The sequence below is a fragment of the Catenibacillus scindens genome (genome assembly GCF_014202115.1).
GTDB classification, from domain to species: Bacteria; Bacillota; Clostridia; order Lachnospirales; family Lachnospiraceae; genus Catenibacillus; species Catenibacillus scindens.
In genome coordinates this window covers 1-57,671 of sequence record NZ_JACHFW010000019.1, presented here as the reverse complement: position 1 = coordinate 57,671, position 57,671 = coordinate 1, and the positions used below count along the sequence as shown (strand labels likewise).

Annotated in this window: 44 protein-coding genes, 1 other RNA gene and 2 pseudogenes (1 of these 47 running past the window's edge); 38 read left to right on the top strand and 9 right to left on the bottom strand. The window is 46.7% G+C overall.

The annotated features are described in order from the left end of the window. Together HNP82_RS16200 and HNP82_RS16195 are read right to left on the bottom strand one after the other, a co-directional pair. On the bottom strand, positions 1-622 hold the 5' portion of the coding sequence (locus HNP82_RS16200; protein ID WP_183776403.1) for a nucleoside-diphosphate sugar epimerase/dehydratase. The gene continues 365 nt to the left of window position 1, outside the view; the window shows 622 of its 987 coding nt (coding positions 1-622); its start codon is at positions 620-622; its stop codon lies off the left edge, out of view. Between the two features lie 176 nt (positions 623-798). Next, positions 799-1,434: a 4'-phosphopantetheinyl transferase family protein gene (locus tag HNP82_RS16195; protein ID WP_183776401.1), complete on the bottom strand. Its 636-nt coding sequence runs from the start codon at positions 1,432-1,434 to the stop codon at positions 799-801. Positions 1,435-1,623: 189 nt separating this feature from the next. Between HNP82_RS16195 and HNP82_RS16190 the strand changes: the two genes are divergently transcribed. Then, complete coding sequence (locus tag HNP82_RS16190) at positions 1,624-1,983, top strand: helix-turn-helix domain-containing protein (protein ID WP_330599677.1); 360 nt, start codon at positions 1,624-1,626, stop codon at positions 1,981-1,983. 131 nt (positions 1,984-2,114) lie between these two features. Next, positions 2,115-2,558, top strand: a pseudogene (locus tag HNP82_RS16185) (DUF4143 domain-containing protein); the annotation flags it as partial. A gap of 105 nt (positions 2,559-2,663) precedes the next feature. Here HNP82_RS16185 and HNP82_RS16180 read toward each other — a convergent pair. Further along, on the bottom strand, positions 2,664-3,548 hold the full coding sequence (locus HNP82_RS16180) for a LysR family transcriptional regulator (RefSeq protein ID WP_183776399.1): 885 nt from the start codon (positions 3,546-3,548) through the stop codon (positions 2,664-2,666). Between the two features lie 191 nt (positions 3,549-3,739). Here HNP82_RS16180 and HNP82_RS16175 point away from each other — a divergent pair, with 191 nt between their 5' ends. Then, on the top strand, positions 3,740-5,776 hold the full coding sequence (locus tag HNP82_RS16175; protein WP_183776397.1) for an FAD-dependent oxidoreductase: 2,037 nt from the start codon (positions 3,740-3,742) through the stop codon (positions 5,774-5,776). A 288-nt stretch (positions 5,777-6,064) separates the two neighbouring features. Then, positions 6,065-6,238, top strand: a pseudogene (locus tag HNP82_RS18535) (ATPase); the annotation flags it as partial. A 135-nt stretch (positions 6,239-6,373) separates the two neighbouring features. Here HNP82_RS18535 and malQ read toward each other — a convergent pair. After that, entirely contained in the window at positions 6,374-7,864 is a 1,491-nt protein-coding gene (gene malQ, locus HNP82_RS16165; RefSeq protein ID WP_183776395.1) for a 4-alpha-glucanotransferase, read from the bottom strand. A gap of 79 nt (positions 7,865-7,943) precedes the next feature. Next, positions 7,944-10,199: a glycogen/starch/alpha-glucan phosphorylase gene (locus HNP82_RS16160; RefSeq protein WP_183776393.1), complete on the bottom strand. Its 2,256-nt coding sequence runs from the start codon at positions 10,197-10,199 to the stop codon at positions 7,944-7,946. Between the two features lie 324 nt (positions 10,200-10,523). Between HNP82_RS16160 and HNP82_RS16155 the strand changes: the two genes are divergently transcribed. From HNP82_RS16155 to HNP82_RS16125, 7 genes are all read left to right on the top strand, one after another. Next, positions 10,524-11,408 (top strand): helix-turn-helix transcriptional regulator, encoded by an 885-nt coding sequence (locus tag HNP82_RS16155; RefSeq protein WP_183776391.1) that lies wholly within the window; start codon positions 10,524-10,526, stop codon positions 11,406-11,408. Positions 11,409-11,590: 182 nt separating this feature from the next. Beyond that, positions 11,591-13,180, top strand: a complete 1,590-nt coding sequence (locus HNP82_RS16150; protein ID WP_183776389.1) for a response regulator transcription factor — start codon at positions 11,591-11,593, stop codon at positions 13,178-13,180. 7 nt (positions 13,181-13,187) lie between these two features. Then, positions 13,188-14,972: a sensor histidine kinase gene (locus HNP82_RS16145; RefSeq protein ID WP_183776387.1), complete on the top strand. Its 1,785-nt coding sequence runs from the start codon at positions 13,188-13,190 to the stop codon at positions 14,970-14,972. Continuing rightward, positions 14,962-16,251 carry an ABC transporter substrate-binding protein gene (locus HNP82_RS16140; RefSeq protein WP_183776386.1) on the top strand — a complete coding sequence of 430 codons (1,290 nt, stop codon included), beginning with the start codon at positions 14,962-14,964 and terminating at the stop codon, positions 16,249-16,251. The genes HNP82_RS16145 and HNP82_RS16140 overlap by 11 nt, the downstream gene beginning before the upstream one ends. A gap of 119 nt (positions 16,252-16,370) precedes the next feature. Continuing rightward, positions 16,371-17,681 (top strand): ABC transporter substrate-binding protein, encoded by a 1,311-nt coding sequence (locus tag HNP82_RS16135; RefSeq protein WP_183776385.1) that lies wholly within the window; start codon positions 16,371-16,373, stop codon positions 17,679-17,681. 70 nt (positions 17,682-17,751) lie between these two features. Continuing rightward, positions 17,752-18,594, top strand: coding sequence for a carbohydrate ABC transporter permease (locus HNP82_RS16130; protein WP_183776384.1), 843 nt, complete (start codon positions 17,752-17,754; stop codon positions 18,592-18,594). After that, complete coding sequence (locus HNP82_RS16125) at positions 18,595-19,428, top strand: carbohydrate ABC transporter permease (RefSeq protein WP_183776383.1); 834 nt, start codon at positions 18,595-18,597, stop codon at positions 19,426-19,428. A 15-nt stretch (positions 19,429-19,443) separates the two neighbouring features. Here HNP82_RS16125 and HNP82_RS16120 read toward each other — a convergent pair whose 3' ends face one another. After that, the gene (locus HNP82_RS16120; protein WP_183776382.1) at positions 19,444-20,607 is read right to left on the bottom strand and encodes a PucR family transcriptional regulator; all 1,164 of its coding nucleotides are present in this window, start codon (positions 20,605-20,607) and stop codon (positions 19,444-19,446) included. A gap of 333 nt (positions 20,608-20,940) precedes the next feature. On the opposite strand from HNP82_RS16120, the gene HNP82_RS16115 reads away from it, so the two are divergent. The 11 genes from HNP82_RS16115 to putP all read left to right on the top strand — a co-directional run bounded on the left by HNP82_RS16115 (position 20,941) and on the right by putP (position 34,075). Next, complete coding sequence (locus HNP82_RS16115) at positions 20,941-22,266, top strand: aminotransferase class III-fold pyridoxal phosphate-dependent enzyme (protein WP_183776380.1); 1,326 nt, start codon at positions 20,941-20,943, stop codon at positions 22,264-22,266. A 20-nt stretch (positions 22,267-22,286) separates the two neighbouring features. Then, entirely contained in the window at positions 22,287-23,444 is a 1,158-nt protein-coding gene (locus HNP82_RS16110) for an iron-containing alcohol dehydrogenase (protein ID WP_183776378.1), read from the top strand. Between the two features lie 215 nt (positions 23,445-23,659). Next, complete coding sequence (locus HNP82_RS16105) at positions 23,660-24,451, top strand: ABC transporter ATP-binding protein (RefSeq protein ID WP_183776376.1); 792 nt, start codon at positions 23,660-23,662, stop codon at positions 24,449-24,451. Continuing rightward, entirely contained in the window at positions 24,451-25,371 is a 921-nt protein-coding gene (locus tag HNP82_RS16100) for an ABC transporter permease (protein ID WP_183776374.1), read from the top strand. The genes HNP82_RS16105 and HNP82_RS16100 overlap by 1 nt, the downstream gene beginning before the upstream one ends. A 1-nt stretch (position 25,372) precedes the next feature. Further along, positions 25,373-26,221: an ABC transporter permease gene (locus tag HNP82_RS16095; RefSeq protein WP_183776372.1), complete on the top strand. Its 849-nt coding sequence runs from the start codon at positions 25,373-25,375 to the stop codon at positions 26,219-26,221. A 44-nt stretch (positions 26,222-26,265) separates the two neighbouring features. Next, entirely contained in the window at positions 26,266-27,468 is a 1,203-nt protein-coding gene (locus tag HNP82_RS16090) for an ABC transporter substrate-binding protein (protein ID WP_243164823.1), read from the top strand. Between the two features lie 17 nt (positions 27,469-27,485). Beyond that, positions 27,486-28,850 (top strand): dihydropyrimidinase, encoded by a 1,365-nt coding sequence (gene hydA, locus HNP82_RS16085; protein ID WP_183776370.1) that lies wholly within the window; start codon positions 27,486-27,488, stop codon positions 28,848-28,850. 24 nt (positions 28,851-28,874) lie between these two features. Further along, entirely contained in the window at positions 28,875-30,356 is a 1,482-nt protein-coding gene (gene preA, locus HNP82_RS16080) for an NAD-dependent dihydropyrimidine dehydrogenase subunit PreA (protein WP_183776368.1), read from the top strand. A 19-nt stretch (positions 30,357-30,375) separates the two neighbouring features. Further along, positions 30,376-31,644: a Zn-dependent hydrolase gene (locus HNP82_RS16075; protein ID WP_183776366.1), complete on the top strand. Its 1,269-nt coding sequence runs from the start codon at positions 30,376-30,378 to the stop codon at positions 31,642-31,644. 20 nt (positions 31,645-31,664) lie between these two features. Next, entirely contained in the window at positions 31,665-32,294 is a 630-nt protein-coding gene (locus HNP82_RS16070) for a cytidylate kinase-like family protein (protein WP_183776364.1), read from the top strand. Between the two features lie 230 nt (positions 32,295-32,524). Further along, positions 32,525-34,075 (top strand): sodium/proline symporter PutP, encoded by a 1,551-nt coding sequence (gene putP, locus HNP82_RS16065; protein WP_183776362.1) that lies wholly within the window; start codon positions 32,525-32,527, stop codon positions 34,073-34,075. A gap of 6 nt (positions 34,076-34,081) precedes the next feature. Here putP and HNP82_RS16060 read toward each other — a convergent pair whose 3' ends face one another. Continuing rightward, the gene (locus HNP82_RS16060; RefSeq protein WP_183776361.1) at positions 34,082-34,906 is read right to left on the bottom strand and encodes an AraC family transcriptional regulator; all 825 of its coding nucleotides are present in this window, start codon (positions 34,904-34,906) and stop codon (positions 34,082-34,084) included. 163 nt (positions 34,907-35,069) lie between these two features. Here HNP82_RS16060 and HNP82_RS16055 point away from each other — a divergent pair, with 163 nt between their 5' ends. The 9 genes from HNP82_RS16055 (at position 35,070) to recR (ending at position 44,216) form a co-directional block, all read left to right on the top strand. Beyond that, the gene (locus HNP82_RS16055) at positions 35,070-36,707 is read left to right on the top strand and encodes an ABC transporter substrate-binding protein (RefSeq protein ID WP_183776360.1); all 1,638 of its coding nucleotides are present in this window, start codon (positions 35,070-35,072) and stop codon (positions 36,705-36,707) included. 18 nt (positions 36,708-36,725) lie between these two features. Beyond that, entirely contained in the window at positions 36,726-38,105 is a 1,380-nt protein-coding gene (locus HNP82_RS16050) for a carboxylesterase/lipase family protein (RefSeq protein WP_183776359.1), read from the top strand. Between the two features lie 198 nt (positions 38,106-38,303). Further along, positions 38,304-39,281: a biotin--[acetyl-CoA-carboxylase] ligase gene (locus HNP82_RS16045; protein ID WP_183776358.1), complete on the top strand. Its 978-nt coding sequence runs from the start codon at positions 38,304-38,306 to the stop codon at positions 39,279-39,281. A 49-nt stretch (positions 39,282-39,330) separates the two neighbouring features. Next, positions 39,331-39,885, top strand: coding sequence for a biotin transporter BioY (locus HNP82_RS16040; protein WP_243164822.1), 555 nt, complete (start codon positions 39,331-39,333; stop codon positions 39,883-39,885). A 72-nt stretch (positions 39,886-39,957) separates the two neighbouring features. Next, an RNA gene (ffs, locus tag HNP82_RS16035) (signal recognition particle sRNA large type) lies at positions 39,958-40,220 on the top strand. Between the two features lie 310 nt (positions 40,221-40,530). Continuing rightward, the gene (locus tag HNP82_RS16030; protein WP_183776357.1) at positions 40,531-41,607 is read left to right on the top strand and encodes a 6-phosphofructokinase; all 1,077 of its coding nucleotides are present in this window, start codon (positions 40,531-40,533) and stop codon (positions 41,605-41,607) included. Position 41,608: 1 nt separating this feature from the next. Continuing rightward, complete coding sequence (gene dnaX, locus HNP82_RS16025; protein ID WP_183776356.1) at positions 41,609-43,231, top strand: DNA polymerase III subunit gamma/tau; 1,623 nt, start codon at positions 41,609-41,611, stop codon at positions 43,229-43,231. Positions 43,232-43,269: 38 nt separating this feature from the next. Then, complete coding sequence (locus HNP82_RS16020; protein WP_183776355.1) at positions 43,270-43,620, top strand: YbaB/EbfC family nucleoid-associated protein; 351 nt, start codon at positions 43,270-43,272, stop codon at positions 43,618-43,620. Next, the gene (gene recR, locus HNP82_RS16015; protein ID WP_183776353.1) at positions 43,620-44,216 is read left to right on the top strand and encodes a recombination mediator RecR; all 597 of its coding nucleotides are present in this window, start codon (positions 43,620-43,622) and stop codon (positions 44,214-44,216) included. Before HNP82_RS16020 ends, recR begins: the two co-directional genes overlap by 1 nt. Before the next feature lie 55 nt (positions 44,217-44,271). Here recR and HNP82_RS16010 read toward each other — a convergent pair whose 3' ends face one another. Together HNP82_RS16010 and yyaC are read right to left on the bottom strand one after the other, a co-directional pair. Then, the gene (locus tag HNP82_RS16010) at positions 44,272-46,281 is read right to left on the bottom strand and encodes a DUF4214 domain-containing protein (protein WP_183776351.1); all 2,010 of its coding nucleotides are present in this window, start codon (positions 46,279-46,281) and stop codon (positions 44,272-44,274) included. Positions 46,282-46,609: 328 nt separating this feature from the next. Continuing rightward, entirely contained in the window at positions 46,610-47,197 is a 588-nt protein-coding gene (gene yyaC / locus HNP82_RS16005) for a spore protease YyaC (protein ID WP_183776349.1), read from the bottom strand. 176 nt (positions 47,198-47,373) lie between these two features. On the opposite strand from yyaC, the gene HNP82_RS16000 reads away from it, so the two are divergent. The 7 genes from HNP82_RS16000 (at position 47,374) to HNP82_RS15970 (ending at position 57,365) form a co-directional block, all read left to right on the top strand. Beyond that, positions 47,374-48,846 (top strand): LysM peptidoglycan-binding domain-containing protein, encoded by a 1,473-nt coding sequence (locus HNP82_RS16000; protein WP_183776347.1) that lies wholly within the window; start codon positions 47,374-47,376, stop codon positions 48,844-48,846. A gap of 136 nt (positions 48,847-48,982) precedes the next feature. Beyond that, entirely contained in the window at positions 48,983-50,185 is a 1,203-nt protein-coding gene (locus tag HNP82_RS15995; RefSeq protein ID WP_183776345.1) for a DUF5711 family protein, read from the top strand. Between the two features lie 34 nt (positions 50,186-50,219). Next, complete coding sequence (locus HNP82_RS15990; RefSeq protein WP_183776343.1) at positions 50,220-50,921, top strand: CvpA family protein; 702 nt, start codon at positions 50,220-50,222, stop codon at positions 50,919-50,921. 179 nt (positions 50,922-51,100) lie between these two features. Then, positions 51,101-52,423: an ABC transporter substrate-binding protein gene (locus tag HNP82_RS15985; protein WP_183776341.1), complete on the top strand. Its 1,323-nt coding sequence runs from the start codon at positions 51,101-51,103 to the stop codon at positions 52,421-52,423. A 136-nt stretch (positions 52,424-52,559) separates the two neighbouring features. After that, on the top strand, positions 52,560-54,935 hold the full coding sequence (locus HNP82_RS15980) for a GH39 family glycosyl hydrolase (RefSeq protein WP_183776339.1): 2,376 nt from the start codon (positions 52,560-52,562) through the stop codon (positions 54,933-54,935). A gap of 202 nt (positions 54,936-55,137) precedes the next feature. Beyond that, on the top strand, positions 55,138-56,484 hold the full coding sequence (locus HNP82_RS15975) for a carboxylesterase/lipase family protein (RefSeq protein WP_207720654.1): 1,347 nt from the start codon (positions 55,138-55,140) through the stop codon (positions 56,482-56,484). 38 nt (positions 56,485-56,522) lie between these two features. Then, positions 56,523-57,365, top strand: a complete 843-nt coding sequence (locus HNP82_RS15970) for an MBL fold metallo-hydrolase (protein ID WP_183776337.1) — start codon at positions 56,523-56,525, stop codon at positions 57,363-57,365. Positions 57,366-57,671: the final 306 nt, after the last annotated feature.

Sequence of the window (57,671 nt, the reverse complement as noted above, 5' to 3'; positions counted from 1 at the left end):
GAAAGACCTCATCGACAACATTGGATTGAATGTACTCCATCAGGGAAGACCGGCCTGCAGCCACGGATACATTCCCTATTTTTTCGCCGATCATGGAACGGTCAATAACTGCAAGTCCGAAAAACTGGTAGTTGCGTATGGCGGAGGATGTGATTGTTTCAATGAGTTTTCTCGCGGCGGTTTCTGTTGCGATAATGACGATCTGACGGCAGTATTTCACCTTATTATAGCGGTATTTCAGATAAAATTTATGGATAAAACGCAGGATATAAGTTAACGGAAAGACCGTCAGAAAATAGACGGCCAAAAACAGCCGGAATCCTTCTCTCTGATCCAGAAAAAAGTAAAAGGTAAAAATTAAAACAGCGGCAATGAAAAATTCCTGCTTTATAAGGGCAACAAATTCCTTCAGATAGCCTCTTTGCAAAATACCGTCGTAAACACGGAGAAGAAGGCATGCTGAGAGATGGATAAAGGAAAAGAATGGATAGATCATCCAATTCTCCAGCAGATTGTACAGAGAGGGTTCTGTGGCTAAAAAGCCTATGGTGGCAGATAAAAAGAGTGCCAGTATATCAATAACAATAAAATCAAGATGTCTGAGCCTTCCTTTTGTTGTCATAGTAAATTTCCCTCCCTGTCACATGTGATCTGTTTTTATTATAACAATTTTTATTAAATATTTGAATACCTGTTGACGAGATCGTTAAAAAAAGTAGTTTGCCGGTCACTGTTCACCAAATAAACAGTAACCGGCTTCCATTTTTGGTATTACCGTATATTGCCCGGTATGGGAGTTTACTCTGCGAGACTGCACAGAACCAGGAAAGGTGTTTGCCCGTCCTCCTTGTCAGTCATATCCCGGCAGATGGACAGGATATGCCCCTGTTCCAGCCGGAACTGGCAACATGAGACGGAGGCGTCCGAACAGGAGACCTCCATATTTTCCCCTTTGCTCTGAAAAGAAAAGGAAAAGGCGGTCAGATCCGTATCCACGCCCTGGCCGGTTTTCTTTACATAAGCCTCTTTCAGCGTCCACAGACGGTAGAACCATTCCTGTTCAAGTTCCGGGGTTGTTCCATTGGCGGTGAGGATGGCTTTTTCTGATTCCGACAGAGCGCGTTTAATGAGGATAGGAGGAAAGTAGCCGGGAAGTTCAGCGTCCACGCCAATAGGACCGCTGTAAAAGGCGCAGGCCACCAGTCCGGGGCAGTGAGTGATATTAAAGTGTATATCGGGATAGTCTGTCAGCCGGGGTTTTCCATGTTCCTCTCTGGTCAGATGCTGGCTTATGTCATCCACAGACATATGTATTCCGTAAAGTTCCTCAAGCCCATGGCTGAGAAGACGAAGGCCCAGTTTGCCTTCCTGAGCGGCTACCTCCAGTATTTTTGAAGAAACAGGGGTATAGTAAGTGTAATAAATAGTTGGCATGATCATTTCCTTTCTGTGTCATAACAGTTGCCGGTACTACTGTACTCATTTATAATTATATTATATCTGTGATAGCGGGGTCAAAAGGTATTTTGAAGGCCGAGAAAGCGTGCGGCAACCGAAAGTTGACGAATAGTTGGTGGACGTAACCGGCTGTTTTGGAGTATTTTTACACCAGGAGGTGATATTGTGCAATTTTTAGGTCTGTTTATGTTGATTATTAATCTGTTGCTGCTGGCGGTGATTTGCGGAGGGATCGTTTACCTGTTTATCCTTTTGGTTAAAGCTTTGAAAAAATATTTAAAGTCAACGCCCATAAAGGAAGAAAAAAAGAAGGTGTGTCAGACTCTTGGAGAAATCATTAAAGAAAACCGGATACGGTGTAAAATGACCCAGGAATTTGTCGCTGAATCTCTCGGAGTCAGCCGCCAGGCCGTGAGTAAATGGGAAAACGGAACGTCCGATCCGTCAACATCCAATTTAATTGCTCTGGCAAAGCTGTTTAAAATGGATTTGAGGGAAATGCTTGAGAAACTTAATGAGGAATAGTGATCTTCCGATAAATAAAAATGTGCATTTGAACATAAAATAGGAATGTCAGGCAGTAAAATATTTTTGACTTTGATCGTCCTGTATAGTATAATATCATTACTAAAAAATGTGCATTAGCACAAAAATAAGGAAGAAAATATATTGGAGCAAATCTAAAGTATTATTTCACGGATGTAGGTCTTAGAAATGCAAGACTGAATTTCAGGCAGCAGGAGCCCACCCATCTAATGGAAAATGTTGTTTATAATGAACTGCTTATACGTGGGTACAATATTGATGTAGGTATATTAGACGTATTTTCAAATAACAAAGAGGGAAAAAGAGTCCGCAAACAGCTTGAGGTTGATTTTGTAGTAAACCACGGAAGCCAAAGATACTATATTCAGGTTGCCTATGATATGGCTTCGGAAGAAAAACAATCCCAGGAGTTTTATTCTCTGCGCAGCATTCCGGATTCTTTTAAAAAAATTGTTATCGTCAACGGGACTTCAAAACCCTGGAGAAACGAAGAGGGATTTGTGATTATGGGTATGAAGTATTTCCTGGTGAATTGGAATAGTCTGGAATTTTGATTTACTCCTGAGGGCAGTGAGACAAGAGGGCGCGCTTGCGCGTCCATTTGGCGCTGATAGATTCATGCCCCGCTGCTTGCAGCGGGGCATTTGACTTATCCGGAACTATTCTAATTGTTTGGAAAACCTGTCAATAAAATCTCCGACGCTTTCATTTTTATTATCCGCTTTCCAGAAAGCGAAAATCTGAACCGGTGAGAGAAATTCAAGAGGAATCATATCCACGGAAGGTTCACGGCACAGAATATGGCTTTGGGCCACAAGGGCGGAACCGATGCCCGTCTGAACCATAGGCACGATGCCGTCGGGAGACTCTTCGAGAACTCCTTTCCACAGCCCGGCTATGCGGGCGGAAACCCAGGCCCGCTGACTCTGAGGAAAGGCGGAAACCTTTGGAACCATGACCGGACGCAAGGCGGAAAATTCCTCAAGGAATTTTAAATCAATGATTTTGGGGATTTCCGGAGCGTAATCATGATTGACGGCAAGGCATAGAGATTCTGTGGCCAGAGATTGCCTGCGGCAGCCTTCAAAAGCGTTGTCTGCCCAGAGAAAAGCGATGGCTGCATCAATATCGTGATTATCCAGAGCCTTCTCCAGATTGTTAAAATCATACTGCTGTATGGTCATATAATAGTTTTCATTGCGCATTTCCCTCATAACGGCAATAAGCTGAGGAGAAAGAATGTGTTCTTTCAAAAATCCAATCTTTAGACGTTTTCTTTTGCCTGTTCCAAGTAAATACACAGAAAAAAATAAAGCTTCAAGTTCTTCAAGCCGGCTGGGAAGCTCTTCATATAAATGCTGACCGGCCGGAGTCAGCGCCAGGGTATTGTGTTCCCGTATGAAAAGCCGGGCACAGATTTCCTCCTCAAGTCCGGCGATCTGACGGCTGACCGCTGGCTGGCTGATCATCAGTTCCGCAGCCGAGACGGTGAAGCTTTTTGTTCGGGCCACAGAGCAGAAGGTTTTTAACTGTGTTAAATTCATAAAATAATATCTCCTTTATATGCTGCGGTAATAAAATCAGTATACATGTCGGAAAATTCCTGGTCAATAACTTTATCGCATGGATTTTCGGAAAAAACCATGCATTTTTGTTATGAGCATATGCGATTTTTACGTTTGTATTCGGTCCTGCAGGGTGATAGGATAAAGAAAAAAAGGGAAGGAGTTTCTATATGCAGTCCTATGAACATTTGTTAAGTCCTATCACTATCCGGGGCAAAGTCTACCGAAACCGTATGTTGGCGGCGCCTACAGGATATTTCAGCTTTGAAAAACGTTTGGGGGAGCCTTATAATCGTATGCTCAGGGAACGGGCGGCCGGCGGGTTTGCCTCCGTATGTTCCGGAGAAATCACCATTAATGATACAGATGCGGCGAGAGGTTTTGAGGATGTGGATTTCCCCGATGAATCCGGCGAGTTTTTCCCGATGGCCCAAAAGGCGGCCAGGATCATTAAAGAAAACGGCGCTGTGGCTATGATGGAGCTGTCCCATCTCGGTTCCATTGGAGAGGCCCATCCTAAGAATCCGCACCCCTGGGGGCCGGTATCTTTTACAAAAGCGGATGGTACTCAGGTGATCGGCTATACCCGTGAGATGATGGAAAAAACCATCCGGGATTTCTGTACCTGCGCGGTTTACGCCAAAGACGCCGGATTTGACGGCATTCTCATTCACGGTGGCCACGGCTGGCTCTTTAGTCAGTTTTTTTCGCCTCTGGAAAATACCCGCACCGATGAATATGGCGGGAGCCTTGAAAACAGGTTCCGATTCCCTCTGGAAATTCTTCGCGCTCTTAGGGAAACTGTAGGCGAAGATTTTATCATCGAGCTTCGTATCTCCGGTTCTGACCGCTGGCCGGGCGGCACAACGGCTGAGGATATGGCGGAATTTTCCACCCATCTGTCCGGACTTGTGGATATTCTTCATGTGTCTTCCGGCCACTATTACCGCTCTTACCGCACGCTGGAGTTTTCAAGTCTTTACACGAAGCACAACTGCAATGTGGAACTGGCTGCGGTTATTCGGAAGAAATGTCCAAGAGATGTAAAAATGGGCGTTATCGGCGGCATTAATTCCCCGGAAGACGCGGAAAAGATTCTGGCCGATGATATTGTGGATTTTGTTATTGTGGGCCGGCAGGCATTTGCCGATCCGGAGTTTATGAATAAGGTGGCCGCGGGCAGAGCGGATGATATTAACCGCTGTGTCCGCTGTATGCGCTGCTACGCCGGTTCCCATGAACATGAAAAGGAGCTGGAGTATATTAAAAAGTACCATCTCACAGACGCCATGGAGCAGGAGCGGGATAAAATAAGACAATCCCGACATCCTTATTACGCCTTTTGTACAGTAAATCCGGTGACATGGGGAATGGGATTTAACAAACATCCGGAATTTCCACCCTTTGAAAGCCGTAAAAAAGTGCTGGTTGTCGGCGGAGGAATTGCCGGGCTGTCGGCGGCAAGATATGCCTGCGATAAAGGCCATGACGTGACGCTGGTGGAAAAAAGCGGACGCTTGGGAGGTATTTTATATTTTCTTGATCATGACAAAGAAAAATATGACTTGAAAAATTTCCGTGATCTAATGATCCGCCGGGTAAAAGAGCGGCCTGTCAAGGTTCTTCTAAATACAGATGTGGATGAGGATTACATCAGAAATTCCGACGCGGATGTGATTTTGCTGGCCATCGGCTCAAAACCGGCGAAACCGCCCATCCCCGGAATTGAGAAAACAATGCCCGCCCAGGATGCTTATGGAAAGGGAAAAGAACTTGGGAAAAAGGTAGTTGTCCTCGGCGGCGGTATGGTCGGCGCGGAGACAGCCATTGAACTGGCCGAAGAGGGCTGTGAAGTGACTATTGTGGAAATGGCGGAGCGGCTTATTCTTGAGGCCCGGAACATGGCCTTTACCTGCGTTATGGACAAGCTGGATGAGCTGGGGATTCAATCTTATATTCAGACGAAATGTCTGGCTGTGACCGACGACGGAGTTTTGGTTCAGGGCGAGGACGGAACGACATTTACTTTGCCGGCCGACGGCGTGGTCTGTGCCCTTGGTCTGCAGAGTCTTGATTCCCAGGCGCAGAAGCTGGCCGGGGCGGCCCGTGAAGGCGTTAAGGTGCGAAAGCTTGGGGATTGCCGTGTGGTGGACCGTATTGGAGACGCCAACATGGATGGATATATTGAAGGAAATATGATCGTATAAAACATGTAACAGTTCAGCCCGCGCCATTCGCAAAGTCGCGCTGACGCGCTGACCCGCGGCTGACGCCGCTCCTTTGCTCATGATCCGGCGCTCAGCTCATCAGGAATGGGGCGGGCTGATCCTTATGCAAGCATAAATCATCCCGCCCATCCCTGATGGCTGAACTGTTACTAAACATTTTAGTTTTTAAAGTGCCTGCTTGTATATACTATTTAGTGATAGTATAATAGATTCTAAATAGAGTTTCAAAAAATTAAAAAAAATTAATTTTTGAAAGCGGGATGGCATATGAAAACAATAACGAGAACAGAGTATTTGAACAGGATCATTGAACTCAATCAAACTCCAGATATTAAAATTATTACAGGGATTCGCCGGTCCGGAAAGTCAGAACTGATGAGGGCATATATTAAGTATCTGAAAAGTCACTTTGAAAATATCAACATTATTTTCAAGGATTATTGCCCGGACACGTCACCCGAAGTATAGCTACGAGGGGATTGAAATTTATGATATCGCTGACTGGTTATTACAGGAGTAAAACAACCCGGAAAGTTTAACAGGCCGCAGGCTTTTGCCTGCGGCCCCTTCATTTTTTTAAATCTCTTCCGGCATTCTTCCGTAAAGTTTTGTTACCCTTCCCATCTCACGGAAAACTTCCTCTGAAAGCTGATCTTTCTTCAATCTCCACACCCAGTTGCCGCCTAATGTGGAGGGCAGATTGATCCGGGCTTTGGTGCCAAGATTGAGATAGTCCTGCATAGGAATGACGCACAGGCGGGCTACGCTGCCCATGGCCATGGCGATGAAATCCTGGGCCAGTGAATCTTCGTCCAGTCTGGGCTTGCACATATATTCTTTGGCAAAGTCTCTGGCCTCTTTTCCAACCTCGTGATACCAGCCACGGGTGGTGTCATTGTCGTGGGTGCCCGTGTAAACCACACAATTTTCTGTGTAAGTGTGGGGCAGATAGTTGGATGACTCTCTGGCATCAAAGGCAAACTGAAGGACTTTCATGCCAGGGAATCCGCTGTCTTTTAGCAGTTCCAGCACTGTAGGGGTCAGGAAGCCGAGATCTTCCGCAATAATGTCCGGACGTCCCAGTTTTTCTTCGATGGCGTGAAAAAGATCCATACCCGGTCCGGGCATCCATTTTCCGTTTTCAGCGGTAGCGTCGCCGTAGGGGATGGCGTAATACTCGTCAAAACCGCGGAAATGGTCGATACGGACCACATCATAAAGTTTCAGGCTGTAGGCGATCCGCTGAATCCACCATGCATAGCCGGTTTCTTTATGATAGTCCCAGCGGTAAAGGGGATTTCCCCAAAGTTGTCCGGTGGCCGAAAATCCGTCCGGCGGGCAGCCGGCGACACCGGTGGGATTGTTGTTTTCGTCAAATTGGAACAGTTGGGGCGAAGCCCATGTATCGGCGCTGTCAAAGGCCACGTAAATGGGGATATCCCCGATAATCTTTATGCCCTGCTGGTTGGCGTATGTATGAAGCTTTGTCCACTGCTTGTCAAATTCGTACTGCTGGAACCGGTAAAAATCGACCGCCTCGGCCAGCTCTTCTCTGGCTTTTGCCAGCGCCTGGGGTTCTCTGTCCCTGAGAGGTTCTTCCCATTCTTTCCAGGCGACACCATTATTGTGATCTTTGATGGCCATATAGAGAGCGTAGTCTTCCAGCCAGAATTGGTTTTTATGGACAAAGGTCCGGTAATCATCGTTTTGATCAAAGCGGTCGTAAGCCAGTTTCAGCGCTTTGAAGCGGGAGAGATAGATTTTTTCGTAATCAATCTCATCATCTTTGCCCCCGAAATCAAAGGTGCCGCATTCCTGGCGGGTCAGAAGCCCTTCATCCACAAGGGTATTCAGGTCAATAAAGTATGGATTTCCCGCGAATGTGGAGAAAGACTGGTAGGGGGAATCTCCGTAGCCTGTAGGGCCAAGGGGGAGAATCTGCCAGTAGCTCTGCCCGGCGTTTTTAAGCATATCTACAAATGTATAAGCATCTTTTGAAAAACATCCAATCCCATATTCTGATGGCAGGGAAAATACAGGTAATAATATTCCGCTTGCTCGTTTCATTTTTTATCTTCTCCTTTAGAAAATTTTCGATGCCAGTTCAGCCTGCCCATCTCTGATGGCTGAACTGATGCATAAAACTTTATGCCAGATGCCAGATCTCTTTATTATATTCCTCAATGGTTCTGTCTGATGAGAAAAATCCTGCTTTGGCGATGTTTACCAATATCTTTTGGGCCCAGGCTTTTTGGTCGGCATAGGCTTTCAGGGCCTTTTCCTTTGTTTCTTTATAAGAATCAAAATCAAGGAGAGTCATAAACCAGTCTTTGCCGATCAGTTCTTTCTGAAGCCGCTCCAGATGTTCTTTCTGGCCCACTTTTAGCATTTCTTCGCTTGTAATAAAGTCAATGGCCGCTTTTATAGAAGGATTCGTTTCATAATAGTCTTTTGCCACATAATCGCCTTTGGCGTAATGCTCAATGACCTCGTCGCTGGTGGCGCCAAAGACAAAAATATTATCGTCGCCCACAGCCTGGTGGATTTCCACGTTGGCTCCATCTTCTGTGCCTAAAGTAACAGCGCCATTGAGCATAAACTTCATATTTCCTGTGCCGCTGGCCTCCTTGGATGCCAGGGAAATTTGTTCGGAAATATCACATGCAGGGATTAATTTTCCAGCTTTGGTTACATTGTAATTTTCCACCATGACAACTTTAAGGTATTGATTGACTTGTGGATCATTGTTAATGATCTCCTGAAGGCAGAGGATGAGGTGGATAATATCCTTAGCGATAACATAGGCGGGAGCCGCTTTCGCGCCGAAAATGGCGGTGACGGGAGCGGACGGGATCTTCCCTGCCTTGATTTCCAGATATTTGTCAATAATATAAAGGGCGTTGAGCTGCTGGCGTTTATACTCATGGAGCCGTTTTACCTGGATATCAAAAATGGTGTCCGGGCTGATCTGGATGCCTTGTGTCTCTTTCAGATAATCGCACAGGAGCTGTTTGTTTTCATGTTTGATCTCAAGAAGCTTATTTAACACAGCCTCATCATCTTTATATTTAAGGAGTTTTTCTAGTTCTGAGGCATCTTTTTTGAATCCTTCGCCAATCAGGCTTTCGATATAGTCTGCCAGGAGAGGATTGCAGTGGAGCAGCCAGCGGCGGAATGTAATACCGTTGGTTTTATTATTAAATTTTTCAGGATATATTTTATAAAAATTATTCAGTTCTGAGTTTTTCAGGATTTCTGTGTGGAGGGCGGCAACGCCGTTGACACTGAAACCGTAATGGATATCAATATGTGCCATATGTACAGTGTCGTTTCTGTCAATGACAGCTACACTTTCATCGTCAAATTTCCGTCTCACCTTATCATCCAGCACCTCAATGACAGGCATAAGCTGAGGAACGACTTTTTTAAGGTAGGTGACAGGCCATTTTTCCAGAGCCTCGGCCAGGATGGTATGGTTGGTATAGGCGCATGTCTTTGATACCACTTCAATAGCGTCATCCATATCCATGCCTCTCTGGACAAGGAGACGGATCAGTTCGGGAATGACCATAGTCGGATGGGTATCATTAATCTGGATGACTGCGTAATCCGGCAGATCGTAGAGATTGCAGCCCTTTGCTGTGCATTCATCAAGAATAAACTGGGCCCCGGCGCTGACCATAAAATACTGCTGGTAGATGCGCAGCAATCTTCCCTGATCGTCACTGTCATCCGGATAGAGGAACAAGGTAAGATTCTTCAGAATGTCTTCTTTATCAAAGTCAATTCCATCATGTACAATAGTCTCATCCACAGAATCAAGGTCAAAGAGGTGAAGCTTGTTGGTGATGTTATTGTATCCGGTAACTTCGATGTCGTACATTCTGGCGTTGACCCGAAGTCCTTTAAACTCTACAGGATAGGTCACGTCTGTTTTAATCAGCCAGGATTTTTCTTCGATCCACGGATTTGGCATTTCCTTTTGCAGTCCATTTTCAAATTCCTGCTTGAACAGTCCGAGATGGTAGTTCAGGCCGATGCCGTCGCCGGACAGCCCTAATGTGGCGATAGAATCAAGGAAGCAGGCGGCCAGGCGGCCAAGTCCTCCGTTTCCAAGGGACGGCTCCGGCTCAACCTCCTCAATGGCGGAGATGTCTTTGCCATTTGCTTTAAGGATTTCCTGGACTTCTTTGTAGATGCCAAGATTGATCAGATTATTGGAGAGCAGTTTGCCGATGAGAAACTCCGCTGAAATGTAATAGAGTTTCTTTTTGCTGCTGGTGTGTTCCTTCGCCGCCGCCATTTCCTGAGTCATTGTCAGAAGAGCGTCATAGATTTCTTTGTCTGAAGCATCATAGATGTCTTTTCCAAGGTTCTGTTTTAACAATGTCTGAATGTCCATGGTTTTCTCCTTTCAAAAACGTTGCTTTTTGTTTTCCCCAAGTTAAGTAACAGTTCAGCTCGCGCCATTCGCAAAGCCGCGCTGACGCGCTGACCCTTATGCAAGCATAAATCATCCCGCCCATTCCTGATGGCTGAACTGTTATCATTTTAATACGATTATTTCCATAATTCTTGCAAAATACTGGCATATTATTGTACAATAGTATCATTATCATAGTAACCCACAAGCCACGCACTGCGTGCCTGCCTTTGGGCGGAGCAAAGCGCGGTTCGGATATCGCCGACATTCCCCTGGGAGTATCGGTCTGGAGGAGAAAAGAGCATGAATATCAGCGAATATCAAAATTATCATGAGACAAAGAGCCATACCGATTCCCGGTTTCCTTATAACACTTATCTTTGCAGTATCCCTCTGGATTTTACCCATGTGCCTTTGCACTGGCATTCGGAGCTGGAATTGATCGTTATTAAAAGAGGGAGAGGAATCGTTTCTGTAGACCTGAACCGTCACTATGTCTGTGCCGGGGATGTGGTTTTGATCCGTCCGGGACAACTCCACTCCATTGAACAGGAGAAGCACTATTGTGTAGAGTACGAAAATATTATTCTGAAACCGGAGCTGCTCATATCCGGCCCGGATGATCTGTGTGCTATTCGGTTTATACAGCCATTGCTGGACGGGCGTATTCCCGCCCAGACTCATTTCACGTCGGCAACCCCTTACTTTTCAGAGATATCCCAGAATATCCGGCAGATCGACCTGCTCTGTGACGCCCGTCCAGAGGGATATCAGTTAGCGGTGAAAGGGTACTTGTTTCAGCTTTTTTTCGTTCTTATATCCAACCAGAAGAAGAAAGGGGAGGATTCCCCTTCCCAGAAGAAAACACTGGAGAAGATGAAAACCATACTGAAGTATGTGGAGGAGAATTACTCTCAGCATGTTACCATTGATGATATGGCTAAGCTGACCTATTACAGCAAGTCCCATTTTATGAAATTTTTTAAAGGACATATGGGAATCAGTTTTATTGAGTACCTGAATGATTACCGCCTGACTATGGCGGAGCGGATGCTCAGGTTCAGCGACGCTTCTATTCTTGGAATCGCCGAGTCATGCGGTTTTGAAAACCTTTCCTATTTTAACCGGATTTTTAAAAGAAAGTACGGCCAGTCCCCTGGGAAATGGCGGAGTCTTTATGGAGAGTGACATCAGGCAAAGAGATATGTCCGGAGAAAGATATAGTATTTGTTATTTTATATCAACTTATTAATATTTCATGGAAATGCCGTTGTGGTAAAATAGATAATAAAACGTGTAACAGAACAGTTCTGCCACGCCGTTTATGATGGCTGAACTGTTATATAAAATCATAGATAGCGAGGGGTTTTATGGAATTGCTAAAACTGGTTATTGTGGATGATGAACCGATTTTGCTTCAGGGACTGATAAAAACCTATGACTGGTCCGGCATGGGCTTTCAGGTGGCGGGAACGGCCCAGAGCGGGGAGCAGGCCATTCAGGTGATTAAAGAAGTAAAGCCTCATGTTGTGCTGACAGATATTCGGATGAAGCAGATTACAGGGCTTATGGTCATGGAAGAAATACAAAAGACGGATCTTGAGTGCCTTTTTATTGTGTTAAGCGCCTACCGGGACTTCGACTATGCCCAGCAGGCTTGCGATCTGGGGGCCTTCGCCTATCTGCTTAAACCTATTGAGGATGAAAAACTTCAGGAAACCATGCAGGGAGCTTATAAAACCTGTGTGGAGAAGATGAAAAACGAAGCGAAATATGAGAGCTGGGAAAATCTTCTGGTGAAGGATTCTAACAGCTTTTTGCAGGTGGTTGTCCAGAAATATGTGCAGAACCGGATTCCACAGGAGAGAGTGGAGGAGGTATTTAAGACGCTGGAGGACGTGCCTGGAAACGGGCAGCGTTTTATCACGGTGTGCGTGGAGATTGACCTGGCCTATAAGATCACTAATTCTCTGGAATATGAGGCGTCCCGGTTTGCCCTGATCAAGCTCCTGGAAGAAGTTATCGGCGCGGCGTTTTTTTACTGGAAAATCGAAGGAGATGAGGGGGACGCTTTCATTATAAGGACAGAAGATAAAGGGGCTGTTAGGAAACTGAAAAGCCTTCTGGAACATGTGAAAAAGAATGAACAGAGCCCGGTTGTGGCATCCATCTCTAAACCTTATAAAGGGGTAGAGGGCATCCGGAGGAGTTATCTGGAAGCTCGGAGATTGCTTGAGATGGCCAGCATGTCCGGGGCAAGCGCCCTCACTGCCTCTGAAGATGTGGAGGTGCCTTTGGCCGAAGAAACTGGGGGAGATAACGACGCTCTTGTTGTAAACGCAGTGCGCAGAAACAATACGAAGGAATTAAAAGAGGCATTTATTCACCTTATTTACAGTCTTCCCAGTGATGAGGAGAAGCAATGCAGATGTTTGCAGCAGGTTATGTTAAAGACCGAGTTTATGCTTCAGGAATCTTATGGATTGACAGAAGCTATTGAGGAAAAATTCCGAAAATATTACTACAACCTTGAAAATCTCAGTGGGGCCAAAACGGTGGACGTGTGCTACAAGATCCTGTGCAGTGCCGTTGAAGAGCGGATGAAGGCCGCCCAAAAGATGGAGACAAAGTATTTCAAGGAATATATGTCTGAGGCCATGACATACATTGATGAGCATCTTCAGGACGAAGATTTGTCCATTGTCTCAGTGGCGGCCCACGTTTATCTTAATCCGGTTTATTTTGGTCGGGTTTTTAAAAATATGTGCCATATGACATTTAAAAAATACCTGATGCAGCAGAGGATGGAAAAGGCAAAGAAGCTGCTGGAAAGCGGAAATGGCAGTATCGGCGAGATATGTGACGCTGTAGGCATTTATAATCCCTCCTACTTTTCCCATTTGTTTAAGCAATATACAGGAAAACTTCCCAGCGAATATAAGAAGGAATATGAGGGTTAAAAAAGTTATGAAAAAGACGAAGAAAAGTTCCGGGATACAGCGAAAATACCTGAAATATACGGCGGCTCTTTTAGGGCTGGCCCTTCTGTTGTCTAGCCTGGGCGTGTTATTGACCGTCAGGAACCAGATGACCCGGTTGATTGTTGATAAATATGAGTATATGACCGAGAGAATGGGGATAACTCTGGAAAATATGTTTAAAAAAACCGATGAGACGACTGCGGAATGTATTTTATATGATGACGTTCAGCAAAGCCTCCAGACCGGGGGGCTGGAAGAAGTCAACCACATTTCCCTGAGCAAGTATTTCGCCTATATTGATCTGGAACATGTGGCGGATTACTGTTATGTGGACAATAAGGGGAATGTGTATACCAGATCTTACTCGGACGTGTCTTATGAGGATATCAAAGACAGCGGTTTTGAACGCTATCTTGGAGATGATTATTCAAAGACGAAATGGTTCTGGACAAAAGATACCCTGTTTGGCACGGAAGACAACGCACTTTTTATCGGAAGATATGTGAGAAGTCTGGATTATGCCCATGAACCGGGGATGCTTTTTTTTAAAATGGAAGATGGATTTTTGCGGGAGGTGACGGATATAAGCCCGGACCTGACCCGGGAGGCGGCGGTAGGTATCGTTGATAGGGAAGGACAGCTCTGTCTGTCATTCGCGCCGGAAAATTTTAAGACAGGGGAAAGTGTTCCGGAAAATATTGGGGAGATGGTTGTGCGGAAGATGGAGGATCAGCAGGTTTTATCCGGGGAGCAGGTAACCGGCGGTGTTTTGTCGGTATACCGGGATGAAACCAGCGGATTATCAGTGTTTTCATTTGTGCCGGACCGGATTTTAAACCAGAGGCTTATCTCTGTATTTCTTGTTCTTGTGGCAATATACCTGCTGGTTACGGCAGTCGCGGTAGTTTTGAGTATTTATTTCTCCCGCAGGTTTACAAAGCCGATTCAGGTTATAAAGGAGACAATGACAGAATTTGACGGAAACAACTTTGACCGTACTATTGGGCTGAACACACATACAGAGCTGGATGAAATCGGCCGTGCCTACAATAAGATGCTGAAAAATATCCAGCGGCTTTTGGATGAGATTAAGGCTCAGGAGCGGGAGCTGCGCGCTGCGGAGCTGAACACACTGATCAGCCAGATCAACCCCCATTTTCTGTATAACACTCTGGACACGATCTACATGCTGGCCCGGATCAACGGTGAGGAGACGACCATGCGGATGATCCAGGCTCTTTCCAAATATCTCCGCCTTTCTCTCAGCAAGGGCAGCGATATTGTCACTGTTGAGGACGAACTGGAAAATGTCAGGAGCTATATGGAGATACAGCAGATCCGCAACGAAAATCTGTTTTCCTATGACATTGACTGCTGTGTCGATCCGGTAAATACCCGCATCCTTAAACTGATTCTCCAGCCTATTGTGGAAAATTCGGTAAAATACGGGTTTCAGGATATTTATGAGGGCGGAAGGATCGTCATCTCTGTGGAGGAAAAAGAAGGCAATATCTATTTAAATGTTTACAACAATGGGACACCCATTGAGGAAAGCGTGATGGAGAAGATTAACAAAATGAATACCATGCCGGTTTCAGAGCTGAAGAACTGTTTTGAGGATAAAAAACACGGATATGGGGTGATGAACATTCTCACCAGGCTCCGGCTGAAATATGGCGATGGGGCGGGATTTTACTGCCAGGCTCAAAAAGACGGAACCATATGTACTATTAAGATTCCGGGAGGGGTGGGAGAAAAAGATGAAAACTAAAAAACTTCTGAGAATTGAGGCTGCCGCCGTGGCGGCGGCTCTGGCCCTGGCCCTGGCGGCCGGCTGCGCGGAGCAGACGCCGGAACCGGGGAACGTCAGCGAGGAGGTTTCCATTCCGGTGATCCTCACTGTAGATTCGTCCACAGGTATACGGAACGAGGAAAAGCTGATCAACGCTTTTAATCAGTTGTATAACGGTAGATGGCAGGCGGATGTGGAGTGGATCATGGAAACCGAGGAGGAGTACCGCCAAAATCTGAAAAGGCAGAATGTGACGGACACTCTCCCCGCCCTGATTACGGATTTAAGGATGCTTCCATCCTTTTACTATATGATGATAGAGGATGGACGGATTGAGGAACTGTCAAAGTATATTGAGGCGGACGAGGAGTGGAAAGCTATGATCGAGCCTTCCGTCCTTGCGTCCTGTAGAGAGGAAGATGGAAGTATTTATCTGGGGCCAATCAGCACGGCGGCCTTTGCCTGCTCCGGCATGTTCTGGAATGAGGAACTGTTTGCCCAGGCAGGCATTGAATCTTTCCCGGAGACATGGGAGGAGTTCTGGCAGTGCTGTGAGCAGCTTAAAAGCTGCGGCATCACTCCTCTGGCTCTTCATACTGAGGGGACGGCGTGGGCGCCTATGCTTATTGCCACCGCGGAAGTCGCCTCCACCGAAGAAGGGGCGGATTTTATGCAGCAGTTCTATCCGGAGACTTATCAGAATGAAAGCGGGCTGCGTATCGCAAAAACTCTTCAGAAATTATTTTCCTATACTACAGAGGACGCCCTTTACAGAGATTTTGATGTGGCCTACGAGAATTTCTTTTCCGGACAGGCGGCCATGATTCCCAACGGCTATTGGATGATGGACCAGGTTCCGGAAAAATGGCAGGATAAAGTCCGTTTTTCTGCTTTCCCGGAGAATAAGCTGATCTCCTCTCCGGAGACTTTCGGATGGGCAATTGTATCCAGCTACAGCGAGGAAGTCAAGGAGGGTGCGGCCGCTCTGTTAAAGCTGCGTACCCGGATGAACATGGAACAGAGAGAAGAACTGTTCTCAAAAGACCCGTCTGAGATGATCCCGGCAGAAAGAGATTACATAGCTGTATATAAAAATTCTCCCCAGCTTGTGCCCAATTATCAGGTGAAGTGGAACTCCATCCTCCAGGAGGATACGCTGGGGGAGATTTTGCCGGAACTGGTCCAGAATAAAATGACCCCGGAAGAATTTACGGCGAGGGAGGATGAGAGTATCCGGCGTTTTCTGGAAGAACAGTGAACGGAGGTATTTTTTTTGTTAATCATGGTTTTTTAATTGTTACCGGTCTGACAGCCCTCATTGATATAATGTGTACAGAACAAAGGAAAACAAAGTTTTTCAGAAAGGTGAGGGTAAAAATGAAAACAAGAAGAGTATTATCAGCAGTGCTGGCCGCCGCGATGATCGCGGGTCTGGCAGCGGGATGCGGAGGAGACGCAGGTTCCGGAAGTTCAGGAAACGGTGGAGATCAGAGCGCGAAAGGAAAGGTATATTATCTTAACTTTAAGCCGGAGGCCGATGAGTACTGGCAGGAGTTGGCGAAAGCTTACACAGAGGAAACCGGCGTTGAGGTGACAGTGCTGACAGCCGCTTCCGGAGAGTATGAGAAGACATTGAAATCAGAGATGGCCAAAACAGACGCGCCTACACTGTTCCAGGTCAATGGCCCTGTGGGCCTGGCAAGCTGGAAAGATTACTGTTATGATCTGTCTGGATCGGAGATTGCGGGACAGTTGACAGACGACAGCTTCGCCCTTATGGACGGCGACAAAATGGCGGGAATCGCCTATGTTATTGAGAACTACGGCATTATCTATAACAAGGCTCTTCTGGAGAAGGCCGGTTATACCGCCGATGACATTACGGATTTTGACAGTTTCAAAAAGGTAGTGGAAGATATTACAGCCCGCAAGGATGAACTTGGTTTTTGCGCTTTCACTTCCGCGGGTATGGATGGTTCCTCAGACTGGAGATTTAAGACCCATCTGGCAAACCTTCCGATCTACTATGAGTACAAAGATGAAGGCATTAATACTACAGACGCCATCAAAGGTACATACCTTGATAACTATCGTCAGATCTGGGATCTGTATATTAATAACGCCACATGTCAGCCTACTGAGATTTCAACAAAGACAGCCGATGACGCCACAGCGGATTTTGTGACAGAAGAAGCGGTATTTTATCAGAACGGAACGTGGGAATACAACAACATCGCGGATGTGGGCGATGAAAATCTCGGAATCCTTCCAATCTATATCGGTGTAGACGGAGAGGAAAACCAGGGCGTATGTACAGGAACAGAGAACTACTGGTGTGTAAATGCCAAAGCTTCTGAGGATGACATTCAGGCCACGCTTGATTTTATCAACTGGTGTGTAACTTCTGAAACCGGCGTGAACGCAATGTGCAAGGAAATGGGATTTGTTATTCCGTTCCCCTCAAACCTGGAATCTGAAAACACTCTTGTTAATGAAGCTAACAAATATATGGAAGAAGGAAAGACTCCTGTGACATGGGTGTTCTCAACCATGCCTTCCGAAGAATGGAAGAACGGCGTAGGTTCGGCGCTTACAGCATATGCGGCGGATCAGACAGACGCCAACTGGGAGAAAGTTGTCAGCGCCTTTGTTGACGGATGGGCAACAGAAGCGGCGGCATCAAAGTAAAGCAAAGGTGAATAAAAAAGCGGCGGGCAGAGTCGGTCTGAACGCCGCTTTTTAAAAGGAGGCCAATTTTATGGAAAAAGCAATGCGGCGCTATATGCCGATTTTTGTACTTCCTACTTTCTTCGCGTTTATACTGGGTTTTATCATTCCTTTTGTTATGGGCATAGGGCTGTCATTTTGCGAATTTACTACCGTAACAGACGCCAGATTTGTGGGATTATCAAACTATGTGGAAGCATTTAAAGACACTATTTTCAGGCATTCCTTCTGGTATACTGCCTTGTTCGCGGTGGCATCCCTGATTGTGATCAATGTCCTTGCCTTTGCCCTGGCGCTGGCGTTGACCCAGAAATTGAGAGGAACTAATATTTTCCGGACTATTTTCTTTATGCCAAATCTTATCGGCGGTATCGTCCTTGGATATATATGGCAGCTTATCTTCAACGGTATACTGTCCAGATACAGTACAGCTCTTGGATTAAATGAGTGGTATGGATTCTGGGGCCTGATTATTCTGGTAAGCTGGCAGCAGATCGGATATATGATGATTATTTATATTGCCGGACTTCAGGCGATTCCCGGTGATGTGATGGAGGCGGCTCAGATTGACGGGGCTTCCCGTATTCAGAAACTTTTCAGGGTAACTATCCCCATGATGATGCCGTCTATAACAATTTGTATGTTTTTATCCATCACAAACGGATTTAAACTCTTTGACCAGAACCTCTCCCTGACCGCGGGCGAACCTGCGAAAATGTCAGAGATGATGGCGTTAAATATTTTTAATACGTTCTACGGACGTACTGGCTGGGAGGGCGTCGGGCAGGCCAAAGCAGTTATATTCTTTGTTATTGTTGTAGCTATCGGCCTGATCCAGCTTAGGGCAACCCGGTCAAAGGAGGTGCAGCAGTAAATGAAAAAGAAACTGTTAAGCGCCGCAGGGACTGTTTTCTTTACAGTTCTCGGCCTGATTTATATCGCGCCGATCCTGATCGTGTTTATGAACTCTTTTAAAGAAAAGGTTTATATCAATAAGGAACCTTTTGCACTGCCTACAGAAAAGACATGGAACGGCATCGAAAACTATCTGACGGCTATTAATAAATATGATCTTCTCAGCTCTGTGGGCTGGACAGTGTTTATCACTGTGGGTTCAGTGGTGGTCATCCTTGTATGCACCTCCATGTGTGCCTGGTATATTACAAGAGTTAAGAGCCGGTTTACAAAAGCCTTGTATCTGTTGTGTGTCTTTTCCATGGTTGTGCCATTCCAGATGGTTATGTTTACCCTGTCTCTGGTGGCCGACAGAACCCGGCTGAATACGCCCTGGGGCATTATTATCATATATCTGGGATTTGGAGCGGGACTGGCGGTGTTTATGTTCTGCGGTTTTGTCAAATCCATTCCCACGGAAATAGAGGAGGCGGCCCTGATTGACGGCTGTAACCCTGTACGGACGTTCTTCAATGTGGTACTTCCCATTATGAAGCCTACTTACATTTCCGTAGGTATTTTGGAGACAATGTGGATTTGGAACGATTTCCTTCTTCCTTATCTCGTTCTGGATCTAAATAAGTTTAAGACCATCTCTATTGCCATTCAGTACATGAAAGGAAGCTACGGCCGGGTGGATATGGGTGCGATTATGGCAGCGCTGATCCTGGCGGTCATCCCTGTGATTATATTCTACCTGGCCTGCCAGAAGCACATTATTAAAGGTGTGGCGGCGGGCGCTGTCAAAGGCTGAATGAAGACAAAAATATTAAAGCATATCCTGCAGCATAAAGCCCACGCTGAGCTGCAGGCGGTTGTTTAGCCGGGACAGATCCATATGGAGCAGTTCAGAAATTTTGTTCAGTTTGTAATTTATTGTATTGCGGTGGACATAGAGTTCATCGGCAGTCTCTTTCACACTGCCGTTGTGATTCAGATAAGACCGGAGTACAGCGGTAAGATCAGAGTTATTTTCCCGGTCATAGTCGGCGAGAGGACCGATCGTCCTGTCGTAGTATTCCAGGATGATTTCCTTGTCATCAATGGCCATAAGCAATTTGTAAATGCCCATATCGGTGTAAAAGATCAGCGACGGGTCAATTTTTCCTTTTTCCTGAAGCTGCTGGATCGCCTTTGCCTGACGGTAGCTTTTATAGATACAGCGCAGGCTTTTGGTCAGTTTCCCGCAGCCCATGGTTATCGTTTCATCTCCGGCAAGCACGGACAGGGTGTGGGAGCGGATGCTGTTAATGATCTCAGAAAGTTCATTGTCAGAGTCAGCCGCGAGGACAATAACCAGCTCTTTGTCGTTGATAAATACGGCGCATTTTTCATATTTACGTCGGGAAAAATTGGAAATGCTGGTTAAAAGCTGGGACAGACGTTCCCCGGGATTTCCTGTATAATGTTCCGGTTTAATAAGACAGACCGAGTATTTCCAGTTGACCTGAAAGCCTTCCTGGGACAGGGGAACCACATAAAGTTCTTCCTGTTTTGGAAATTGAATGGCATTTTTAAAGGCGGCGGCGGTCTGGATCGCTTTCTGGTCATCTTTTGTAATGGCGTAGCAGAAAATGCGCATAATTTCAGCCAGATAGACTTTCCACGGGACAACAAAAAGAGGAAAGTCATGTTCATTGCAATAATCAATCGCTTCCTGGGGAATGCTGCTGATAAAAGGGCCGGTGTTTACGATCATCCCGGCGGCGTTTTTCCTGTAAATATATTGGATCAGAGTCAGCAAAGACAGGCCCTTGCTCAGCCCGAGGCCTGTAGAAAAGGCGATCTCGCCGCCTTCCAGGAAATCTGAGGCTTCCATGGTTTCTACCATATGTACCCAGCTGACATGATTGTGAAGACCGCCTTCCCCGGCGACCAGGGTCACATCCATGTGGGCGACCTTTTCCATTAATCTCTGTAGTTCGATGGCCATTGAAACTCCTCCCCCGTAAAAAGAAAAAGACAACGGTTTCTTTTCCAGACACCGTTGCCTTTTTTGTTATGATACCAGGGTCAAATAGACACGCGTTTATACTTGTATGAAAAAGCGTGTCTATTTGACCTCAACATCTTGTTTTAAAAGAGATTTTAACATGTTTTTTTATATTTTCAAGGGTTTTTAGTCAGAAAAGAAAGGATTGTGCTCCAGCACAAGAAACTTTGGGTCACAGTTTATTGTTTTATTCTTCCTGACGGTTATAATTGGGACTATCAAAAAAATGAAATGCCAGCGCCCGCAAAAGGGCGGAAAGGGAGGTTGATAGTTATGACATCACAGGAAATAAAAGAAAACGCGAAAAAGTATGTCCTTCAGTCATGGAGCAGACAGGGAGGGTTAGATCCCATTCCGGTGGAAAAAGCGGAAGGGATTTATTTTTATGACTACGACGGCAACCGCTACACCGACATGTCGTCCCAGCTGGTTAACATGAATCTGGGATACGGCAATCCTGATATTGGGGAGGCGATCAAAAAACAGGTAGACCAGTATTGCTTCATCGGCCCGTCCTTCGCGGCAGAGTCCAGAGTGACCCTGGCTAAGATGATTATTGATCTTTTGCCGGACACTTTCGGCAAGGTCTTTTTTACAAACGCCGGCGCTGACGCTAATGAAAACGCCATTAAGATCGCCCGGATGTATACGGGAAGAAAGAAAATTTTCAGCCGTTACCGCAGTTATCACGGTTCTTCTTTTGGCGCGGGAAATCTCACCGGCGAGCCCAGACGTTATCCTCTGGAGCCGGGCATCCCCGGATTTATAAAGTTTTTTGATCCTTATATTTACCGCGAGCCGATTGAGTTTAAGTCTGAGGAAGAAGCGACAAACTATTATCTGGCAAAGCTGCGGGAGCAGGTGATTTATGAAGGGCCGGATCAGGTAGCCGCCATTGTCATTGAAACGATTACCGGTTCCAACGGCATTATTATCCCGCCGAAAGGTTATCTGCCGGGTGTGCGGAAAATCTGCGATGAGTTCGGCATTGTGATGATCTGCGACGAAGTTATGGCCGGGTGGGCCCGGACAGGGAAGATGTTTGCCTTTGAGAATTTTGATGTGGTGCCGGATCTTGTAACGTTTGCCAAAGGCGTAACCTGTGGCTATGTACAGCTTGGCGGCGTTGCCGTTAGCAGTAAGATCGCCGCGTATTTTGACGATCATGTTTTATCCTGCGGACTGACTTACAGCGGACATCCTCTGGCCTGCGCTGCCGGCGTTGCCTGCGTTAATTATTACACAAAAGCCAATATTTTGGACAATGTGAATAAAGTAGGAAAAGTATTGGGTGAAAAGCTGGAAGAATTCAAAGAAAAACACGCCTGTGTGGGCGATGTGCGCTATATCGGCCTGTTCTCCTGCGTGGAGTTGGTTAAAGATAAAAAGACGAAAGAAGCCCTGGTGTCTTACGGCAAAGACCCTGAGGGAATTATGAGCAAGATTGTCGGACTTCTGAAAGCGCGGAAATTTATGACCTATTCCCATGAAAACATGATCTTTGTATGCCCGCCTCTGATTATTACTGAGGCGCAGCTGACAGAGGAAATGGAAAAAATGGATGAAGTCCTTGGAATTGTAGATCGGGAATTTTTATAAAATCGGAAAGGAGGGCGGCTATGGCTCATTTCGCGATACCATCTCATATTTTCATTGGAAATACTGCTCTTGCTGAGGCCATGCCTTACATTAAAGAATGGGGCGGCAGAGCTTTTATTGTCACCGGAAAGCATGTGGGAAAATCTCCTATGATGCAGCAGCTTAAAAAGGCGCTGGAAGGGGCTCAGATCCCCTATTATGTATTCGACGGCATTACCGGGGAACCCACGGATGCCATGATTGAAACCGGTCTGGCTCTGTATAAAAAGACCGGCTGCCAGTTTGTCATTGGCATTGGCGGCGGAAGCCCGCTGGATTCCGCCAAAGCCATCGCCGCTATGGCTGTTGGCGATGGAAAGATCGCTGATTATAACGGAAAAGAAATGACGGGAAAGACGCCGGGGATCGTGGCCATACCCACCACCTCGGGCACCGGGTCCGAGGCAACCCGGTTTACCATTATCACCGACCAGGATAAGGATATTAAAATGCTCTTAAAAGGGGACTGCCTTGTGCCGGACATCGCTGTTGTCAATTCGGATTTTACCATTGATATGCCCAAAAGTGTCACAGCGGCCACCGGCCTGGACGCCCTGACCCACGCGGTGGAGGCCTACACATCAAAGAAAGCGTCGCCGCTCACCGATATTCTTGCGGTTGACGCGGTTACAAAGATTATGAAGTACCTTCCCGCTGTCTACGCCAACGGCTATGACGCCGCTGCCAGGGAGGAAATGTCCATCGCTGCCCTGGAAGGGGGAATCTGCATTAATAATTCCAGCGTGACCCTGGTCCATGGCATGAGCCGTCCCATTGGCGCCCTGTTTCACGTCCCCCATGGACTGAGCAACGCCATGCTTTTAAAAGAATGCCTGGGATTTGCCATGGATGGAGCCTGGGAGCGCTTTGGGGCTCTGGGCAGAGCCATTGGCGCGGCCACGGATAAAGATTGTGATGAAACCGCCGCCAAAGCCCTTCTGAAAGAGATTGAAAAGTTATGTCAGATTTGTGAAGTTCCAACCCTCAGAGACTATGGCATTGAGGAAGATGCATTTTATCCGGTCATTGAAAAAATGGCTGAGGACGCGGTAGCTTCGGGAAGTCCGGCGAATACGCGAAAAACAGTGACCAAAGAAGACTGTATGGAATTATACCGCAAAATTTATGATGGGACCTAAAATCTATGTGCTGGAGCACAAAAAGGTTTGTGCTCCAGAATATTGAAAAAGCATTTACAGAAACTTATACTTGCAAATATACAAAAACGGCAACGGAGCCAGTTAAAAAAGCTCTGGCGCCGTTTTTTTTATTCAACAGGACATTCCGTTGAATGTATCGGGGATCCGGCAGGATTCCTGTATGGTATAGAAACACCCGACAAGGAGGGAACAAGATGAGTGAATTAAAGGAAAGAGAAGTGGAAATACAGATCAGGGATCTGGGAGTTACCTTTAAAGATAACGCGGGAAATGACGTTAAGGCTCTGACCGGCGTCAATCTTGATATCTGCAAGGGGGAGTTTATTTCTTTACTTGGACCTTCCGGATGTGGTAAGACGACGCTGCTGCGAACCATCGCGGACCTGCAGGAACCAACGGAAGGCACCGTAAGGATCAGCGGGATGACCCCAAAAGAGATCCGGCTTCAGCAGAAATTCGGATTTGTATTTCAGCAGCCGGTACTCTTTGACTGGAGAACCGTTAAAAAGAACGTGGAGCTGCCTCTGGAGATTATGTATCAGTCCAAGGAAGACCGCTCTAAGCGGGCGGACGAAATGTTGGAAATGGTAGGACTGAAAGGCTTTGCCAACCATTTTCCCAACCAGTTAAGCGGCGGAATGCAGCAGAGAGTCAATATTGCTAGGGCCTTTGGCATCCGTCCGGAACTGCTTTTAATGGATGAACCGTTCTCCGCTCTGGATGAATTTACAAAAGAAAAACTTCACGAAGATCTTCTGCGCATCTGGCGGCAGACCAATAAGACGGTTGTGTTTGTCACCCACAATATTCAGGAAGCGGTATTCCTTTCCGACCGGATCTGCGTGTTATCCCCCCATCCGGGGCGGCTGTCGGCTGTCGTGGATGTGGATCTTCCCAGACCGAGAACGCTGGAGATGAAAGAAAGCGAACACTTTAACGAACTGGTCTATGAGGTTCGGGGCAAATTTGAAGGGGGAAGCGTCTGATGGTAAAAAAAGTCAATAAAATTTTTGATCATAAATGGGCCTCAACCCTTTTGTGGATCATCGCCATTATTATTGTCTGGGAAATCGCGGCCTGTATTGTAGCGGCCACAAAGCGCACCCCGGAAAATATTCTGCCCCATCTGTATCAGATTGTGGCGGCCATATTTTCCCCGAAAGAAGTCTCCTCGGGAATGACGGCCATTATGATAGTGCTGACCAGCGCCAGAGCCACAATTTTAAGATCCCTTCTCGGATTTTTACTTGGTATCGCCGCCGGATTTTTGCTGGCCCTCATCATGAAAATGTCGGGACTTCTTGAAAAAATGCTGTTCCCCTATCTGATGCTGATCCAGCTCATTCCCGTCCTTGGGCTGGCGCCCATTGTATTATCCATTACGGGAGATATTAACAAAAGCCGTATTATCATTGCCGCCATCTTGAGTTTTTATCCGGTGGCTACCAATACGCTGGCAGGCTTTAAATCCGTCAGCCGGGATAAATACGACCTGATGTATACATACGCGGCAAAAAAACGGACCATCTACACAAAAGTGCTGATCCCTTCCGCGATCCCTTACTTTTTCACCGGGACAAAGATCGCGGCGCCAATGGCTATTACAGCATCCATTCTTGTAGATACCCTTCAGGGAGACGGCGGTCTTGGCTGTATGCTTTCTCAGTCTTTAAAACACGCCATGTCCATTTATGTATTCTGGCTTATTGTATTTTTCAGCGCTTTTATCGGAATTTTAAGCACCCATTTAATGTCCTGGATCGAGGCCCTTATTTCTCCGGAAAAGAGAGTCATTCGTAAAGCGAAACGGGAAGACCGGAAAATGAAAGCCGCGAAAGCCCCGGAGGCCGCAAAGGACTATGTGTATGACCGCCGGGCCCGGATGTGTTCAAAAAGGAGGAGTTAGGATGGCACAGACAACACAGAAAATAAAACGACCGAAAACCCTTTATCAGCGGTTTAAAGAAAATTCAAAGGCCCAGTCCGCGGCAACCATCGTCATGCCTGTACTCCTTGGCGTTGTTATTGTCATTTTGTGGCAGAGTCAGGCCCTGCACCATTTGCTGAGGACCAATACATTTACCCTTCCCCTGCTGACCCGCATCGGAGAGATTTTCGGGGAAAACCTGGATAAGATCTGGGACAACTCGGTGGCGACCATGACGGTGGCCTTTGTGGGACTTCTCATTGGAAGCCTTTTAGGTTATGGTGTGGCCATATTTGCCGCCCTTTGCCCGAGAGTGGGAAAAGGCGGACTGACGGTGATCGGAGCTTTCGCTTCCATCCCTGTGGTAGCTTTAGCGCCGGTGATGAACAACTGGACCAAAGACGTCTCCGATGTGGCCAGTGTGCGGAGCATGGTGGCAAAAATACTGGTAGTTATGCTCATTGCCGCCGCCAATATGTGTCTTAACGCTTACCGGGGACTGACAGAGCTTAAACCTTACGCCATGGATCTGATGGACACATACGCGGCGAAAAAGCGGACGGTGTTTGTGAAGCTCCAGCTTCCCAATTCCGTGCCCTATATTTTTACCGCCCTTAAAGTATCTGTTCCGTCGAGTATTATTACAGCTATTGTCAGCGAGTATTTCGCGGAATATATTATCGGCGTGGGCCGGCAGATCCGTGAAAATATTGTTCTGGCTCAGTATCCCACAGCCTGGGCGTATATCGCGGCAGCCTGTCTGCTGGGCGTCGCGGCCTATGTGGTGCTGATGATCGCGCAGAGTATTCTTCTCCGAAGATATCACTGATATGGAGTTGAGTATAGATTTATTGAAAATAGGAGGAAATGACCATGAAAAAGAGAACAGTAAAAATGATAAACGCAGTGCTTGCGGCAACGATGGGACTTACACTGATGGCTGCAGGGTGCGGTTCATCTTCCGGCAGTTCGTCAACAGGCAGTACCGCCGCCGATACAACAGCTCCGGAAACCTCAGCCGCCACAGAGGGGACAACATCCACAGCCTCCGGCGAGGAGAGCAGTGGCGCTCCCGGCGATGTTATGAGCAGCGAGGAAATTATCCGCAAAGCCTCCGGTGAGGGTAAGATCAGCAACTGGGGTATTGGCAATCAGTATGAGATCCTGGCCCTTCTGGCAAAGTATGATCTTCCTCTGGAATATCTCAGCGAGGACTTTACCATGGATGCCTTTGACGATGATACCAGCACCCTGGCATCGGCCATGACTTACAATGAACTTGGTCTTGTTAAAAACAGTTATGACGGCGCTTACGGCTACGGCGATACTGTCGGCTACATTGATATGAATGATGAAGGTGTGGCTATGCTGGAGGATAATATTTTCTGTACAAAAGAATTTGCCGCCCAAAATCCGGAAACGGTAAAAGCATTCCTTTACGCTTCCATTAAAGGATGGCAGTATGCGGTAGAACATCCCGATGAAGCGGCTCAGATTGTTTATGAGGCAGGTTCTTCCGTATCCCAGGATCATCAGAAATATATGGCCAGCGAAGTGGCAAAACTTGTTGAAACCGATATGAATGGCAACACAGTGACGGATATTGGTAAGATTGACGATGCTGCCATGAAACAGACATTGGATATCGCCCAGCAATATGTAACTTTGGATGATTCCTCGGCTCAGGAAGCATTTGCCGCCCTGACAGTGGATGATATCTGTGACTCCAGTTTGTATGACGCGGCTATGGCTTCCACAGACGGTAAGTTTAATGTTGAGAAAAATGAAGTATCCATCCAGTTAAAGTGGCTGCCTCAGGCACAGTTTATGGGTTACTATGTGGCGGACGCCAAAGGCTATTATGATGAAGTCGGCCTGAAAGTCAATATTGTATCCGGCGGCGGAGATATCTCCGAGACCACTGCCGTAAACAACGGTACCGTTGATTTCGGCGTAACATGGCCGACAAATATGGCGGTTGCCAACGCTGGCGGAATGAATCTTGTAGAAGTCGCTCAGATTTTCCAGAGATCCGGTATGACATTAGTTTATAAGTATGATAACTTCAGAAAATAAAGAGGAGATGGATATTTATGGAATTATTAATCAAGGGTGGAACCGTCGTTACAGCCTCCGGAAGTTTTGAGGCGGATGTGGCTGTGGATGGCGGAAAAATCGCGGCGATTGGGAAAAACCTTCCGGTGACAGCAAATCAGGTGGTGGACGCGTCCGGCAGACTTGTTCTGCCCGGCGCCCTGGACGCCCATACCCATATGGCCATGCCGTTTGGGGGAACTGTATCGGCGGACAGCTACCTGTCAGGAACAAGGGCGGCGGTTTGCGGCGGAGTTACAACGATATTTGATTACCCGGTACAGCATAAAGGGGAGACGATTCTGGGGCTGGTCAACTCCAAAAAAGAAATCCTTGAGCGGGACGCCTGCTGTGATTACGCCTTTCACTGCTGCATTACCGATCTTAACGGCGGCGAGATCCTGGATGAGATGGCGCAGGCCGTTGAAGAAGGGATCACCAGTTTTAAGTGCTTCCTTGTGTACAAAAAGGAAGGCATGATGGTGGACGACGGAACTTTGACCAGACTTCTTCTCAGAGCCAGAGAGTTGGGAGCGTTGATTAATGTTCACGCCGAGAATCCGGATCTCATTGATCTGCGCACCGAAATGTATTTAAAAGAAGGAAAAACATCGGCATGGTATCATTACATGAGCCGTCCGGAGTTTGTGGAGGCGGAAGCCGACAAACGGGTGGTTCACTGGGCGAGCCATCTGGAAACCCCGGTGTATCTGGTGCATATGGCCGATAAGGAAGGACTTGAGGCCTGTATCCGCGCAAAAGAAGAAGGTCATACCGTTTATGTGGAGACTTGCCCGCAGTATCTTGAATTTACCTGCGATGTATATAAAAGACCGGACGGCCGGAATTTCGTATGTTCGCCGCCAATGAAAGGCAAGGAAAGCCAGGACGCCCTGTGGACGGCTTTAAAATCCGGCTTTATCGACACGGTAGCCACAGACCACTGTCCGTTCCAGAGTTATGAAAAGGACTGGGGCAAAGATGATTTTACAAAAATTCCCAACGGCTGCGCCGGCGTGGAAAATCTTTATCCCTATATGCTGGACGCGGCGAATTCCGGAAAGATTTCTTTTGAGCGGGTCGTGGAAGTCTGCGCCACCAATGTGGCAAAGATTTTTGGCTGCGATAACAAAGGCGCCATCGCCGTAGGCAAGGATGCGGATATTGTGATTTATGATAAAGATAAAGACTTTACCATCAGCGTAAAAAATATGCATTCGGATTACGACCATACCATCTGGGAAGGCAAAAAGCTCCATGGTTATCCGGTACAGACCTATCTCCGTGGAAAGCTGGTCTATGATAACGGAAATTTTGTGGGAAAACCCGGAATGGGCCAGTATGTAAAACGGAGTCATAAATAAGAAAAATAAAGGGAGGACAGACCCATGGCATATGAACAGATAAAAATCAAAAGCGAGGCCGCCAGATGCTTTCTCTGTGAAAACGCTCCCTGCAGCGGCGCCTGTCCAAAGAAACTGCCGGTGGCAGATATTATCCGCTCCCTTCGTTTTGAAAATCCGGTGGGAGCGGCGGCAAAGTTAAAGGAAGCTGACCCATGCGCCGGGTGTAAGGCCCCGTGTGTGGATGCCTGCCTGCGGGGAAGGCTGGATCGGGGCATTGATATCCCCGACATATTCTCAATGGCAGCGGCGCCCGTTTTGAAGGAAAAGGCCGTGGATCTTTCCATTGAGTTTTGCGGTGTTCCCTGTGAGAATCCGTTTTTTCTCTCATCCTCTGTGGTGGGGAGCAATTATGAAATGGTAGCCAAAGCCTTTGATATGGGCTGGGCGGGAGTGGCCTTTAAGACCGTTGGCTTATTTGTTCCCCAGGAAGCGTCGCCCCGGTTTGCCGCCCTTGAAAAGGAAGGAAATCCTTTTGTAGGGTTTAAAAACATTGAGCAGATTTCCGATCACACCCTGGAAGAAAATCTGGGGTATGTGAGACAGTTAAAGAAAGATTATCCCACAAAGGTGATCATTGCCTCTATTATGGGACAAAACGAGGGAGAGTGGACGACTCTGGCCCGGCTCATGGAGGAAGCGGGGGCGGATATTATCGAATGCAATTTCTCCTGTCCACAGATGGTAGGCAAGGGCCTTGGAAGTGATGTGGGAACGAATCCCCAGCTTGTAAAAACTTACACGGCGGCTGCCCGGAGGGGGACAAAACTTCCCATTCTGGCTAAAATGACCCCCAACATCACATCCATGGAGATACCGGCAAAGGCGTCGGTGGAAGGCGGAGCTGATGGCCTGGCAGCCATCAATACCATTAAAAGCGTCATGAATATTGATCTTGAGACTTTTGTTTCCGCTCCGGATGTGGATGGAAAGTCGGCGGTGGGCGGTTATTCTGGTAAAGCAGTTAAACCTGTGGCTCTGCGCTTTATCCAGGATATGAAACAGGACCCGGACTTAAAAAGCGTACCCATCAGCGGTATGGGCGGTATTGAGACATGGCGGGACGCGGCGGAATTTCTGGCCCTGGGCTGCGAAACCATTCAGGTGACCACCGCCGTTATGCAGTACGGTTACCGGATCATTGAAGATATGATTGATGGCATGACCCATTACCTGAACCGCATCGGCGCGGCCTCAGTAAAAGAGATTGTGGGAAAGGCCCTGCCAAATCTTGTCCCCGCCGATGACGTCAACCGCCACACTATTGAATATCCCAGGTTTCACCGGGATACCTGTGTGGGATGTGGAAGATGTTATCTTTCCTGTTTTGACGGCGGCCACCAGGCCCTCCATATGAACGGGGATCGCCAACCCGTACTTAATCCTGAAAAGTGCGTGGGCTGTCAGCTTTGCGGCCTTGCCTGCCCCACTGGTTCCATTACAGCGGGCGCCCGCGTAGAAAAATAGAAAGAAGAAGGTGCAGATTATGTATACATGCAGTTTGGAAAGAATGGAAGATAAGATCAAAACATTTTCCAGGTTTGGAGATGCCGGTCATGGGGGAATTACCCGTTATTCCCTCTCTCCGGAGGCCATTATGGCCAGAAATGAGTTCAGAAAGCGTATGGAGGCCATTGGAGCCACCATTGAAATTGATGACGTGGCCAATATGTACGCCACCATACCGGGAAGTGACCCCGGCGCGAAGCGGATCGTTATGGCCTCCCACTGTGATTCTGTAAAAAACGGCGGTAATTATGATGGGATCCTTGGGGTTATGTCCGCCATGGAAGTCCTTGAAACTGTTGTGGATCAGAAGATTCCTCACAAACACCCTCTCACCGCGATGATCTGGACAAACGAGGAAGGTTCTCTTTATCCCCCGGCGATGATGTGTTCCGGGATTGTCTGCTATGACTATCTGCCCGAAGATATCCGCAGCGGATTTAAGTATGAAGATATGATGAACTCCAAAAGCATCCTGGATAATACCAGTACTTTTGGCGAAGCTCTGGAAAAATCCGGATTTAAAGGGGATAAAAAGTACCGTCTCTCCCCTGAAAAATACCAGTGCTATTTTGAGACTCACATTGAGCAGGGCCCCATTCTTGAAGATAACGGAAAAGATATCGGTGTTGTTGACTGCGTCCTTGGAATGTTTAACTATCGCCTGAAATTTTACGGTCAGACGACCCATGCCGGAACATTCCCTATGCCAAAACGGAAAGACGCTTTCTATGCCGCGGCCCAGGCGCTTTGCTATCTCCATGAGGAGATTGACAAACTGGGATATCCGGAACTGGTGTATACGACCGGAGAAGTGGTGTGTCATCCGTGTGTGCATACCTGCGTACCGGACTACTTTGATTTTTCCTTTGATTCAAGACACGAAGATCCCAAAGTGCTGGATCAGGTACTGGCGATTGTAAAGAGCTGCGCTGACAAAACCTGGGCGGGATGTACCTGCAAAGTGGAAAAAGCCTGGAACCGTGACACTGTTTACTGGAATAAACGGCTGGTGGGCTATGTCAATGAAGCTGCCGAAGAACTGGGAATTTCCCATATGTACATCCATTCCGGCGCCGGCCATGACGCTCAGTTTGCCGCTTATATGCTTCCGGCCACCATGATCTTTGTTCAGTCCAAAGACGGCTTATCCCACTGTGAGCCGGAGTATTCGTCTTTGGAACACTGTACCGAGGGGGCGTCCGTCATGCTGAACGCTGTCCTTAAAGCAGACGCAAAGGGCGTATAAATTGGAGGGTGTATAAATCCATGAAAAATTATGTCATTACGATTGCCCGGGGGTTTGGCAGCGGCGGAAAAGATATTGGAACCCGGTTGGGAAAAGAACTGGGGATCCCCTGTTATGAGCGCCAGATTCTGACCATGGCCTCGGACCAGAGCGGCATTGACGAAAGCGTTTTCGTTGAAACGGATGAAAAGCTGCGGGGCAGATACCTGACCACTTTCCTCCGGAGGATGCCTCCCACAAGTAATGTCCTGGAGCCTATGGAAAAAGACTTTACGTCCGATGTCAATGTGTTTAATATCCAGGCGGAAATCATCCGCACCCTGGCGAAAACCGAAAGCTGTATTATTATCGGAAAATGCGCGGATGATATTCTCCGGGATTATGATAATGTTATCAGTGTTTACATAGAAGCGCCAAGGGCTGCCTGCGTAAAATCTATTATGGAGAAAATGCACGTCTCGGAAAAGAGGGCCAATTATCTGATCCAGTCTACAGATAAATACCGGGCGAAGTATTACCGGTATTATACCTCCGGGAAGGACTGGACGAACCCCATTAATTACGATATGGTGCTGAACAGCGACCGGGTGGGCCGGGAAAAATGCGTGCAGGTCATAAAAGATTATATAAAAATTAAGTTTGGCGAATGAATGGTATGAAATTAAAATACCCCCATCCGAAATTCCGTCCGGGTGAGGGTATTTTTTTTCGCCCCTTGTCCGGAAAATGTATAAATATTCTGTTTTTGTAAAAAAATTCTGGAAAATAATTGCAAAAACCCTGGAAAGTGTTTATAATCAATGACATAATTATGCAAAAAGCATAAATAAATATACCATGATACTCTATTAAGGTATAGAACACAGAAAGGACTAATGGAATGGGAGACACATTACAAATTCTGATTGCCATGGTGATCTACATGGCAGCGGTCATTATTTTGGGAGTGACTTTTGCGAGAAAGGCAAACGCCAGCTCCGACGCCTATTTTCTCGGAGGGCGAAGCCTTGGGCCGTGGGTGACGGCCATGAGCGCGGAGGCGTCAGATATGTCGGGATGGCTGCTCATGGGCCTGCCCGGCGTTGCCTACTGGTGCGGTATCGCTGACGCGGCCTGGACAGCCATCGGCCTGGCTGCCGGAACTTACATTAACTGGCTCATCGTATCCAGGCGGCTGCGCCGGTACAGTGAGAAGGCCAACGCCATCACTATCCCGGAATATTTTTCAAATCGTTTCCATGAGAAACGTAAAGTGATTATGACTATGGCGGCGGTATTTATTCTCATCTTTTTTACCGTGTACGCGGCAAGCTGCCTGGTGACCTGCGGCAAACTGTTTTCAACACTCTTTGATATGCCCTATGTTCCTATGATGATCGTGGGCGCTGTATTCGTTCTGATCTATACTATTATCGGAGGCTTTCTTGCGGAGAGCGCCTCTGACTTTATGCAGGCGGTTGTTATGATCGTTGCCCTTATTGTCATTGTATGTGTGGGAACGGTGTCGGCAGGAGGTATCGGTGCTGTTATTGATAACGTGCGGTCGATTCCTGGATTTTTCGATTTCTTCGGAATTGCCACTCCAGAGACTGTGGACGGTGTACAGCAGGCAGCCGGCGGCACACCTCTTTTTGGGGAGGCGGCGTCCTATGGTATCCTGCCTGTTGCCTCAGCCCTTGCCTGGGGCCTTGGATATTTTGGTGTTCCCCAGGTATTGCTCCGGTTTATGGCGATCCGCCGTGAGAGCGAACTGAAGCGTTCACGCCGCATTGCCACCGTGTGGGTCGTGATCTCTCTGTCGATTGCTGTTTTTATCGGTCTTATGGGAAGGACATTATTCCCTACATCCCTGACAACATCTTCAGAGGCGGAGAATATTTTTATTCTTCTTTCCACAAACCTTCTGCCGCCCCTTATCGCCGGCTTTGTTATGGCGGGAATCCTGGCGGCTACCATAAGTTCATCGGACTCCTATTTGCTTATTGCGGCGTCTGCCTTCGCTAAAAATATTTACCAGGGCCTGTTCAGAAAGAAAGCGTCGGATAGGGAAGTGCTGAATATATCCAGGCTGACTCTGCTGCTCATTGCCGTTGTGGCGATTATTATTGCCCTGGATGAAAATAGTGTGATCTTTACAATAGTAAGTTTTGCCTGGGCCGGGTTTGGCGCTACTTTCGGGCCTCTCATGCTGTTTTCACTGTTTTGGAAGCGGACTACAAGAGCCGGCGCCATTGCCGGAATGCTCGGCGGCGCGGTGATGGTCTTTGTGTGGAATCTTCTGGTGCGCCCTCTCGGCGGCGTGTGGGATATCTACGAGCTTCTGCCCGCGTTTATTTTCTCATGTCTGTGTATTGTTGTGGTGTCCCTGCTGACGCCCCAGCCATCTCAGCAGATCCAGAAAGAGTTTCAGGAAGTTAAGGAAGGCCGGTAAAATAGTTTAAAACCTGTGGCTTTTCTGGCGATAACCATTAGGAGTAACCCCCAGAGCTTTTTTGAAAATCTTTCCAAAGTAACTGGGACTGGAAAAGCCGCACAGCTGTCCGATCTGAGCAGCGGTTTTTTCGGGATACTGTAAAAGAAGATTGCAGGCGTGTTCAAGGCGCAGATGAGTCAGATATCCGATAATCGTATAATTTGTAGCTTTTTTAAAGAGGGCGCACATATAATCCCGGGACAAATTGACAAGAACCGCCAGTTCGTCCAGAGAGATATTTTCGGCGTAGTGATCCTCTAAATAAGAGGTAATTTTAATGACCAGCATATTTTTTTCCGATACGGGATTAAAATGGGTTTTGGTCACGCATCGGGCAGTATCGAGAAGAAAACGATAACAGGTTTCAGACAGAGTAAGTCCTTTATTTTTCTGATCTGAGGCTTCGATATCCATGATCCGTGAAATATAACGGTCAAATAGTGTGATATCTGAAAAATAGTAGGAGCCGGATTCTGTCAGATGGAGTTGATTAAGAAGGGCCTTACTGATGCCGCCGTCAAAAGCGATACGGTGAAGTGTCCAGTCGGATGAGGTGGGATAATAGCCGTGTGCCTCCCGGGGCTGGAGAAAAAAACCCATACCTTTTCGAATAACGGAGAGCTGATGATTGACGATCAGCTCTCCGTTTCCTTTGATACAAAAAAACCACCGGTAGTGATCAGCGCCTACCGGACGGTGGATCGCTTCCTGGAGATGATTATAGTGAATATTGAGAAAATACAGAGGGAGATTTTCAATATACTCATAGGGGTGGACCTGGAAAATCATAGGAACCTCCTTTAAAGATCACGAAATTGTTATATTAATATAATGATATTTAGATTGAAGTTCTTTGTCAAGTGACTATAATTAAGAATATAAAGCAGGTACCTGACAGAGTTATCACATACCGTTTTTTACGGTTTTACAATGAGATCAGAGGAGGATATTTATGTATAAGAAATGGTTATTTTCTGCCCTTGCGACTTCATTGCTGGCGGCAGGTATCTGCGGGTGTGGTCAGTCGGAATCTCAGGAGTCGTCTGCGGCGGGGACAGACGTGTCTGAAGAAAGCCAGACAGAAGCTGCCGGAACAGAAGAAAACGGTGAGGCTTCAGATTTGGCCCAGACAGATACGGCGTCTTCACAGACAGGAGACTATAATGTGACATGGGATGATATTGAAGATGTCAATGTCTATTATTGCAGTATGGGAGCTGCCAGTACAGGCGTTCAGGCCGTGGCAGATGAGATCAATAAGATTACAGAAGAATATAATATTCACGTAAATCTGACACAGATGGATATCGGAAGTTACGAACAGCAGGTTTCCTTAATGATGTCTTCAAGTGAGCCGGTGGATCTTCTCATAACACTGCCCGGCGGGCCATGTTCTTTCAGCGCTATGACCGCCCAGGGACAGCTTATGGATATTACGGATCTGATGGAAGAATACGCGCCCAGAACCTTGGAGGGTATTGGGGATTATATGAAGGGAACTGTGGTAAACGGAGATATTTACGGCGTGACCTGTTATCAGAACTTTTCCAGCGGTATTTATATCTATATGCGCACCGATGTGCTGGAAGATCTGGGAATGCTGGAGAAAGCCCAGAACATGACGTCCTTTACAGAATTTGAAGAAATTCTCGAGGCGGTAAAAAACAGTGACCAATGGGGGCATTTGTCAGGAGTTGGATGTAAGATTTCCGCTTTACAGACAGCTTATCTGGATGCTGATAATTTTGCAGATTGTACATATGCCGATGGTCTCGGGGATACACAGTTTATGGTCGCTGTAGATCCTACCGGTGAGGATACAACGGTTAAGCTGAACTACGAAACAGAAGGCTATAAAAAGACATTTGAACGTTTTAAAAGCTGGTGTGAGAAGGGATATATGTATGAAGATGTAGGCATCAGCGCGGAGATGGCGGGAGAGCTGGTAAAATCCAATGTTGTCTTCGCTTACCTGGTTAACAGCAACAACAGCCCTACGTCTCTGGCCAGCGCCAGCGTTTCCTGCGGGACAGATATGACCGCTGTCAAGATCATGGATATGCCTATTTCTACAGCAAGTCTGACGAAATTTACATGGGCGGTGCCCACAAATTCCCAGGCTCCGGAAGCTGCTGTAACTTTTCTGGAAATGATGTTTGCCGACAGCCGTATTGCCAATCTTATGACATGGGGTATTGAAGGTGTGGATTATGAAATCGGCGAAGACGGTGTGGCACATTATATTCCGGGCAATGAAAATCCGGCATATCACGGCGCGGATTACATGGCAGTCAATAAATTCGCGGTAACGCCATGGGAAGGATCACCGGCAAACTTAAATGAGATCGAGGAGGCAACAATGGCCGCAGCGCCGATTTCACCATATCTTGGTTTTGCCTGCGACACCAGCGCGGTATCCACAGAGATTGGTATGGTTACCAATATTATTAACGAGTATGATTCTCAGGTGGGAACAGGCATGGCAGATGAGGCCATCTATAATGAATTTATTGAGAAATTAAAGAGTTCCGGCGCGGACAAGATCATTGCGGAATATCAGGCACAGCTTAATGAATGGCTGGCCCAGTAAAAAGGACAGGAGATTTTTATGGCAGCAGAGATTATAAAAACAAACAGCGGCCCGGTTCAGGGCGTTGAAGAGGGAGCGTGTGTTGTATATAAAGGGATTCCTTACGCAAAACCTCCGGTGGGCGGTCTGAGATGGAAAGCTCCCGAGAAAGCGGAACCGTGGACAGAGGTTTTAAAAGCGGATCATTTTGGCAATCAGAGTGCGCAGCGGGACTGGTCCAACGCCCCGGAGACGCCGATGACCCGGGAATTTCATCAGGACCCGGTCAGCAATAATCCCGCTTCTGAAAATGGCCTGTTTTTAAACATATGGACGCCCAAAGAGAAATCAGAGACTCTGATGCCGGTTGCCTTTTATATTCATGGCGGCGCATTTATGGGCGGCTGTGGCCACGAAATCACTTTTCGGACAGAGGCGTATGCCAAAAAAGGTGTTATCCTTGTGACCATTAACTACAGGCTGGGAATTTACGGTTTTCTTGCACATCCCTGGCTTGAAAAAGAGGACAGCCGCGCCTGCGGCAACTACGGGATTCTTGACCAGATCACAGCCCTGGAATGGGTACGGGAAAATATCCGGTTTTTTGGCGGCGATCCGGACAATATTACGATTTTCGGCCAATCCGCCGGCTGTATGAGCGTACAGGCAATCTTGTCGATACCGTCCCAAAAGGGCAGGTTTTCCAAAGCAATTCTGCAAAGCGGTGCCAGCTATCCCGCGCTTCTTGGAAAACTGATCCCAATGGATGAGGCGTTAAAACGGGGAGGTTATGCTGTGGAAGCTGCCGGAGTCCATTCTCTTGAAGAATTTCGGGCCATTTCTGAAACGGAGATGTGCCAGATCCAGGAAAAAGTCTATGCCCGGGTAGGTGCTATGGGAGGCGGGCTGGCGTTCTCCCCTGTGGAAAATCATGTTTTATTTCCCGGTTCGGAAGACCAGCTTGTGGAAGAAGGCCGGATTGCCGATGTTCCCATGATAATCGGGACAACAAAAAATGATATGACGGTAACTTTGGATGAGGTTTTAGCAAGGGACAGCCGCTTTCAGGCAGGCTGCCGGCGCTGGGCCTTGAAAATGGAAGAAAATCACCACAGTCCATGTTATGTTTATTATTTTACAAGGGATTTGCCGGGAGATAACGCCCAGGCGTTTCACAGCAGCGAACTGTGGTATATGTTTGGAACTCTTGGAAAATGTTGGAGACCTATGACAGAAGCAGACTATCAGTTATCTGAGACGATGGTGTCCTACTGGACGAATTTCATGAAATCGGGAAAACCCAATGGGACAGGTCTTCCTCAATGGCCGTCATACACTAGGGAGCATCCTTGCGAAATGATTCTTGATGTAAAATGCCAGGCGGTTTTTAAACCTGTAGATATGGATAAAAAAGAATAGCCTTTTAAATATAGCAGTGATCATCAGATTGCTGCTATATTTTTTTGCGTGTCCGGCGGCGCACATTTTAAGGAAGTGAAAGTTTCTGGCCTGCCGGTTTCTTATATCTGAAAGATTTTGTCTATTGTCAACTTCAAGTGCATTATTGGTTGACAATCTTTGGGTTCCATGTTATCCTCATTACCAGAGGTGAAAAAATTGACGACGAAAGAAAAACTTCTTGCTCTATTTGAGGAACATAAAGGAATTTATTTTTCCGGGGAGGAGCTGGCGGATAAGCTGGCTCTTTCCAGGACTGCAGTCTGGAAAGGGGTGAACGCTCTGCGAAGCGAAGGCTATGTTATTGACGCTGTGCCAAACAGAGGCTACTGTCTTTCAGAGGACACGGATATTCTTTCAGCCCAGGGCATCCAAAAATATCTTAATGAAGCCTGCAGTTCTATCCAACTGAATGTGCTTCCGGAGGTGACGTCCACCAACTCCTGGCTGCGGGAGAAGGCCAACGGGGGCGCCAGGGAAGGCTGTACAGTGATCTCAGGCAGGCAGACCGCCGGAAGAGGCCGGCTGGGGCGCAGCTTTTACTCGCCGGAAAATACAGGGATTTATATGAGTATTCTCCTTCGTCCGGAGGGGATTACGCCGGATCGGGCGGTGAAGATTACCACTATGGCTGCGGCGGCAGCCTGTGAGGCTGTCCGGGAGGTTTCCGGACGGCCTGCGGGTATTAAATGGGTCAATGATATTTTTATTGACGGAAAAAAGGTCTGTGGGATCTTAACAGAAGCGTCCCTCGGCATGGAGAATAACAGCCTGGAATATGCGGTTCTTGGCATAGGCATAAACGCCTACGCCCCACAGGGCGGGTTCCCTGATGAAATCTCCCGGATTGCGGGATCGGTTTTCACAGAACGGCAAAAAGATGGGAAAAATGCTCTCGCCGCAGCATTTCTCAATCATTTTATGAATTATTATATATCTAAAGATCACAGCGTCTATGTAAACAAATACCGGGACATGAGTCTGGCCATCGGAAAAGAAATCAATGTTATCTCGCCGGAGGGACAAAAGAAGGCACGCGCCCTGGACGTGGATGATGAATGCCGCCTTGTAGTTGAGTATGCGGATGGACAGAAAGACTGCCTGTCTTCCGGGGAGATCAGCATTCGCCTGATTTAAGAAAAATGACGGAATAAGGGGGATAAGTCCCGTGACAGGAGGAAACGTTTTGAAGAAAACAAAAACGACAGAGATGATTTTGTGCGCCATGTTTGTGGCCCTCATTGCGGTGGGGGCTTTTATAACCATACCTATACCTATGCTGCCGATTACAATGCAGAACATGTTTACAATGCTGGCAGGGCTGCTCCTGGGAGGCAAAATAGGCGGCCTGTCCGTGTGTATTTACATTTTGCTGGGACTTATCGGACTGCCGATTTTTACCCAGGGCGGCGGCATCGGCTATGTTTTTCAGCCAAGTTTCGGGTATCTCATCGGGTTTGCGGCCGGCGCTTTTGTGACCGGAACTATTGCCCACAAAAAAAGTAATCCCGGATACCGGCGCATTCTTGGGGCCAATTTTGCCGGACTTGCCGTGATCTATACTGTGGGAATGGCCTACTATTATGTGATCCGAAATTTTTATCTTGGAAATCCTATAGGGCTTCAGGCATTGTTTATCTACTGCTTTCTGGCGACAATCCCTGGAGATATTGTGAAATGTATCGTTGGGGCATTTCTTGGAAAGCGGCTGATTCCACTAATAAAGAAAGGAAGGGTTTGACCCTTGACAACACTCCTCAAAACCGCTATACTGATTAAGCACTGATAAAGTGGTAAAGATGTCAAAAAGCTTCCGTGCAGCCGGGGAGATAGCGGTGCCCTGTACCTGCAATCCGCTACAGCAGGGGTGATGTCTTTGCCGAGGATCATCATCTGTAGAGCAGCCCTGTATAAGTGGCGTTGACGCCTGGGTCTCGCGCAACAGAAACCTGTGAACCGTGTCAGGTCAGGAATGGAGCAGCACTAAGCAGGACCTTTTGTGTGCCGCGAGGGCGCCTGGGCCGAGTTAACTGTACAGGTAACGTCTATGGGTGTGATTCGAAGCAGGACGCACGGATTTAAAATAATAAATAAGAATTTTCAGAATACGCCTTATTCAATGTTATTTGGGAATAAGGCGTTCTTTATTACCGGAGGCATCCCCCGCGTTCATACCGTCTGCCCGTCCGATGTCCAAGCGTCATTGCGCACAAGCGCACTCTGACGCTTGGCCGCCGTCCGGGGCTTTCATTGTAAAATCAGGATTGAAATCGGGGGCTTTTTACTATATGATTAGAGATAGAGTAAGTATAAAGAAGCCGGCGTGACGCCGGTACAGTTTTGGCATCGGTTATGAATCGAGGGTCAGTGAAAGGATGGGATTAAGATGAGAAAAGTTGGTATGCTTACAAGCGGCGGAGACTGTCAGGCATTAAATGCCACAATGCGGGGTGTGGCAAAGACTTTATACAATTATTATAATGACGAAGTGCAGATTTTTGGCTTTGAAGAAGGATACAGGGGCCTGATGTACAACGATTATGTGTTGATGAAGCCGTCGGATTTTTCGGGAATCCTGACAAAAGGCGGAACCATTCTCGGATCATCCCGTCAGCCTTTTAAGTTAATGCGTGTTCCCGGAGAGAATGGTTTTGATAAAGTTGAAGCCATGAAAAAGACTTACCAGAATTTGAAGCTGGACTGCCTTGTTATTTTAGGCGGCAATGGAACTCAGAAAACAGCAAATCTGCTGAGTGAGGAAGGCTTAAATATTGTATCCCTTCCCAAAACCATTGACAATGATATTTATGGCACAGATATGACGTTTGGTTTTCAGAGCGCTGTGGATATTGCGACCAACGCTATTGATTGTATTCATACGACAGCCTACTCTCACGGGCGTGTTTTTGTTGTAGAACTTATGGGACATAAAGTGGGCTGGCTGACCCTTCATGCCGGTATTGCCGGAGGGGCGGATATTATTCTGCTTCCGGAGATCCCTTACGATATTGACCATGTGCTGGCGGCGATCAAACGGAGAAATAAGTTAGGCAAACGGTTCTCTATTCTTGCTGTGGCTGAGGGCGCGATTTCAAAGGCGGACGCAAAATTGAGTAAAAAAGAGTATGCCAAGAAAAAAGCGGCAAGTCCGTTCCCATCTGTATCCTATGAGATCGGCAAGCAGATCGGGGACGCGCTCGGACAGGAAGTGCGCATTGTTGTTCCCGGACATACTCAGAGAGGAGGAAGTCCGGATTCCTATGACCGTGTTGTTTCCTCCCGCCTTGGCGCAGCGGCGGCACGCCTGATCATTGAGGAAAAATACGGATATATGGTCGCTTTTAAGGGGGATTCTATTGTGCCGGTGGCTCTTAAAGATGTGGCTGGAAAGCTGAAAACTGTCGATCCAAACTCTGAGATCATCCGCCAGGCTAAGGATCTCGGCATCTGTTTTGGTGACTGATATGTCTTATCAGGCCCTTTATAGAAAGTGGCGTCCTTCAGAATTTGATGAGGTGAAAGGACAGGACCACATTGTTACAACATTAAGGAACCAGATCAAAGCGGATCGTATCGGCCATGCCTACCTGTTTTGTGGAACCCGGGGCACGGGCAAGACCACCGTGGCAAAAATTTTTGCCAAAGCGGTCAATTGCCTTCATCCGGTGGACGGGAGTCCATGCAATGAATGTGAGATGTGTAAGGCTATTAACGCCCAGACGTCCATGAATGTTATTGAGATCGACGCGGCCTCCAATAACGGTGTGGACAATATTCGTGAGATTCGGGATGAGGTGACCTATTCTCCCACGGAAGGCAAATATAAAGTTTACATTATCGACGAGGTGCATATGCTGTCTATCGGCGCGTTTAACGCCCTGTTAAAAACTCTGGAAGAACCGCCCTCCTACGTGATCTTTATATTGGCGACAACCGAAGCGGCAAAAATTCCTATCACGATTTTGTCCCGGTGTCAGAGATATGATTTTAAGCGTATTACTATAGATACCATCGCGGGGCGTCTGACAGAGCTGATCGGCCGGGAAAACCTGGATGTGGAAGACAAGGCAGTGCGCTATATCGCCCGGGCGGCGGATGGCTCTATGCGCGATGCTTTAAGCCTTTTAGACCAGTGCGTTGCCTTCTATCTGGGACAGCGGCTGACCTACGATAACGTGCTGGATGTACTGGGCGCTGTGGATACGTCGGTGTTCAGCAGGCTTTTGCGCTGTATTGACGCTGGCCGATTTACAGAGGCCGTCCGGCTTCTGGAGGAAGTGGTGATCCAGGGCCGGGAGCTGACTCAATTTGTCACAGATTTTATCTGGTACCTGAGAAATCTTCTCCTTGTCCAGGGGTCCGGCGATCTTGAGGATATTCTGGATATTTCCTCGGAAAATCTGGCGGCCTTGCAGGAGGAGGCTCAAAAGATTGATAATGGGCGGGTCATGCGGTACATCCGTGTTTTTTCTGAATTGTCGGGGCAGATCCGCTATTCCAGCCAGAAGAGAGTTCTGATTGAAGTGGCCCTTGTGCGCCTTTGTCAGCCTTCCATGGAAGGCAGAGACGCCTCGCTGGAGAATCAGCTTGCAGCGCTGTCAGAACGGCTGGAAAACTTAGAGCGCCATATGGCCCAGGGAACTTTTATGGCCGGAAGTCCAGGCAGCGGCGGGGTGGCGCAGGATTATAGTTTAGACCCGTCTTTGCCGGACCGCGGCATTCAGACTGAGGAAAACGCCGGAAAAACGCTGGATGCGGCGCCTGAAGACTTAAAGGCGGTGATTGGCCAGTGGGGGCGGATCATATCCGACGTCCCTGTAAGTATGGGGATCATGCTTAAAAACGCCCAGGTGGCCGCCGGAAAGGATAACACCCTTGTTCTGGGATTTAATGAATCTATGAACAAAGCCTATTTTGACCAGGAAGAACACAGAGCGGCTTTAGAAAAGGTCATCGAGAGCCGTGTTGGAAAGCATGTACAGGTTGTTTCAACACTGATCCGGGAGCAGGAAAAACAGGAAAATGATTTTTTTATTCCGTCAAAAGTTAATCTTTCAGGTGTTGACTTTACTTTTGAAGATGAGTAGAATAATTTTACGCAATAGTTCAGAAAGGTGGATATAATATGGCAAAACGTGGAGGATTTCCGGGCGGAATGCCGGGAAACATGAATAATCTTATGAAACAGGCTCAGAGAATGCAGCGTCAGATGGAAGAAGCGACGAAAGAGCTTGAGGAAAAGGAAGTTGAAGCTTCATCCGGCGGCGGAGCGGTTACTGTCCGTGTATCCGGCAAGAAAGAAGTCGTTTCTGTAAAGCTGTCCCCGGAGGTCGTTGATCCAGATGATATTGAGATGCTTGAAGATCTTATTGTGGCTGCCACAAACGAGGCATTCCGCAAGATCGAGGAACTTTCCCAGGAATCCATGGCTAAGATCACCGGCGGACTTGGCGGATTTGGGGGCTTTGGATTATAATGAATCTTTACAGCGGGCAGATCAGTCATTTGATCGAAGAATTATCGAAGCTGCCTGGAATTGGTGCAAAGTCAGCCGGAAGGCTGGCTTTTCATATCATGAATATGCCGGTGGATCAGGTGGAAAGCCTGTCGAAAGCCATCATTGATGCCCGGACCAACGTGCGCTACTGTAAGTGCTGCTGCAATCTGTCGGATCAGGATATCTGTCCTATCTGCGCCGATGAGACCAGGGATAAAAAGACAATCATGGTGGTAGAGACGCCCAGGGATCTGGCGGCTTATGAAAAGACCCAGAAATACCATGGCGTTTACCATGTCCTGCACGGAGCCATATCTCCTATGCTTGGCATCGGACCGGCAGATATCCGCTTAAAGGAGCTGATGCACCGCCTTCAGGGGGATGTGGATGAGGTGATTATTGCTACCAACTCCAGTCTGGAAGGGGAGACGACGGCAATGTATATCAGCAAGCTGATTAAGCCGGCGGGAATTAAAGTCACCCGTATCGCCAGCGGCGTGCCTGTGGGCGGTGACCTGGAATATATTGATGAGGTTACTCTGTCCAGAGCCCTGGATGGGCGAACAGAATTATAAAGAAAAAACAGGGCCTTAGACACAGCGGTTTGTGTCTGAGGTCCTGTTCTTTTTATCAGGAAATGCCGTAACTGGCGCAAATGCCGTGAAATTCAGCGGAGTCCGCAAAACCGTTAAAAACATGTTCCCGGCTCTGGCCGCTTCTGAGAACATCAATCCAGGCGTTTAATCCGGCTCCGTCTGCCTCTCTGTCCATAAATACCCGGTACATGGTCTTTACAAATTCTTCATCAGACAGATTTTTATCTTTAAATTCATTTGAGAAAACAAAACCATAGGCAGCCTGCTTGGCCGTGTTTGCGCCGCTTAAAATTTGGCTGCACCAGGCGTTTAACCCTGACTCATCGGCTTCGCGTCCCAGGCAGAGACGATAACAGCGGACAAGGAATTTAGTAACGCCTTCGTTTTGATCCATAGGTGCTGTGAGCGTGGCATTGCCGCGGACAATGCCATAGCTGGCACATATCCGGGAAAATTCATCGGATTCGGCAAAACCTTTAAACACATGCATTCGTGAGAGGCCGTCATCGAGAACTTTGAGCCAGGCGTTTAACCCTGCGCCGTCAGGCTCCCGGTCAAAAAATGTGCGGTAAAGGATGGTCAGATACTCTGTGTTGCTTAGGGATCTGGCTTTAAATTCGTTGCTGTCAATAAAGCCCTGGGCAACTTTGGCACCCTGTTCCTGCCCGCTTAAAAGAACATTGCTCCAATTGCTCAGACCTTCCGCCTCCGGGGTCCGGCCAAGGATTTCCGTATACAGGCGGGATACAAAGGCTTCCACCTGTTCTCTGGATTGGGGCGGCGCGGGCTCAGGGGTATTTCCGTTAAGCTGTACATGCTGGAAATTTCTCTGCTGTTCATTGTAGAGAACACCAATGAGCTGATCATTCTTTACTGTAAACTCTGTCATGATATACCCCGGATAAGCGGCGCTGACATCCAGCCACAGACTTTGACTGCCGGTTGCCGGATCAAAGGTATAGACGCTATCTGGGGTATTGTAATAAAATTGATTGCCCAGTTTGTGAAGATAAAGGACATTGTCCACATCGTATTCGCGGCGGGAGCTGCCGTCGATTTTTGAACTAACGATCTTGCCGCCGTCCACATAGTACCAGAAGCCGTTCTGATAGTACATCAGGGAATCTGTGCCGTCAAAACTCCAGCCATTATATCTTCCGCTGACTGTGGCCTGGGCGGGAGCATCAGCCTCCCAGCCTTCATGACCGCTGGCACGAAATTCCTCATCACTTTTCAAAAAGTTTTCGTGGTCGCCATATCCTTCATCGTAAGGATCCTCCATGTCCAGATGGATGCCCACACCTTTGTAAATGAGAGGATCATCCCATGTACAGTCTACATGAAACCATGTGCCGTCAATATTGACCATGTTCCAGCCATGGCTGATGGTAGAACTGCTGACTACGCAGCTTTCAATACCCAGTTCATTCATAAGCATGTTGAAAGCTTCAGAGTAACCCTGGCACACTGCCTTGCCGTTGACCAAAGCGCCCCAGGCAGAGTATGATTCCTCCGGAATAGTGCCAGCCTCAAAATTCTCCTCATCATAATTACATATGCGGACAATATAATCGTGAATGGCCAGAACTTTCTCAACAGTGGACATACCCGGCTCCACTGCTGCCAGGGCTTTGTTGACGGCTGTTTCAAGTGTCTGCTGATCGGCGCTGATCTTGGCGGCGTCAGGTTCATCAGTGCCATTGATAGTATAATCAGGATCGCAGGAAAAGCCTACCGTTTCAAAAATTTCATTATATCTGGTGCTGTAGCCGTCAACAAAAAAATATCTGTAATTGCTTTCGGGAATACTGTAAATAATATCAAGGATCTGTTGTCTTGCGTTTTCATCATAAGAAATCTGTAGATCAGAGATGTCTATAACGAGTTGATAATCATTTAAAGCCTCGATAAGCCGTTCTTCAATCTGCTGAAGCGTCTGTTCAGGCAGAGGACCGGCGCTCTCGGCGGCTTTGACGTTTCCTGCTGTCAGCATCAGCACGGTTATGCCCAGCAGAAAAAGTATTTGGAATTTTAGTTTTTTCATTGCTTAAATTTCCTCCCTCCTGTTTTGTAAATGGCTTTTCCACGGTAAGTTCAGTATAACATGGGAAAAAAAAGGTCTTCAATTAAAATTTAGGAGAGCTTTTTTAGTAAAAATGACAGTTGCTTTAGAAAATTTCGGATATTAGAAAATTTCGGATAAAAGGGGATGAGGCCCTGAATAAATTCAGGGCCTCATCGAGAGGGGTTATGAATGTGTATGAAAAATCTTCCTACGAGTATTAGGATAACAGGAAAATGTGAAAATTCTGTGTACAAAATGTGGCAAAAGTATTAAATCTTAATAAAAAAGTAAGGAAATCGTCCTTTTTTTAAAAGAAAGGTAAATTCCCGGCGGTTTGGTCCAGCCTATTCCTGATGGCCGAGGGGATGCATAACTTTGTGTTTAAAAAAAATAGGCTTTGACAGATATAAAGTCCGTAGCCGATCATTTGTTTTTGGGCTGAATTTCCGTACAGATCTTCAAAAACCCCTGTGATCTGAATATGCCCCACCGGAGGAAGGCGTTTGCCCAGTCCCAGGCCGGGGCGGAGCGGTCCTTTTTTCAGGGTAAGGAAACCGCTGTGTCCGGCACTGCCGATGGAAGCGTCGATGACAATAATCAGAGAACGGGGATATTTCCGGCGTATATATTTTCGCACAGTTCTGATATTTTGGGCGTGAACCGGGCGGGCCATTGTGCCGAAAACAGGATATCTGTCAGCGAGAGACAGCAGGCTTCCCACCATAGGGCCAAGGCAGTCGCCGGGAATTTTTGGCGTACCGATACATAAAAATACCGGCGGTCCCCACTTGAGCATTTTCTTGAATTTTTTCTGGCCGAGCATCCGGGATAAATGAACTGCCAGTAATTGGGATGAACTGTCGTTATTATAGTTAAACCATAAACAAGGATTCATGGAAATCTCCTCCATTGTGGGCCAATGTGACCTGTATGTTTTTATAGTATGGGCTTTTTTCACGGAAATAATCCGTACCGGACGAAATATCTGGAAAGGTTATAAGCCGGGACTGACAGCTTTTGATAAAGTATTTTTTATGTTTGTGCTATGATCGGAGCGAGGAAGGTGAGACTATGATAGAGATGAAGTATGACGAAGAGAAGAATAATCTGAAGCTGCCTAAAAACATCCGTCAGGTTGGAAAACCCGGTGAAAAAATGAAAATTTACGTTGAAGATTACGTTATTACATACATTAATCAGATAGCCCGTGAGTCCACGGATCAGCAGAGGCTGGCAGTCCTTCTGGGAAGACTTGGGAAAAATCAGGAAGATACGATCGCCTTTATTGATGGCGCGGTGGAAGCTAAGAATGTAACGGTTCAGGATGATCAGGTGATATTTACAAGCGAGATATGGACCCAGATTTATGATGAGATTGGCCAGTATTTCCACAATACGGAAGTAGTGGGCTGGTTTCTCACAAGGCCGGGGAAATCTTTGGGGATTAATGAGAAAATAACAAAAATGCATGTGGATAACTTTCCTGGCGTGGATAAGGCTCTGTTGATTATCGACCCGCTGGATCACGATGAGGCATTTTATATTTATGATCAGGGAAAACTGGTGCGTCAGGAGGGTTACTATATTTACTATGAGCGCAATGAAGATATGCAGAATTATATGGTGGACCATAAGACCTCTGAAAGTTCAGAATCAGGGGAGAACAACATATTTTTGCGGAAGAGGGAGGAAATCTTTGGCCGTCGTCAGTCTCAGAAGGAAAAGGACAGCGGGAAAAATTCTCTTCTCTCTAAGATTGGAACGTTAGGACACAAAAATGCCGGGGAGACAGATCAGGGAGCAGGAGAGACAAAAGCATCCTCCGGAACGAAAGACACCGCCGGGACAAAGGATGAAAAAACATCTTCTTCGGACCTTTTCAGGGGAATGAAGCGGGCCAGCTCACTTGTAGCCACTTTTGCCATATTGTTTGCTCTGATTTTTGGCTTTACCCAGTTAAACCGGAATCAGACGACTTCTGTCAACAGCACCGCCGATGAGGGGACCATTCCTGTGGATGTAGCCCAGGGCGAACTGGAGACTGCAGAAAGTCTTGGGCAGAGCAGTGACCTGGAGGTCAACAGCGGCGCGGATGGAACGGATAACAGCGCTGTGGCGGATAATGGCATTGTGACCGATAACAATGCTGCGGCGGATAACGGTACTGTAACCAATAACAATGCTGTGGCGGATAACAGTGCAGAAGCTGACAGCGGCGCCGCGGCAGATGGAAGCGGCGCTGTGGATGTCATTGAAGATGGAGCAGCAGTTACAGGGGAAGATGGCACATCTTTGGATCTGGCTGATGGGGAAAATACTGATGATGACGTGGAGGATGTTTCGGTGGCGGATGCTTCGGGAGAATCGGAAGTAGCGGTACAAAATGTGATCCGCCAGTATGAGGTTCAGGTGGGAGATACACTAGCGGGTATCACTGAGAAATTTTATAATGACTACAGCTATATTGAAATGATCCAGGAAATGAATCAAATTGAAGACCCGGATATGATTTATCCCGGAATGATGCTCAATCTTCCGGATTAATGCTATTCAAACTAAAAAAACTGTGGTAAAATGATAACTATTCGTTACTGTCCATACAGGAATCGGCAAGAGTTTCCGGTGTGGACAGCAACGATGGGTTAAATTGTTGTAATTTCAGACCTAAAAGGATGTCGATATGAAATCTGCGAAAGAAAAGTTTGTGAAATTTAAAGCTCAGTTAAAAGAAAAGTGGAAGCATCGCAGGGAAATCTCCCCCCTGCACCGTATTTATTATATTGGAATTGCGGCGGTAGTTCTTGTGCTTATTGGCGGCCTGATTCATCAGAGCCTTGCCTATGGCAATTTTACCGTACTTACCAGTATTGAAAAGACTGACAATGTGGAAGTGAATTACCAGATTATGGGTAATGGCCTGCTTCGCTACAGCAAGGATGGCGTGTCCTATTCAGAAAATCTTGAGGAGACGGTCTGGAATCAGTCTTTTGAGATGGCATCGGCCAGAGCGGTTACCCGTGGAAATTATCTGGCCATCGGAGATATTGGTTCTAATCAGATCCGGATTTTTAACGAGTCCGGTCAGGTGGGAAGTGTTGTGACCTCCTATCCCATCGTGGATATCGCTGTGGCTTCCCAGGGAGTTGTGGCGGCAATCCTTTCCGAAGGAAGTTCCAATTACATTGATCTGTACAGCAATACGGGAGAGCAGTTGGTTACGATCCGGACGAATATCAGTGATATGGGCTATCCTCTGGATTTTGCCCTGTCAGAAGACGGTGAAAAGCTGGCGGTCAGCTATTTAAACGTTCAGGACGGAACAATGTCAACCACAGTTGTATTTTATAATTTCGGAAGCGCCGGCGCCAACGAAGTGGACCATATTATGGGAACATTCCAATATGATACGATTATTCCCAAAATGGAATTTCTGGGAAACAACACGATTGCGGCCTACGGCGAAGAAGGCTTCGCCATCTTTTCCATGAATTATTATCCGGAATTAGTGAGAGAAGTAGATTTTGGCCGGGAAATCAAAAGTATTTTTGTCTCTGACAAATATATGGGATTTATTTTCAGAAACAATACAGAAAACGAAGATGGTTCAGAGTCATCGGAAGATCTTTATCATATGGAAGTTTATACAACTTCCGGACGTCTGTATATGGAAAGGGATTTTGATTTTGAATATGAGACTGTGACGAACACAGACCAGGAAATCATTATGTATAATGATACGGAATGTGTGATCTACACTTTCAGCGGCAGGGAAAAATTCAGTTATACCTTTAGTGAGCCAATTATCCGTCTGCTTCCGAAAAATACAGAGGATGAATATATCCTGATCAGCAGCAGCGCCATCCAGGAGATCCGGTTGAGATAATTCGTCATCGTCCACAGAAGAAAAGGAGCTGATTATGAATATTGTACTTATCGTAGCTGTCATTATATTAATCGCCTCGGCCCTGGCAGGCTTTGGCCGGGGGCTGGTAAAATCTGTTTTTTCGACATTTGCTCTGATTGTGGCTATTGTCCTGGCTGTACAGGTTATGCCCTACGGAACAAAACTTCTGCGCACGACACCCCTGTATACGAGTATTAATGACAGTATCCAGGCGTCTTTGGAGGATCAGTTCCAGGTAGCGGCCCAGGGCGCGGGTGAGCAGATGGAAGCCATTGATCAGATGGACAACCTTCCGGATTTTCTGAAGGATATACTAAAATCCAACAACAATGCGGAAGTGTATGAAGCCCTGGGAATCGACCAGTTTTCCGAGTATATTTCCAACTATATTACCTGTCTGATCCTCAATGCCATCTCTCTCATCGTGTGTTTTTTGGTGATCTACATTATTTTGAGGATCATAGGATGTATGCTGGATATGCTCAGCCGTATCCCTGTTATTAATGGCCTTAATAAAATCGGAGGCTTTATATTCGGGTTGTTCAATGGCGCGATTTATTTGTGGCTGGCCTGTATTATCGTTACGATCTTTTCCACAACCCAGTGGGGACAGTATATTTTTCAGCAGATCAATGACAGTGTGATTTTGAGTTTCATCTATAATAATAATTATCTTTTAGAGCTTATGGCCAATATGGGGAAAGTGTTGTTTTAAATAAGCAAGGCTGTAAGGACAAGAAAAAACTAAAAATATTGCATGATTTTGCCTGTATGTGGGAGCTTATAAAAAGCTGCTATCAGACAGGCATTTTTTTGCTAAAAACAAGACAGAAAATCAGTAAAAAGCCTTTTATAATAAGACCATCAATAAATTTTAAATGGAGGAGATATCGGATGAGATTGAAAAGAACTTTGGGGATTTTGCTGGTTTCCTGTCTGACCCTGACGGCCTGTGGCAATTCAGAGCCCGCGCAAAATAACAATCCGGCCCAGGACAGCGGCTCGCAGGCCGGAAGTTCGGAAAGTGCTGCGGAAAATACCGGAAGCGCGGCGGACAGTTCATCGGCTGAAGGGACAACATCTGTTGATGGAAGCGCGGCGGCAGGCGGTGTACCTGTGGACTGGGATGAAGATCCTGCGGAAGTGACATGGATGCTGTGGAATGTCGGCGGCACATTTTCTCAGGAAGGGCTTCAGGCTGTTGAGGATGCGGTTAATGAAATTACTTTGGAAAAGATTAATGTGCATGTTAATCTGGAAATGCTGGAAATGGGCACATATATGTCCCAGATGCCTATGCAGATCGGAGCTGGAGATAAAATTGATCTGATCACCACTTTTCCGGCAGGTTCCGGTTCATTCAGCAATATGGTGACTTCGGGCCAGCTTTTGCCTTTGGATGAGCTTTTGGCGGATTATGCCCCGGAAACTTATGAGCTTGTATCCGGGAATATTTTGGACGCAACGACCGTCAATGGAACTGTTTATGCGGTGCCGGTGTATACAGATTATACCAATGACGGATACTGGATCTGTCGTGAAGCTTATCTGACAGAAGCTGGATTTACGGCGGAGGACATCCAGAGCGTGGAGGATATTACAGAAGCTTTTGAGGCTATCTACGCTCTACATCCTGATATGAAGATGGTCAGCTCAGGGTCCAATTCCCTTATCAGCCAGCCGTTGATCAACGGTACAGATTATGACACTCTGGGAACTGATCTGCTGGCGGTTATGGTTGATGAGGATGCCACAAAGGTTGTCAGCCTGTATGAAAGCGATGCCTACAAAGAGAGCTATGCTATTTTAAGAGACTGGTATGAAAAAGGATATATTGATAAAGATATTATGATCCGGGAGGATGACCCGCTGTCGGATGCTACAGTTGTTTCCGGATTTCTTGGAGGAAACCGGGCGAGGACGACCGGCTCTGAGGAACTGGCCGGCGAGCCTCTTGTTTCCGTAAAGGTCAGCGAGGGCTGTGTATCGACTTTTTCAGTGGCCATTATGACTATGGGTATTCCAGTCAGCGCCACAGAACCGGAGGCGGCAGCCCTTTCCAATGTATTTAATGAATATAAAGCCCAGATTTCCTGCGGTATGGCGGATCAGAAAACTATTGATGAATTTATTGAAAAGCTTTATGACAATGGTTTCCAGACATACATTGATGAGGCCCAGCGGCAGTTAGACGAGTGGCTTGCGTCCCAAAATTAAGGGAAGTTCATACAAGGCAATGCTCTTTGAGTATTTCGGAGGGCGTTGCCTTTTTCTGTTTCCGGAAACTTGTTGTGGGCGGTTCTGATGGTGTGGTATCATAACATCATATCATATGATAAAGGGGGATGGGTCTATGGATATACATCATAAGCAGGAATTTGAAATTTGTTTTAAAAAGGGCATGGCGGAGCGGGAGCATATGCACCAGAATGTAGAGCTGATCTATGTAATGGAAGGGTGTATACGCGTATATGTCCTGGGAAAATGCTTTGATCTTAAAAGTGATGACACCATTGTTATTAACAGCAATCACCGTCATTCCTGGGCGGAGCTTGAGCCTTCCCATCTGTGTGTGATCCACTTTGATTATTCCATGCTGCTGGATAATATGGATAAAAAGCTTATATTTTTTTACTGCAACAGTGCTGTGGAGAACAGTGATTATTATGACGGCATACGTTCGATCATGGAAGACCTTCTCAGTGAATGCGCTGTCAACACAGATATGATGACTTTTCAGAAAAAAAGTATTCTTTACCGCCTTACCCATTATCTGACCAGTTACTTTATGTCGGATTCTGTATCCGGTTCCGACAGTGAAAAAGATTTCCGGATTGAGAAAATGATCCAATATATTAATGCCAATTATAATCGCCCCATCCCGCTGTCAGAACTTGCGGCTCTCTTACATATGGCGCCCACATCTTTTTCCCGCTTTTTTAAAAAAAGTGTGGGCCTCTTCTTTGTAGAGTATATAAATAACGTGAGGCTTCATTTTGCTATGGAGGACGTTTTATATACGGATCATTCCGTCGTCTGGATTGCCAGCACCCACGGCTTTACAAACGCATCCGCTTTTTGCCGGAGGTTTAAAGCTCTTTATGGTATGCCTCCGCTGGCTTTCAGAAAGAAAAAAAGTCAGATTGGAGAATTAACGCAAGCCGATGAAAATGATCAGGAGTTCTTAAAAAAGTATCTCAGACGCAATGAGAGCGGTATCTGGAAATCCGGGAGAGCGCAGTGTGTATCCTTCTGCGTATCCGTGAAAAACGGAAGTTTATGGCGTATTCCATGGAACAAAAGTATCTGCCTTGGCGTCGCCAGTGAGCTTGAGAGTGGCCGGATGCAGGAGCAGATTGCCGAGGCTAAAAAAGATCTTCAATTTACCTGCGGCAGGCTCCTTGGGCTTTTTGATGAGAAAATGAATTATCGGGAAAACCATGCCGCAGGTATTTCCAACTATGCTCACATCGACAATGTTTTGGATTTTCTTGTATCTCAGAAAATTCATCCGGTCATCAGTCTGGATAATAAACCACGGTCGGTGATGAAAGGAATTAATACCTTTGTCTATGAGAAAAAATCAGAGATGATTTTTAAAAGCTTAACAGAATGTGTAGGTATCCTTGACGATTTTTTGGAACACATTGTCCACCGTTATGGAATGGGGGAAGTACAGGAGTGGCAGTTTGACTGCTGGTGGGATGAGTTTTGTGAAAATACTATGGGGATTCCCGGAGATTTCCCCGATATATTTTCGGCTATCTATAAAACTGTGAAACGCCGTATTCCCGGCGCTTTGGTGGGAGGCTGCGGTCTCAGTCCCGCTATCAGCAAAGATAAGTTTTTCTCGCTTTTGCAGAGATGGGTGCTTCAGGAGATGACGCCTGATTTTATTTCTATAAATCTTTTTCCCTATTCAAGAGTTGACGTGTCAAAAAAACTGGAAGGGAAGCGTAGACATACGGCCGATGAGTTTTTTGTGAGTGAAATCCGTCTCTGCCGTAATATGTTAAGCTCTGTAGGATGGGAGAATGTCCCCCTGTACATTTCAGAATGGAATATGAGCATGTCGCAGAGGAATCTTTTCAATGATACCTGTGGAAAGGCGGCGCTGATGGCCCGGCTCATGGGGCATATTGGAGACTCTGTGGATTTTGCCGCCTATCTTTGGCTGAGTGATTATACGGGGATTTACACAGATACACGAAAGCTTTTAGCGGGCGGCATGGGTCTGCTGACGGCAGACGGAGTACCAAAACCGGCATATTACGCGATAAAGTTTATGGGGCTTTTGGGAAATGTTCTGATCCACAGAGAAAAATATGATATAGTGACTGCTGTCGGAGAATATGAATACCGCATTTTGTGTTTTAACCCAAAGGATCTGAGTTATAAATATTATACATTGGAAGAGAATGTAATCTCCAGGCAGGAGGATATTTTTGAAAATCAGGATCTTTTGGAAATAAATCTGACCCTGGAGGATGTTTTGGATGGAGAGTGGAACGTTAAGGAATATCGAATGGCTCCGTGGCGCAACAGTGTTTTTGAGGCGTGGCAGGAAATGGGATCGCCGGATGACCTGTCCCCGGAAGATATTTGTTATTTAAAGCGTGTATGTCTGCCTTCTGTGAAATATAGCCATATTATAGCGCAAAAGGGAAAGCTGGTTCTTCAGCAGTCCCTGAGGGCACAGGAAATAAAATTAATACGCATTTATCGGTAGAAAGAAGAGCTAATATCTGACAATAAATATAGTCAGATATTAGCTTTTTTGGCGAGGGATAGGAATCAGGCTTTGAATGAGCAATATTCAAGATAAAAAGATGGATGTCCAGAGGTGATGAATCGTTTAAAATAATAGTCGAAGTCAGATAAATACGCGGGTATGTCCCATGGCTTTCTGCCCGCGGAAATAAAGCAGAGAAATGGAGGCGGATTTTATTAAAACGATCGAGGTTGTTACAAAAAAGGGAAGAATTTTGGGAGAAGATACCGGCATTTATCAGGTTTTCAGAAGTATTGCTTATGCCAGGGCTCCCGTGGGCGAACTGCGTTGGAAGCGGCCGCAGCCTGTGGAACCCTGGGAGGGGATTTACGACGCTACCCTGTTTAAGACGCGGTGCCCGCAGCGCCTTCCCCAGGAGTATGCTCCGCCGGAAGACCTGTACAACAAAGAATTTTATAATAACTATGATTTTATCCCTGTGCGCAGTGAAAATTCTTTACACTTAAATATATGGACGCCGGATTGCCGTGAAAAGAAAAAATATCCGGTGGCTGTATGGATTCATGGCGGCGGCTTTGGCGGCGGTTTTGGATTTGAAAAAGAATTTGACGGCGCGGCTTACTGCCAAAGAGATGTGATTTTGGTGACCATCAATTATCGGTTAGGCATTTTTGGATTTTTTGTGCATCCATGGCTGTGTGAAGAAGATGAATATGGTACCTGTGGAAATTATGGAATTTATGATCAGATTGCGGCGCTGGATTGGGTTTATGAAAATATTGAAGATTTTGGCGGTGATCCGGAAAATATAACCGTTTTTGGACAATCCGCCGGAGGCGCCAGTGTGAGAACCCTCGTCTCCTCATCCTTGACCGGCAATAAGATCAAAAAGGCGATCATTCAGAGCGGTATATTTCCATCCGGAGGGATTGACTGCTCAAAGCCGGAGGATGTTATGAGATTTGGCATTGAGTTTGCAGAGCGCGCCGGGGCCCGGTCGCTGAGAGAATTAAGGTCGATGCCCTGGGAAAAACTGCTGGATATTTACTGGTCTTATTGTCTGGAAAAACCTCAGGAGCGTATGGGATGGTGTCATCCGGTTGTTGACGGTATTCTGCTGAAAGATACTCTCGAAGAACTTATGAAGCATGGGCTGGTCAAAGATATCCCTTATATAGTAGGTTCCAACGCAGATGACCTTGTTGAAATTTCCGGTTCTAAAAACGGTGAAAATATGTTTTATGACGGCTGTATCCGATGGTGTGAACAGCGGGAGAAAAACAGTAATTATCCGGCGTATCTTTATTACTTTACGAGGCGTCTTCCGGGAAGTGATGACGGAGCCTTTCACTCTGCAGAGTTGTGGTACACCTTCGGCACATTAGGGCGCTGTTGGCGGCCTATGGAGGAACATGATTTTGCCCTGAGCGGGCAAATGCTGGATTATTGGACTAATTTTATGAAATACGGCAATCCGAACGGATCCTCTGATGGAGTGTGGCAGGCTTATACAAAAGAGCGTCCTTATATACAGGACTTCCATTAGAAAGGGATTTTATTTTTCCAAAAGGGGTGAGATTATAAATGTACTTCAATTATAAAAAAATTTTACCGGATGTATATTCCATTACAGATATTGCAGGTACAAACTGTTTTTTGATTCTTGGAAAGAAAAAGGCGGCTCTGATTGATACGGGGATTGGTCTGGGAAGTTTAAAATCCTGTGTACAAGAAATTACAGATCTGCCCCTGATAGTCATAGGTACGCATGGGCATCTGGATCATCTGGGCGGAGCAGGAGAGTTTGATCAGGTATACCTGAATCCGCTGGACTTTACTCTGGCCTGCGGGATCAATGCCAGGAGCCGGTATGATTACGCTAAAGCCAATTATGAAATAATAAATCCGCAAAAGAAATGGACATTTGAGATGTCCGATTTTCAGAGGGTAAAAACATCAGGATATGTACCATTAAATGGCAGAGAGATTTTTGACCTGGGCGGTATAACATTAAGACTGCTGCCTATGCCCGGTCATACTCAGGGGTCGGAGACTATACTGCTGGAGGAAGCGCGGACAGTTATTTTTGGCGATGCCTGCAACCCAGGAGTATTCCTTTTTGGCGATGAATCATCTCCTGTAGAAGTATATATGCACACACTGGAAACTTATAAGAGGGACTATGAAAGCCTGTATGATAAAGTGATGCTCTCCCATGGCGGGCCATTTATTGATAAATCAATTCTGGATGTGATTATTGATATATGTAAAGAAATTATAGCAGGCGCCGATGAGCATATACCTGATATAATTTTTGGCCAAAAGGCATGCAGCGCGAAAAGAATAGGGGCGTTTGGAAAAAGACTTGATGGAAAAATCGGGAATATCTTATATAACCCGGATAAAATTAAAGTACAGATAAATTAATAACTAAACTGTTTAGCAGAGAACTTTTGCACAGAAGTTACCTCCTTTCTTCTGCGCAGAAGTTCTTTTGCTGTTGAAAACTTGTGCCGTATTTTTATTAAACCAGCCGCATGGCTGAATAGTTACAAAAAAATTGTAAAAAGGTATTGACATATATGAAATTAGATGATAATATATGGAAGCTGTCTGCGAGAGCAGAACAGAAAAAAGGTCTTCTGAAAAAGAAGATGAAAAAAATAGAAAAAAGTGCTTGACAAACATTGGAAAGTATGATAATCTATTGAAGCTGCTTGAGAGAGCAGTTGT

Bases quoted from the DNA above. Each gene is read 5' to 3' on its own strand.
- HNP82_RS16195 (WP_183776401.1), bottom strand. From the start codon at position 1,434: ATGCCAACTATTTATTACACTTACTATACCCCTGTTTCTTCAAAAATA.
- HNP82_RS16180 (WP_183776399.1), bottom strand. From the start codon at position 3,548: ATGAATTTAACACAGTTAAAAACCTTCTGCTCTGTGGCCCGAACAAAA.
- HNP82_RS16175 (WP_183776397.1), top strand. From the start codon at position 3,740: ATGCAGTCCTATGAACATTTGTTAAGTCCTATCACTATCCGGGGCAAA.
- malQ (WP_183776395.1), bottom strand. From the start codon at position 7,864: ATGAAACGAGCAAGCGGAATATTATTACCTGTATTTTCCCTGCCATCA.
- HNP82_RS16160 (WP_183776393.1), bottom strand. From the start codon at position 10,199: ATGGACATTCAGACATTGTTAAAACAGAACCTTGGAAAAGACATCTAT.
- HNP82_RS16155 (WP_183776391.1), top strand. From the start codon at position 10,524: ATGAATATCAGCGAATATCAAAATTATCATGAGACAAAGAGCCATACC.
- HNP82_RS16150 (WP_183776389.1), top strand. From the start codon at position 11,591: ATGGAATTGCTAAAACTGGTTATTGTGGATGATGAACCGATTTTGCTT.
- HNP82_RS16145 (WP_183776387.1), top strand. From the start codon at position 13,188: ATGAAAAAGACGAAGAAAAGTTCCGGGATACAGCGAAAATACCTGAAA.
- HNP82_RS16140 (WP_183776386.1), top strand. From the start codon at position 14,962: ATGAAAACTAAAAAACTTCTGAGAATTGAGGCTGCCGCCGTGGCGGCG.
- HNP82_RS16135 (WP_183776385.1), top strand. From the start codon at position 16,371: ATGAAAACAAGAAGAGTATTATCAGCAGTGCTGGCCGCCGCGATGATC.
- HNP82_RS16130 (WP_183776384.1), top strand. From the start codon at position 17,752: ATGGAAAAAGCAATGCGGCGCTATATGCCGATTTTTGTACTTCCTACT.
- HNP82_RS16125 (WP_183776383.1), top strand. From the start codon at position 18,595: ATGAAAAAGAAACTGTTAAGCGCCGCAGGGACTGTTTTCTTTACAGTT.
- HNP82_RS16120 (WP_183776382.1), bottom strand. From the start codon at position 20,607: ATGGCCATCGAACTACAGAGATTAATGGAAAAGGTCGCCCACATGGAT.
- HNP82_RS16115 (WP_183776380.1), top strand. From the start codon at position 20,941: ATGACATCACAGGAAATAAAAGAAAACGCGAAAAAGTATGTCCTTCAG.
- HNP82_RS16110 (WP_183776378.1), top strand. From the start codon at position 22,287: ATGGCTCATTTCGCGATACCATCTCATATTTTCATTGGAAATACTGCT.
- HNP82_RS16105 (WP_183776376.1), top strand. From the start codon at position 23,660: ATGAGTGAATTAAAGGAAAGAGAAGTGGAAATACAGATCAGGGATCTG.
- HNP82_RS16100 (WP_183776374.1), top strand. From the start codon at position 24,451: ATGGTAAAAAAAGTCAATAAAATTTTTGATCATAAATGGGCCTCAACC.
- HNP82_RS16095 (WP_183776372.1), top strand. From the start codon at position 25,373: ATGGCACAGACAACACAGAAAATAAAACGACCGAAAACCCTTTATCAG.
- HNP82_RS16090 (WP_243164823.1), top strand. From the start codon at position 26,266: ATGAAAAAGAGAACAGTAAAAATGATAAACGCAGTGCTTGCGGCAACG.
- hydA (WP_183776370.1), top strand. From the start codon at position 27,486: ATGGAATTATTAATCAAGGGTGGAACCGTCGTTACAGCCTCCGGAAGT.
- preA (WP_183776368.1), top strand. From the start codon at position 28,875: ATGGCATATGAACAGATAAAAATCAAAAGCGAGGCCGCCAGATGCTTT.
- HNP82_RS16075 (WP_183776366.1), top strand. From the start codon at position 30,376: ATGTATACATGCAGTTTGGAAAGAATGGAAGATAAGATCAAAACATTT.
- HNP82_RS16070 (WP_183776364.1), top strand. From the start codon at position 31,665: ATGAAAAATTATGTCATTACGATTGCCCGGGGGTTTGGCAGCGGCGGA.
- putP (WP_183776362.1), top strand. From the start codon at position 32,525: ATGGGAGACACATTACAAATTCTGATTGCCATGGTGATCTACATGGCA.
- HNP82_RS16060 (WP_183776361.1), bottom strand. From the start codon at position 34,906: ATGATTTTCCAGGTCCACCCCTATGAGTATATTGAAAATCTCCCTCTG.
- HNP82_RS16055 (WP_183776360.1), top strand. From the start codon at position 35,070: ATGTATAAGAAATGGTTATTTTCTGCCCTTGCGACTTCATTGCTGGCG.
- HNP82_RS16050 (WP_183776359.1), top strand. From the start codon at position 36,726: ATGGCAGCAGAGATTATAAAAACAAACAGCGGCCCGGTTCAGGGCGTT.
- HNP82_RS16030 (WP_183776357.1), top strand. From the start codon at position 40,531: ATGAGAAAAGTTGGTATGCTTACAAGCGGCGGAGACTGTCAGGCATTA.
- dnaX (WP_183776356.1), top strand. From the start codon at position 41,609: ATGTCTTATCAGGCCCTTTATAGAAAGTGGCGTCCTTCAGAATTTGAT.
- HNP82_RS16020 (WP_183776355.1), top strand. From the start codon at position 43,270: ATGGCAAAACGTGGAGGATTTCCGGGCGGAATGCCGGGAAACATGAAT.
- recR (WP_183776353.1), top strand. From the start codon at position 43,620: ATGAATCTTTACAGCGGGCAGATCAGTCATTTGATCGAAGAATTATCG.
- HNP82_RS16010 (WP_183776351.1), bottom strand. From the start codon at position 46,281: ATGAAAAAACTAAAATTCCAAATACTTTTTCTGCTGGGCATAACCGTG.
- yyaC (WP_183776349.1), bottom strand. From the start codon at position 47,197: ATGAATCCTTGTTTATGGTTTAACTATAATAACGACAGTTCATCCCAA.
- HNP82_RS16000 (WP_183776347.1), top strand. From the start codon at position 47,374: ATGATAGAGATGAAGTATGACGAAGAGAAGAATAATCTGAAGCTGCCT.
- HNP82_RS15995 (WP_183776345.1), top strand. From the start codon at position 48,983: ATGAAATCTGCGAAAGAAAAGTTTGTGAAATTTAAAGCTCAGTTAAAA.
- HNP82_RS15990 (WP_183776343.1), top strand. From the start codon at position 50,220: ATGAATATTGTACTTATCGTAGCTGTCATTATATTAATCGCCTCGGCC.
- HNP82_RS15985 (WP_183776341.1), top strand. From the start codon at position 51,101: ATGAGATTGAAAAGAACTTTGGGGATTTTGCTGGTTTCCTGTCTGACC.
- HNP82_RS15980 (WP_183776339.1), top strand. From the start codon at position 52,560: ATGGATATACATCATAAGCAGGAATTTGAAATTTGTTTTAAAAAGGGC.
- HNP82_RS15975 (WP_207720654.1), top strand. From the start codon at position 55,138: ATGGAGGCGGATTTTATTAAAACGATCGAGGTTGTTACAAAAAAGGGA.
- HNP82_RS15970 (WP_183776337.1), top strand. From the start codon at position 56,523: ATGTACTTCAATTATAAAAAAATTTTACCGGATGTATATTCCATTACA.